The following is a 43389-nucleotide window of genomic DNA, read 5'->3' as shown; positions in this document are numbered from 1 at the left end:
GTTCGACGTGGCCGAGCTCTACCTCCCGGCCTCCACCTGCGGGGTGAAGTGGATGGACTCCCTGTGGTTCTGCGACCACGGCGAGGCCCCCAAGCTGGTGCGCAAGGGCACCTTCCACATGGACGGGAAGCTGCCCATCAACCCCTCCGGAGGGGTCATCTCCACCAACCCCATCGGGGCCACGGCCCTCATCCGCATAGGTGAGGCCGCCTGGCAGGTGATGGGCAAGGCGGGGGCGCGCCAGGTGGAGAACGTGAAGCTGGCCCTGGCCACCGGTTTCGGCGGCTGCAGCTGGTCGGACGTGATGATCCTGGGCGCGGAGCTCCCCTGAGGAGGAGGTGAGAGGGATGAAGCCCATGGGAATCTACGAGGACAAGCGCAAGCGCACGCACACCCCGGAGGGTTACGAGCTCCTGACCCACGAGTCGGGGCACATCGAGTACGACTTCAACTGGCACCTGGGTTATTACTGGAGCAAGTTCCTGGCCGGCCTCAAGGAGAAGAAGTTCCTGGCCACCAAGTGCAGCCAGTGCGGCACGGTGTACATGCTCCCCCGTATGGTCTGCGGCCGCTGTTTCCTGGACATGAACGAGTGGGTGGAGGTGGGCCCGGAGGGAGTCCTGGAAGGGTTCACCATCGTGCGCTTCCCCTACATCGACCCCAACACCGGGGGCATGATGAAGGTCCCCTTCACCTCCATCTGGGTGACCCTGGACGGGGCCAACACGCGCATGATGCATTACTGCAACGTGACCGACGAGAAGGAGCTCGAGGTGGGGATGCGCATGCGCGCCGTGTGGGCCGAGGAGCGCACCGGGTCCATCCATGACGTGGCCTACTTCGAGGTGATCCGGGACTGAGAAGACCTGAAGGATAAAAGCGGCCTCGAAAGCCGTCGCCATCTGAGGCGTTCGGGGCCTGACGACAAACGGGGCGGACTCCCGAAGTCCGCCCCGTCCTCGTGCGCCCGCGAGAATACGTCGTTTCCCTCATCCCCGCCCGCCGCTACAGCTTCCACCGGTAGGAAAGCCTTTCCGCCAGGTGGCCGATCTTTTCTGAGGCGCCGGGGCCTATGACCTTTCCGTGTCCCGGGTAGGCGTATTCCAGGTCCAGCTGCGCCAAGCGGCGCATGGATTCAACGATGGCCCGGCGGTCGTAGCTGAAGGAGAGAAAGGGCGGCCCGGGCCGGTTGAGGATGTTGGAGACCATGTCCCCGATGAAGGCCAGCCTTTTCTCCCGGTGGAAGTAGGCAACGCCGCCCTCGGTATGCCCTGGGAGCTCAAGGATCTCCAACCCCAATTCATCCAGGACCATGCCCTCATGCAGGGGGAGGTCCACCTCGCAGGACTCGAAATGCTGATATTTCTCGAGCAGGGAGGCAGGCAGCCTCCGCAGCAGCCGCCCCGCCGGGCTTATGTTCCCCGGCCCGGCGGGAGGCCTCCTTCCGGCTATGACCTCCGCGTCCCTCTCCCCGGCCGCCACCCGAGCGCCGGACAATCGCTTCAATTCGGCGAGGTTTCCAGTGTGGTCGTAATGATAGTGGGTGACGAGGATATACCGGAGCTCCTCCGGCCTCATCCGACTCCTGGAAATCGCTTCCATCAATCTCTTCCCGGCCCGCGGGGTATTGGTGTCCACAAGATAAGGCGCATCGCCCTTGACCAGGTAGCAGTTGGCGGTCGGCGTTCCCACGGTCACGATCTCCATGTCCTCCATCCTGCCTCCTTTCCCTCACTGCTTTTTTCCGGCCGGGCCCTTTCCTTGGCCGGCGACCGCTCCCCTGCGGATGACCCGATCCGGTGAAGCGGCCGGTTCTAGGGCGGACCTGCAGCTCTCCCGCGTAATCTTCCCTTTACCGCGAGGTTCGCGACCCGCGGCGAGGGCTTGGGGGTCCGCGATCGCCGGCGTGTCCGTTTGACGTTCTCGGGCCGCATAAGATTCTATCCCCTTCGCCGGGGGAAGAAACGTTCACGCCCGGGCCCCCGAATCCCCGGACCATCAAACGTCAAGAGCCCAAAAGGGGCGCGGCGGCCCGTGCCGGTCATTAGTTGCGGAGTGCCTACGGGCGGACGGTCCGATCCCGGATATCGCTCTCTACCCCGTACAACATGCGGATAGGGTTTCTTGTGCCGCTTCTTGACCCTCGCCGTACCAGGCAGAAGACCATTTACGCCTTCCGAAACACCCATGATTTACCTTCTTTTCATAGCGCCCAGGAACCGGGGCGCCGACCGCGGCCGCTTCCCGGCTCGAGAGGTATACGACATGTGGCCGAGCACGCTTACGCATGAATCACCGATGTCGGGAGGGAATCAGGTCGATGCCGAGGTGGAAATGGGAGGCGAAGGACACGATTCAAAGAATCCTTAATCCCTCAAGCGCGAAGCCCGCAAAAGGCCGGCGCAGCACGTGGCTGTCCCGGCCATGTTCCCGAGGGATATAATCTCCCTGACGGGAAGGGCAGTGACCCCCAGCTGGAGGGATGGTCGGACCTCCTTCCCGGCTTTTGGTCCACCTTCACCATGGAGGAGGACACGAAGGCGACCGGAGGCACAAGGGAAGGAGCTGTTTCTGCGGACAAAGGAGGGGCCTTGGAGATAGAAAAGGTCTTCGTTCTCGGCGCGGGCTTCATGGGAAACGGCATCGCCCAAGTTGCCGCCCTCTCCGGCTACCGGGTGACCATGTGCGACGTGAGCGAGGAGCGCCTGGAGGCCGGCTTGGAGGCCATAAGGTCCTCTCTGGGCAAGCTCGTCTCCAAGGAGAGGATAACCGCCGAACAAGGGGACGCCGCCCTGGCGAACCTCGCCACCACCGTGGACATGGAGGAGGCCCGTGAAGCGGACCTGGTGGTGGAGGCGGTGCCCGAGGACCCCAGGCTCAAGAAGCGGGTGTTCGCGGAATTGGACCGCATATGCCCTCCGCACGCCATCCTGGCCAGCAACACCTCGGCCATCCCCATCTCCTCACTGGCCTCCGCCACCTCCCGGCCGGAAAGGGTCGTTGGCGTGCACTTCTTCGGGCCCGTACCCCTGCTCCGCCTGGTGGAGATAATCCGAGGGGTTCAGACCTCCGGGGAAACCATGCGCATCGCCGACGAATGGGCGCGCAGCCTGGGCAAGGAGACGGTGCTCGTCCTGAGGGACCACGCCGGTTTCGTGGCCAACCGGGTGAACATCCCCACCAACATCGAGGCCGTGCGCGTGATAGAGGAAGGCCTGGCCACGCCCGAGGAGATAGACCGCGCCACGGGAGGGTATGAGGCCGGGGTGGGCCCCATGCAGATAATCGACAACGCCGGGCTGGACGTGGGTTACCGCGCCGCCCTGGCCATCTACGAGGATACTCGAGACGCCAAGTTCCTCCCCCCTCCCCTGCTGCGCCGCATGGTGGCGGCGGGGCTTTTGGGCCGCAAGTCCGGACGCGGCTTCTACGATTATTCCACCGGCAAGCGCGAGAGCTATTTCCCGCCCGTTCATTCCGGAGAGACCGGGGAGGAGCACGAGGCTCGGATGCGGAGCGTTCTGAACCGCCTTCTTCTCCCAGCCATCCTGGAAGCGGTCGCCCTGGTGGAGGCGGGCGTGGCCTCCCCGGAGGACGTGGACCGCGCCTCCCGGCTGGGTTTCAACCTCCCTTTGGGGCAACTGGAGATGGCCGACGCCATGGGCCTGGACACGGTCATGGAGACGGCCCTCACCATACACGGCGAAACGGGCGACCCCAAGTTCCTCCCCCCTCCCCTGCTGCGCCGCATGGTGGCGGCGGGGCTTTTGGGCCGCAAGTCCGGGCGCGGCTTCCACTCCTACGAGGATTGAGCGGGACCCCCGCCGACGAAGTCCGCCGGGAGAACCACAGAGCATCGGCGGATCGTGGCCATGGGTTCTGAGGCCGCGCCGCAGGTCATCCTGTGCGCACAGAGGATTCATAAGCCTACCCCGAAGGAAAGATAAAGAAAACCCTCGCCAGGCCCATGCATGATCGCCGTTATCCGAAACTGCATCCAGATCCATAGAGGCGCCGGCAAGGATAAGAGCCACCCCTAGAAACCGCGTTTTCCTCCCCGTTCGTAGCCCACCTCCATAGCCAGCACTTCCCTGCCTCGAGGTTCCCGCGACCGCCTTTCACCGCCTGGCCTTTCCCCCTCTCCACACGGTCGTTCCCACCGCGGCTCGTCAGCCTAATACGCCCCTGCTTTGCCCTGTCTTGATGTCGCTTCATCCCGGCGGATCGGCGTCCGGCGGCCCGACTCCCGTTCGGAGAAGCAGATGGTCGCCGAGACGCCACCCTCGAGCGACGCGTCCATATTTTGGTTTGGGCAACAGTGTGGCGGACGGTTCCGGCAAGTGATATCCATAAATTACCATCTGAAGGTAACGTCGCGATATGCGGTCGATACAGGAGATAGCCCGGACGTTCCATTGCATATGGGCGTTTAAGGCTTGAAAAAGATCGACATGACAAGCCATCGCTCCAAATGGGCAAGGTATACCGGAAAAGGGGCTATTGCCTGCTCAGGTTTGACTTCCGGCATTACCCGCATATATCTTATTAAGTGAGATTGTCGGCAAAAAATGGCTGTTTTTCGTTTGGCGGCATGCTTGCCTTCAACCGAAGCATCCGGGTAACAGGACGGTGTGGGTTGACCTGTTTCGCCGGCTGCAGGTGCGCGCTTTTATCGATGATGTCCACTGCGCCGAACGGCAAGTGGATTCCGTCTTTAAATGCAGGGGCTTCCGAGAACATGATAGGTCTTCCGTGTCGGAGATCGAACGCCCCCGGCGCCAAAGGATGACCCCAGGAAAGGATCAAGGCATCGACGTAGGAGGGAGTGAGAGGTATGGAGAAGGTCTGGCTGAAACACTACGATTACTTCGTCCCGGAGAGCATACGCTACCCACGCGTGCCCCTTTACCAGTTGCTGGAGATGACCTGCGTGAAGTACGACGAGAACGTGGCCACCATATTCTTCGACCAGAAGCTGACCTACGGTGAACTGCGCGACCAGGTACGCCGGCTGGCAACCGCCCTGCGGGGCATGGGGGTGCAAAAGGGGGACCGGGTGGCCATCATGCTACCCAACTCTCCCCAGTTCATCATCTCCTATTACGCCGTCCTCGAGGCCGGCGCCACGGTGGTGAACATAAGCCCCTTACACGTGGAGCGGGAGCTGGAATACGAGTTCAACGACTCCGGCTCGGAGACCCTCATCTATCTCGACCTCTTCGATTCCCGCATCCAGGCGGTCAGGGACAAGACCCCGCTGAAGCGCCTCATCGCCTCCAGCATCACCGACTACATGGAGACCCCGGCGCCGCCCAACGTGGAGAAGGGGCCCGGCGTCTACTACCTGAAAGAGGTGATCGCCGAGTCGGAACCGGAGGTACCCGAGGTGGAGATCGACCCCGAGGAGGACCTGGCCGCCCTGCAGTACACGGGCGGAACCACAGGCCTTCCCAAGGGGGTCATGCTCACCCACTTCAACCTGGTGGCCAACGCCACCCAGTGCGTCTTCTGGGCCAAGGAGTTCACCGAGCGGGGCAAGGACGTATACCTCGACGTCATCCCTTTCTTCCACTCCTACGGCCAGACGGTGGGCATGAACACGGCCATAGCCAACGCGGCCACCATGGTCCTCATCCCCCAATTCGAGATCAACATGATGCTCCAGGTCATCCAGAAGTACAAGCCGAACTTCTTCCCCGGTGTGCCCACCCTGTATGTGGCCATCCTTAACCATCCCGACGCCCTCTCCTACGGGGTGGACAAGATAAGGCTGTGCAACTCCGGATCGGCACCTATCCCCGTGGAGGTCATCCGCAAGTTCAGCCGCATCTCCGGGGGCATCTTCGCCGAGGGCTACGGGCTCTCCGAGGCCTCCCCGGTGACTCACTCCAACCCCGTCTTCGGGATGAAGAAGGTGGGCTCCATAGGCATCCCCTTCCCGGACACCGAGGCCAAGATCGTGGACGTGGAGACGGGCAAGACGGAGCTCGGCTTCAACGAGCCCGGAGAGCTCATCATCCGCGGGCCCCAGGTCATGAAAGGTTACTGGAACAAACCGGAGGAGACCGCGGAGACCCTGCGCGACGGCTGGCTCTACACCGGGGACATCGCCACCATGGACGAGGACGGGTATTTCTACATCGTGGACCGCAAGAAGGACATGATCATCGCCGGCGGCTTCAACATCTACCCCCGCGAGGTGGACGAGGTCCTCTACGAGCACCCCAAGGTGCAGGAGGCGGTGACCGTGGGGGTGCCCGACGAGTACCGGGGAGAGACGGTGAAGGCTTTCATCGTGCTCAAGGAGGGGTGCGAGTGCACCGAGGAGGAGATAATCTCCTTCTGCCGGGAGCGGCTGGCGGCCTACAAGGTCCCCCGCCTGGTGGAGTTCCGTCCCGAGCTGCCCAAGACCATGGTGGGCAAGATATTGCGGCGCGCCCTGCGCGAGGAGGAGATCGCCAAGCGCAAGGAGCAGGAAGGGAAGAAGGAGGGCTGAGGCGAGTACCGCTCTTCTGTCGATTCGATTTAAGCTTAACCCCTGGTGACTCTCCTGCCCGTCCCGTCGGACGGGCAGGCTGTTTCACCGGGCGGGACGATCCGGATACGTACCACCAAGGGAAAGCGCTCCCTTCAAAGCCCTCCCAGCGGCGCTTATCGAATGGGGCCATCGCCGCCCGGCCTCCGAGAGGTCACCTCTGAAGGACCGAGAAAGGCCGCCCTTTCCATCGCCGGCTGAGTGGACTAGGCGCGGTTCCGAGCCATCGAGGGGAAGCCGCCGGGTCGCCGCACGGGGCCCAGAGCCCTCCCCGGGCCCTCATTCACACGTCCCGCCGGACGTAGACCCGGAACATCCGCTCGCCTCCCAGCTTGTAGCACTGGGTGCAGCCCTCGAGGTTTTCCTCCCCCAGCTCCTCTAAGAGACACTGAAAACCGAGTTCCCCGTATTCCTCCAGGACCCTTTTCAGGTGCTCCCCGCCGGAGATCACCGCCTCCCTCCATCCCTCATCGGGTGATGGAGGTGGGCCCTCCAGGAGCCGGCAGTGGGGAGGAAAATTCACCCGTTTCACCTCTCTCCCTCTCCCATGCCTATCATCCCCGTTTCTCCCGCCGGTCTCCCCTCACCCCCTTTATTTTAAGCCCTGTACGTGAACCGCTCGTCTCTATGCTTTCTTGGCTTGCTTCCACTGCCCCCGACCAGGCCAGGCCCAATCCCTCCCATCTCCATCCTCCCCCTCCACCTCCAATAACCCCTTCTCCGAGGAGGAAGGCGATTTTCTCCCCGCGGACCGGGAAGTCGGAAGAGGATGAGGAGATCTCGTGCCGTATCAGCTGTGCCAGGGCCCATTGGCCGCCATGCACAAGATGGCCCTCTCCATCGAGGTGGTTTGCTTCCTCTGCTCGAACAGCCTCCAGGCGCCTTGTCCGTCTTTATTCCACGCCACGGATGATCAAAGGCGCATTCCCCTCCTCGGGCGCCGAATGGACGGACTTCAGGGACATCACTTCCTGTTCCGGGACCCTCCGGCGATTAAGGCCTCCTCTTGGGCCGGCCTGCCGCTTCGCAGCTTCTAACCCGCTTTCCCGGCCACCACCGAAAGAACGGCTCCACCTTTCCGCTCAAAGGGTGATTGCACTCCAAGAACTCCGCGAGTAGCCTTTTTTTTCATCACCGCACCGTTGTCCGCGCTTTCTTCCGCGCGGGGCATGCGCCCTGTTTTTCCCAAATAGGACGCGTTCATGCTCCGCGGAGCCGTGCCGTAAAGACAGTCCCGGACATCTTCTCTACGAATGCGAGGAGGCACAGGACGGCAAACCTCTCGCATGTCCGGGGCCAGTGCGCAGAAGATAAGACATCGGCGATTTAGGATAATATGTTTCCAGAATGTGCGTCTTTGGCAAAAGGGTTCCGTGCGGCTTTCACGCCCGATGAAACGAGAACGTTCAGGAAGCGAGGCCGATCTTGAAAGGGCTGGATAACCTGGCGAGGAGGTTCCTCTATTATCCCGACCGGCTCCCTCGGGACCTACCGCCCCCTTCTTGGGCGGGAAACGCGGAAGAGGTATGGATGCAATGCGCGGACGGGGTGCGCATCCACGGCCTGTGGTGGGATGAGCCGGCGGGAGCACCGGTGATCCTCTTCCTTCACGGCAACGCCCAGGAGGTCTACAGCTGGTCACTGGTCCGGATGGAACTGGAGCCGCTCGGATACCGCACCCTGCTCATCGATTATCACGGATACGGGAAGAGCGAGGGGGAGCCCAACGAAAAAGGCCTTTACCTGGACGGAGAGGCTGCACTGGAGTGGCTGCAGGGAAAGGGCGTCGCGGAGGGCGATGTCGTCGTCTTCGGCAAATCCCTGGGCGGGGCGGTGGCCTGCGAGATAGCCCGGGACAGGCCCCTGCGGGCCCTGATACTGGAATCCACCTTCACCTCACTGGCCTCCGTGGCCCGGAAACTCTTCCCCTTCCTCACCCGCGGCGTCCCCCTGGGCGAGAGGTACGCGAGCCTGGAGAAGATCGGCCGGGCTCGCTGTCCGGTGTTGGTCATCCACGGCGACCGGGACGAGCTCATCCCCGTGGAGGAAGGGCTGGAGCTCTATGCGGCGGCACCGGAACCCAAAGAGCTCTACCTGGTGTCCGGCGCCGGGCACAACGACGTGTCCCTGGTGGCGGGGGAGGAATACACGCGACGCATAGGAGCCTTCCTGGTAGCCCACACGGGATACTGACCCCGTTAAGGCATGATCGGATGAAGCATGCCGGTTGTTACTGAACCACCGTCCAGGATCAGAGGAATTCCTCTCCTTAAAGCGATGCGGAACGACCGCTTGGGCAATCGGCGGAGCGACGTGGTAACCTCTATCCATGTGGTGGAAAGCCTTACTGACCGCCTTCGGCCTGCTCTTCGTCGCCGAGCTGGGCGACAAGACCCAACTGGCCGTCATCGCCCTGGCCGGGCGCTACGAGTGGAAGGTGGTCCTCGCCGGGGCCTCTGCGGCCTTCACCCTCCTCAACGCCCTGGCGGTGACCGTGGGAACGGCGCTGTACGAATTCCTGCCGGAAAAGGTGGTGAGATACGGCGTGGCCGGGCTTTTCCTCCTCTTCGGCGTCCTAACCCTTCTGCGCAGGGATGAGGAGGAGGAGGGGAGGAAAGCCGAAGGGCACAAACCCTTTCTCTCCGTCTTTTTGATCATTGCCCTCATGGAGCTGGGGGACAAGACCCAGCTCTCCCTCCTGGCGCTGGCCGCCAGATACTCCTACCCGGTCTTCGTGTTCCTGGGAGGCACGCTGGCACTATGCCTCACGTCGCTCGTCGGGGCCCTTGTGGGAACCAGCCTCTCCCGCCTCGTCTCTCCTCCGTGGATGCGACGCATCTCCGGGATCGTCTTCCTGGCCTTCGGTGCCGCAAGCCTCTTCTGGTAGAAGCGGATGATGCCTGCAAGTCCGGACAACCGGACACGCAGAACAGCTAAGCGGTCGCTTAAGCGATTCTTACCGGGGCCCTGATGAGGAGTAAAGCGGCAATCGCCTACGCGCCGTACACACGCAATCCGCCCTAGAATTTTCCCGTACCCGACGATGAGCAAGGCCGTATCGGCGAAGAGGGATGCGGCATACCGCAGACGGCTGCAGGGGCGCATAAAGTTGAGTCACGGGTATTTCGGGAACGGAACAAACCCGATCATCCACAATGCATACAATACTACTACGACCTCTCGAGTATCCCCTTATCACCCTAGTCGGTTGCGCTCAGGAGCTCACGGGCCTTCACCGCGGCCTCGAAGGCGTTGGGGGCGTAACCGGAAGCGCCTATGCGCTCGGCGAACTCCCGGGTCACCGGAGCTCCCCCGACCATGATCACCGCCGAGGGGTCCTCGGCGCGCACCGCCTCTATGACCTCGGGCATGCGCTGCATGGTGGAGCTCAGTAGCGCGGAGAGGCCCAGGATGTCCGGTCGGTGCTCCCGGTAGGCCTCCACGAAACGCTCCGTGCGCACGTCCTCCCCGATGTCCACCACCTGGAAGCCGGCGCCTTCCAGGCACATCCTCACCAGGTTTTTACCTATGGAATGGATGTCCCCGTGTACCGTCCCCAGGACCACCAGGCCCCTCCCCCTCTCCTCCCCGGCGAGGAAGGGCTTCAAGGCCTCCATCCCCTTCTCCATGGCCATGGCGGCCACTATGAGCTCGGGTATGAAGGCCTCGTTGCGTGAGAACCTCTCCCCTATCTCCTCCATGGCCGGCATCATGGCCTCCTCGAGCACGGTCCGGGGGAGGAGGCCGGTGTGCAGAGCCTCGCCCACCAGCCTGACGGTCTCCTCCTCGTCCCCGAGCATGACCGCCCGCTTCAGCATCTCCAGGAGCTCGTTCATCTCGCCTCCTCATCCCTCCACGGAAATGGGATAGGTCCCGTATTTCCTCGCCGCCCTGACCAGGGCCAGGTAATTCTCCGGTTTGCAGCCGGGGTGGATGGAGTTGGAAGAGCTGATGACGTAACCCCCGCCGGGAGCGGCCACCCTGATGGTCTCCCGCACCGTCTCCTCCACCTCCTCCTCACTTCCGAACGGGAGGAGGTAGGTGCAGTCGATGTTCCCCAGGATGCAGAGGCGGCCCCCGTAGCGGGTTTTTACCTCGCCGATGTCCATGCACTGGGGCTGGACGGGGTGGAATCCGTCGAATCCCGCCTCCACTATCCCCTCCATGATGGGCCACATGTTGCCGTCGGAATGCTTGACGATGAGCATGCCGCGCCGGTGTGCCTGCTCGGTTATCTCCCGGTGATAGGGGAAGACGAAATCCTCGTACTGCGCGGGGGACATGAGGGTGCTCTGGGAGAAGGCCAGGTCCCCGTCCAGGGCGATGACGTCGGCCCCCAGGTCCGCGGCCATGTCCACCACCTCCAGGATGTAATCGGTGACCAAGCGGGCCAGGTCCCTGACGAAACCCGGGTTCTTGACGTAGTAGTAGAGCAATTTCTCCATGCTCCCCAGGAGGCTCCAGCTCTCGCGGAAGGGGCCGGGCTGCACCAGCACATGGGCATAGCCCTCGCCCAGTGCTCCTCTCGCGGCCATGAGCATGAGGAAATCGGTCTGCTGGGGATGGTAGGGTCTCACGGCCCTGAGATCGGAGGGGTCGGAGACGGGGCCGCCCACCGCCGTGGCCTCCCCCTCTTCGCTTATGCGCAGTATCCTTCCCCACCCGTCCCTGACGTGCTCCTCGTCCACCGGCTCCGTGCCCAGTAGGGCTATGGAGGTTATCCCGTCCAGCTCCAGTTCCCGTATCACGGTGAAAAGGGTGTTGAGGAGCTTGACCTTCTCCTCCATGCTCATCCGCTGCACCAGTTTCATGGGCGGAAGGTCATCGGTGAAGAAGGCTCCGAGCCTGATTATGGATTCCTCGTTGAAGGCCATCTCCCATACCGGAACGCGGTCAGGCTCCTCCCGCCTGAGGGCGGTGAGCATCCTCTCCCTCCCGGTCATCTCCCATCCCTCCCTCCTCGATGGATCCGACAAGTCGCCGGCCCTCCGGCCCCCTTGTCCGGTCGGTCACGAAAAGCGGCTGTTCTGCCCGTCATGTTCTTAACCCCATCCCTTCCTCCCATGCACACAACTCTTGTCCTTCCTGCCTCCCCTGCCCACTCCTCCAGCCCCTCCTATGGCAACGGGGCTCAGGTCCCGGAAAGCCGCCGGGCCGCCTCCAGGTCCTCCGGTGTGTTGATGTTGAAGAAGGAGAGGAAGCCCGGATCGCGCGCCGCCATCTCCTCCTCGTCCACGTAGCGGACGCGCAGCTCGTCCAGGACCTCGTGGATCTTCAATCGTTCGGTTTCCAGTTTCTCCCTTATCTTTTCCCGGACATCCCGGCGGTAAACGGCGAAGAGCGGCTCGATGTAACGGCCGCGGCGCGGGACTACCGCCTCCCAGCCGGGCGCCCAGGACAGGAGGAGGCGGATGAGCTCCGGGTTCGGGTAGGGCATGTCGCAGGCCATGACGAAGACGAATTCACTGGCAGAATATTCCAGAGCGGTGTATATTCCGCCCAGCGGACCCCTCCCGGGCAGGATGTCTTTCACCACATTCACCCCGGGGCCGGCGAGGGACTCCGCGGCGTGGTTGTCTCTCTGGGTGACAACGAGGATGCGTGGAAACAAGCTTTCCAGCACGGTGATGATTCGCTCCAGGATGGGCTTTCCGCCTATTTCCAGGGAAGTCTTGTCCATGCCCAGGCGCTTGCCTCTCCCTCCCGCCAGCACGGCGGCCGTAAAATCTCCAACCTCATTACGGGCTGGCGACCGGGAGTTCATCTCTCTGCCCCTCCTCGAACCTCGCGGGACGCCGCCGCCTTCACGGGGACCATAAGCGCGGCGGCTCTCCTCTTGAGGGGATCGGGTTCATGGGAGTTACCGCGCGTTCTCCGTGCCGGTCATCCTCCCGCCACGAAGGGCAGCCCGCGTAGGTCACGCGGCAAAAAGCCACGGGGAAGCGTCTCCCGTCCGCGCCGTCGTGGGGAAAGCCTTTCATCGATCCTCTCGCCTTTCTGCACTTCTTGGGATTACCCGCTTCGCTCCGCTTCCCGCCTCGAGGAAAACCCTCTGTCCGTGGGCGGGAGATGAACGGCTTTCGGTCTCCCGTCTCCATAGGGCATAGGACACACAATCCCGGCGATCCGTCCATCCCGAGCCTCAGGGAAGAATCCTCCATCCATGGGTGTACACGTTGAACCTCTTCCCGTCGCAGAACCCCGCCACGGTGAGGCCGGCCCGCTCGGCGATGCGCAGCCCCAGCGAGGTGGGCGCCGCCACCGAGACCAGCACCGGAATCCTCACCCGCACCGCCTTTAAGGCCATCTCGAAGCTGACGCGCCCGGAGAGCATGAGAATCTTATCCTCCAGGGAGATGCCGCGCAGGGCGCACCACCCCACCACTTTGTCCAGGGCATTGTGCCTCCCCACGTCCTCGGCCACCACCAACACCTGGCCCCCTCCGTCGAAGACCCCCGCCCCGTGCGTGCCCCCGGTGGCGCGGAAGACCTCCTGTCCGGCTGTGAGCTTCCTCTCTAGCCCATAGAGCACCTGTGAGGGAATCCGCAGTTCCGAGGTCACCCACCCCTGGTGGTAGTCCTCGATGGCGGAGAGGTCTGCCCCACCGCAACCCGTGCGTACCACGTAGGTGGAGGAGAAGCGGTCCGTACCCCTGGGGCTTTCCACCTCCAATTCCACCACGTTGCCCTTGTCCAGGGCGTCTCCCCCGGGGATCTCCCCCGCCGCGGCCTCCGCCTCCAGGGACCCGCAGTGCCGGAGGAGTTTGATCCTCTTCACGTCGTCGATTATCCCCTCCGTAAGGCAGAAGCCGACGGCCAGTTCCTTGTCCATCCCGGGCAGGCGCATGAGGGCCACCAGGGGCATCCCGTTGACCACGATCTCCAGGGGAAGCTCCACCACCACCCGGTCGTCGGCTTCCTCCTTCCCGGAGGGGAAAAAGCGGGTTATCCTCCAACCTATCATGCCTACATGATACGGCCTCCCCGTCGTTCTCGTAAATGAAGACGCGCATGAAGACCCGTCCTTTCCGGTGCCGGGCACGTTCACTGACATATATTTCCATAATTTTCTCGCAAGCCCACTGAAGTTTGGCACCGGTATGCGTGTTGGGCATCATCAAGAATCATCTTCACCGCCTTCACCTCGGTGATGGAATGAACCCGTTTCCCGTCGATACCGTTGGGAAATCCATCGTTCGCGGGCGGCAAAAACAAACCCAAAGAATGCCGGGGTTTTCTCCGATCCGGCCACCACAGCAGGAAGCGAAGTCTGCGGGCCTGCGCACAGGAGCTCCGGAGGCCGGACCGTGGGACCCTCCAACCACCTTAATATCGCTTCTATATGGTCCCGCTTCTATATGCTCCTCACATCCAGGTGGTCTCCGACCCGCGTGCCCGTCCTCTCCAGGGTGCCCGCGGGCAGCTCGAGGACGGCGCGGGAACGCAGGACGAAGGGGCTCAGCCTTCCGGGGCGCAGGCGCTCCACCAGGCGGACAGCCTTCAGGGCCTCGTCGATGAAGACCACGTCGATGGGAAAGCGCATCCCGAAGGTGTGGACCTGGCGGCAAGGGACGATGAGCAGCCCCCCACCCTCGGGAAGTCGGTCCATCCCCAGAAGCCCGCGGCGGCGCGAAGCGGGGGTCTCTGCCACCTCCGCTTCCTCCGCCAGCACCGTATCCCGGTGAAGGTTCACAATCCTCACCCGCCGCATGGATAAAGCATACACCGCACCCCGTCCCCTCGCACCGTGCACCGCATACCGCATGGATAGCCGCGGCGGAACTCGATCACGCATATCGGCCGCTCATGCCGGCTCCGCTTTGACACCCGGCACGGAAACATCGAGAATATTTAGGTAAAACGATCGAGGAGGGAGGATGGACGACCTTCTATCCAGGCTTCTGGAAGGAGACCGCCGCGCCGTGGCCAGGCTGATCACCCTGGTGGAGAACGGCGACCCCGCGGCCCGAGAGCCCATACGTAAGCTCCACGAATACACGGGCAGGGCGCACATCGTGGGGATCACCGGCGCCCCGGGTAGCGGCAAGAGCACCCTGGTCAACTCCCTTACCAAGGAGCTGCGGAAGAGGGGAAAGAGCGTGGGCATCATCGCCATAGACCCCACCAGCCCCTTCACCGGAGGGGCCGTGCTGGGGGACCGCGTGCGCATGCAGGACCTGGCCACCGACCCGGAGGTCTTCATCCGTTCCATGGGGACCCGCGGCTCCCTGGGTGGGGTCTCCGTGGCCACCAACGACGCGGTCAACATCCTGGACGCCTTCGGGAAGGACATGATCATCGTGGAGACGGTGGGGGCGGGTCAGGTGGAGGTGGACATCGTGCGGCTGGCCCACACCTCCGTGGTGGTCACCATGCCTGGAGGTGGGGACGAGATACAGGCCCTCAAGGCGGGGATCATGGAGATCGGGGACATCTTCGTGGTCAACAAGGCGGACCGGGAGGATGCCGGCCGCACCTATACGGAGATAACCATGATGCTGGAGATGTCCCAGCGGGATGAGGAAAGGGTGCCCCCGGTCATCCGCACCGTGGCCACCACCGGGCAGGGGGTTGACGAACTGGCCGAGGCCATCCTGGACCACTACCGCTACCTTCAGGAGAAGGGGCTGCTGGAGAAGAAGGCCAGGGAGAGGATCCTTGCCGAACTGCAGGAGATAATAAACCGCAGGGTGGAGAGGACGGTTTCCCGGGCCCTGAGCGAGGACCCAGAGATGGTGGAACTGGTCAGGAAGATGGTGGAGACCCGGGAGATCGACCCCCACTCAGGGGCCCAGATGGTCATAAGGCATCTGCTGAAAAAGTCGGAGGTCTGAGCTACGGCTTCCGCGGGCAGCACACGGGTCCGACCTCACGAGACATGAAGGCCACCCTCCCACGCCCTTCCCTCCGACGAGGGTCGATCCGCCTGCTCCCTGACGCGCCCGTCTTAAAACGCCTCCGACCTCAGCAATTCGAGGCCGCTCCGGACCCTTTCGCGGTCAGTGGAAACGGAAGAGCATGACGTCCCCGTCCTGGACCACGTAATCGCGCCCCTCCACCCTGACCGCCCCCTTCTCCCTGGCGGCGTGGAAGGAACCGTGGGCTAGGAATTCCTCCCATCCCAGCACCTCGGCGCGGATGAAACCCTTCTCCATGTCCGTGTGTACCCTACCCGCCGCCTGCGCCGCCGTGCTCCCCCGCCGGAGCGACCAGGCTCGGCATTCGCCGGACTCGGTGGTGAAAAAGGTTATCAGTCCCAGCAGCCGGTAGCAGTGCTGGACGAAAAGCTCCAGCCCCGGTCTTTCAATGCCGTAGGCCTCCAGGAACTCGCGCATCTCTCCCGGTTCCAGCTCCTCGATCTCCGCCTCCAGCTTGGCGCAGAAGGCCACCACCTCCGCTCCCTCGGACTCGGCCAGCCGCCGGACTTCTTCCAGGAGGGAGTCGCCCCCGCCCAGCCGTTCCTCGCCCAGGTTGGCCACGTAGATCACAGGCTTGGCGGTGAGCAGAAAAAGGCCGGCCAAGAGCTGGCATTCCTCGTCTTCCAGATCCTGTGCCCTTACGGGCATCCCGCGATTCAGCCCCTCCTCCACCTTGAGCAGGACCTCCAGCTCGCGCGCCTTTTCCCGGTCCCCGGTGCGGGCGGCCTTGGCGATCCGTTCCTTGCGCCGGGCCACCGTCTCGAGGTCGGCCAGGATGAGCTCGGCGTTCACCAGGGCGATGTCCGCCGCGGGATCAAGGTCGGGGCGCACGTGGGGTACGTCGGGAGCGGAGAAGCAGCGTACCGCATGGGCCACGGCATCGACCTCCCTGATGTGGGCCAGAAAACGGTTACCGAGCCCTTCGCCGCAGTGGGCTCCCTCCACGAGACCGGCGATGTCCACCACCCGAAGGTCGGCGGGGACCACGCGCGTGCACCCGGCCGCGGCGGCCAGCCTCTCCAGACGGGGATCAGGGACCGCCGTGACCCCGTAATTGGGATCCACGGTGGTGAAGGGGTATCCGGCCACTGCCGCTCCGGCCCTGGTCAGGGCGTTGAATATGGTGGACTTCCCGGAATTGGGGAGGCCGATGATCCCCACCTGCAAGGCCATGCATATCCCCCCTTTTCCGTCCATCATAACAGGACGGCCCGTGTCGCGCAGCACAGGAAACATCCTCCCCGGAAGTCAAGAACGAGGCGTGCAGAGCGGATCTCCGGAAAGGGAAAGATTCTCCGGGTTTCCTCCCGCCACCCCGGCGCGGCGGGATCCGTACAGGTCCGGGGCGCCGTGAGGTGAAGACTCTTCGCACAAGGGCGAAAAGGGCGTGAGCTGCGCGGCTCCAAGGGAAGAAAAACATGTCATGCGTGGACACCGGTCGCCCCGGCGCGGCGGGGTCGGGAAGGGGGCCGGGGGCGCGGTGAGTGAAAATCCTTCGCTCAAGGGATGCAGAGGGCGCCAGTGGCGCAGCCCCGCAGGAAAGGAACCGTCCATCCGGGTCGCACCCGCACCCTGGGGGGCGGCTCATGGAAAGGGGGCCGTACAGCCTCCGTATCCCGGCGCTCAAAGAAAGAGGATGTCCGGCCGTTACCCGCAACCCCGAAGCGGCACCCGCGCACGCCGGACGAGATGTCACGCGCCTTGGGCCCGGATGTCTTCCCCGTGAGGAAGGCATCGCCTTCCGAAAGAGGAAACATTAATAAAGGGAATCCAACTTGCGGACAACCCGGCCGCTACGCGCGGAAGGAACCCGGGCGACGAGAAAGGGGCCGGTGCCCGAAGGCGAGTGGCCCTCAATGAATGGGGGACGAAAAACGATATTATCCTTGTTATGAGAACTTCGCGCTGGTTGCCGGTTCCTCACTGGGCGGCCTTCCTGGCGGTGGGCCTCTACCCGCTTTACGCGGGTGCTCCTCAGCACTACTCGCTCTGGGCGGTGGGGCTCTCGGCCATGGGCCTCCTGGGACTCCTTTACCATTCGCTCCTGCGTCCCAAGTTCAAAACCTCCTTCAGAGGATACGGACTCCCGCTCCTGCTCGGGGACATCGCCTCCACCTGCCTGCTCATCTACGGGACCGGAGGGGTCCGCAGCCCCCTCTTCCCTTTCCTCCTGCTCTTCGTGGTGGTCCTCTCCTTCTTCGACCGGTGGGCCGTCACCCTTCTGGTGGCCGCGGCGGCAGGCGGGCTCTACACCCTGGCCTGCCTCCTCGCGGGAATGCGACCGGAAACGGAGGGAGCCGTCTTGCTGGTCGACGTCTTCGTTCTCCTCGGGGTCTCCGTGTTCATCTCCTTCGTCGCCGAGTTGGACAGGCGCGAACACGCCAGGACAAGGCGCATAGAATCCCTTTACCGTATAAGCTCCCAGCTCATGGAGAAGGTGGACCTCTCGGAGACCCTGAGCTCCCTTCTCCAATCCACCGCCGACCTTCTGGGGACCGACATGGGGTCCATCTGGCTTCTGGACCGCGGCTCGGGAAAGCTGAAGCTGCAGGATTTCATTCTCCCCCCTTCCGAGGAGGCGACGGCGGAGGAAATGGATATCGGTGAAGGCATCATCGGCAAGGTGGCCGAGGAGAGAAAGCCGCTGCTCCTGCGAAAGGGGGATTCCCGATACCCCTCCGCGGCCTGCAGCCCGGCCCTGGAGCAAGCGGAAGCGCTCCTGGCCGCCCCCATTCTCATGGGCGGGGAGCTCATGGGCGTTCTCTGCCTGGCCAGCTCCTCACCGCGGCATTTCTCCCGCGAGGATGTCCAGCTGCTGGTCACCATCTCCAACCTGGCGGCCTCGGCCATAGCCCGCTCCGAGCTCTACCAGATGGTGCTCTCCAGGAGCGAGGTGATCGTGAGCAGCATGAGCAGCGGCCTCCTGGTATGCGACGCGGCGGGGAGGCTGGTCATGGCCAACCAGGCCGCCCGCGACCTCCTGGGCCTGGAATCCATCCCGCCGGAGGCCTCCCTGAAAGACATCGTGGAGGACTCCCTGGTGGATGCCGGGCCCCTATGGGAGTATCTCCAGCCGGAGGGGAAACCGACGCCGCGGGAGGGCGGCGGCAGCTTTGAGGCCCACCTGGCCAGGGCCCCGGATCGCACGCTCTCCGTGCGTATCTCACCCATCCGGGCGGGTTACGAACCGGCCGCCGGATGGGTGATCATACTCGACGACATCACCGAGAGGGTGAAGGTGGAGGAGATTCGCGACGACCTGCTGCTCCTCATAGCCCGCCGCGTGGAGGAACAGTCCGCCCTCTACGAGCTGGGCCGTTCCCTCACCGATGACCAGGATACGGGGAACCTCCCGGGCCTGGTCCTGGAAAAGGCCGTGGAACTGGTCGGCGCGGAGATAGGCCTCCTCTCCCTCCGGGAGGAGGACGAACTCCTCCGGGTGAAAGCCGTTTACGGACTCGAGGAGAGGGTGATCGGCAGCTCCTTCCGGCCCGGGGAGTACTACGCGGGCAAGGCCGCCGCCTCCGGCGAACCCGTGCGCCTGGCCAGGGTGGAACCCCGCCACGCGGGACCCTGGGGGGAAGGATTGGAGGGGCCCCTTTCCTATCTCGCGGTCCCCATCACCTGGCGGGGAACCACTAAGGGCGTGCTGGAGGTGGCCATTCCTCCCCGGGAGCGCTCCTTCGGCGACGACGACCAGAGGCTGCTCAGCCTCTTCGCCAGCCAGGCGGCCATAGCCCTGGAGAACGCCAACCTCTACCGTATGATGGCCGAGGACCAGCGGCGCACGGAGGCCATGCTCTTCTCCATCGCCGATGGGGTTATCGCCGTGAACAACGACGCCCAGATCATCCTGGCGAACTTCGCCGCGGAACGCATCCTCAACCTCCCCCCCTTCCCCTACATCGAACAGCGCCACGTCAAGGAGGTTATACGCGTTCCCGCCCTGGCCAACCTCTTTCTTCGGAGCCTCAACTCCGGGAAGGAGATGGCCGAGGAGATCCAGGTGGAGGAACCGGAGAGGAAGGTCCTCGAGGTGGAGACCTCGTTAATCGAGGCCGAGCCGGGGAAGAGCCTGGGCATCATCGCCATCATCCGTGACGTCACCACCCTGCGGGAGCTGGAACAGGCCAAGTCCGATTTCGTCTCCACGGTCTCCCATGAACTGCGCACCCCCCTCACCTCCATCAAGGCCTACACAGCCACTCTGCGGCGCCGGGACGTGAACTTCGACGAGGAGACCCGCCAGCAATTCCTGAGGGTGATCGAGGAGGAGACCGACCGGCTCACGCGCCTCATCTCCGACCTCCTGGACATGTCGCGCATCGAGTCGGGCCGCCTGGAGCTCAAGAAGCGGGAGTTCGACATGGTCAAGCTGGCGGAGATAGTGGTGGGAAAGCTGGAATCGCAGTCCGCAAGACACACGCTGACCCTGGCCCCCGAATGCGAGAGCGCCAATGTCTACGCCGACCCGGACAAGATAGAGCAAGTACTGGTGAATTTGCTGGACAACGCCATCAAGTACTCCCCCGACGGGGGAGAGGTGAGGGTAGGCGTCAGAAAACAGCGCCATCTGGTGCAGTGCAGCGTCACCGACCCCGGGGTGGGCATACCTGCCGAACACCTGCCGCACATCTTCGAGAAGTTCCATCGCGTGGACAACCGTTCCACGCGGGAGGTCTACGGTACCGGACTGGGCCTTTACGTGAGCAAGAGCATCGTGGAGGCCCACGGTGGAAACATCTGGGTGGAAAGCGAACCGGGCAAGGGAAGCACCTTCCACTTCACGCTTCCCTTGCTGCTGGAACCCAGGCGTGGGGAACGAGAAGCGGACCCCGCCGCGGATATCGGCGTGGTGGGAGATCACGATTGAGCGAGGGGGAGCGTAATTGGAAAAGTCTGGCAATCGTGTCAGGATCCTGGTGGTGGACGACGAGAGGAACATCCTGGACATCATCCGTTTCAACCTGGAGGTGGAAGGATACGAGGTCTACACCACCCAGGAGGGCGAAGAGGCCCTGCGCATGGTACACGAGGTGAAGCCGGACCTCATCCTCTGCGACATCCTCATGCCGGAGATGGATGGCCTGGAGATATGCCGCCGCTTGAAGGCCGACGGGAGGACCAACCAGATACCGGTGGTCATGCTCTCCGCCAAGACCCAGGCCCAGGACAAGGTGGCCAGCATCGAGGCCGGTGCGGACGACTTCATAACCAAACCCTTCGACTTCTCGGACCTGGTTGCGCGCATCGCCATCAACCTCATCCGCGCCAAGCAGAAGCGCGACGTGAGCCCTCTAACCGGCATGCCCGGCAGTATCTCCATAGATGCGGAGACCAAGCGTCGCCTGGCCAGAAACCTCAAGTTCGCCGCCCTGTACGTGGACATCGACAACTTCAAGCCCTACAACGAGATATACGGTTTCCCCCAGGGGGACGCGGTGATCAGGGAATTGGCCTCCATCATCGACGAGACCGTCCGCCGCTCGGGAAACTACGACGATTTCATCGGCCACGGAGGAGGGGACGATTTCGTCATCCTCACCAGTCCGGACAAGGCCTCCCGGATCGCCGAGGAGATAATCTCCGCCTTCGAGGAAAGGGTGCCCTCCTTTTACCGGGATGAGGACCTCAAGCGCGGGTACTCCATCCTCATCGACCGGCTGGGGAGGGAGAATTACATACCCATCATGACCCTAAGTATAGGGATAGCCAGCAACCAGAGGAGGAGGATCTCCACCCACTGGGAGGTGGGCGAGATCGCCAAGGAGACCCTCAAGTACGCGAAGTCCATCCCCGGGAGCACCTACTTCATAGATCGGCGCACCAAGTGATCGTGCGCCGGGCAGAGAACGCCGTTACCGCTTCCCGCCGGAGCCGGCAAGAGGAACCGCGGCCGGATGAAGAGGGCGTTGGTTGTTAAGGCGGATGCGGGGGTTGACGAAATTCATAATGTGCCGAACCTGAAAAGGGCGACAAGTAGGAATCGCGGGAGGGGCTCATGGCCGAGGACAAGAGGTACCGTATCCTCCTCATCGAGGACGATCCGGCCATCTCCAACGTGGTGGAGTTGAACCTCCGCCTGGACAACTACGAGGTCTTCCTGGCCGCCGACGGGGAAGAGGGCCTGAAGATGGTGGAGGAGGTCCAGCCCGACCTCATCATCCTGGACGTCATGATGCCCAAGCTGGACGGCTGGCAAGTGCTCATGACCCTCAAATCGGAGGACAGGACCCGCGACATCCCGGTGATCATGCTCACGGCCATCGACGACGAGAGGTCCAAGGTCATCGGGTTGCGCGGGGGGGCGGACGATTACGTGCCCAAGCCCTTCAGCCCCCTGGAGCTCGCCGCCCGGGTAAAGGTCATCCTGGACCGAGTGGGGCGCGCCCGGCGCCTCTCCGCCTCGGAGGAGCGCGAAAAAGCTGTGCTGGACCAGATACCGGTGCAGAGGGGAGAAGCCATCAAGCTCATCCCCATGGAGGACATCTACTTCATAGACACGAAGCACGAATACGCCAACATCCACACCTTCGACGACTCCTACCTCACCACTTACACCCTGGCGGAGCTGGAGAAGATGCTGGACAGCCGGAAATTCTTCCGCACCCACCGCAGTTTCATCGTCAACCTCAGGAAGGTCAACCAGATTATCAGGCTCTCGCGCAACGCCCTGGTGGTGACCCTCAAGGACCAGAAGGAGAGCCGCATCCCCGTATCCAGGCGCCAGGCCGCCATCCTCAAGGACATGCTCGGGATCTGAAGGCCGCGCTCGAGTACCCCATTCGTGACCGCCCCATTCGTGATGCGAGGGATGAAAACCCCACAGGCTTGCCCGGTATCCAGCCGGGGACCTCATGTTCACCGGTCCATAAGCCGGGAATAAGGCGTTCCGGGGTATGAGGAGCAAGAAGCCCTAAAGTCGATGGGTTATTTTCCGATATAAATAAAGGTAGCTAGGTGTCCCCCATGAGTTTACCGGCAATTCCCTCAAAGGGCGCAAGCGAACTAGCTGCCAGACAAAAGACCCCGTTCCCCCCGACGGGGTCTTCCCCTTTTATGGCGTACAAAAGCCCTCCATGTACGTGTCCACCGGGCATTTGCTCAACCGGAACCCCCCGTCCCGCAGAGATCCCCAGGCCACCGCTCGAAGGCCTATAGCGGGATGACCTCCTCGCTCACCTGCCCGTCCTCCACGGTCACCCGGAGGAAGTGGTGAAAGCCCCCGCTCTCCGGGGAGAGGTGCGGCTCGGCGCCCGCGCCCCCGGTGACCACCACCCGCGGGGGCCCCGAGGCGTAGAGCATGTAGGCGTGGATGTGCCCGCAGTAGATCACCGAAGCCCCGGCGGAGGCCAGCAGATCCCGCATCTCCCGGTTGCTCTCGGACTCCCGAGCGACGAACCCCCTCTTGCCGATGTCCACGGGCGCTCCCGGGGGCACGTGGGCGAAGGCAACGACCGTCTTGCCCGCCGAGCCCGCCAGGTCCTCCCGAAGCCAGGAGAGCTCGCGCGGGGGGCAACCCACTCCCGGAACCGCGTCGTTGAGGAAGACGAGATGGACACCTTGGACATCGAGGGAATAGTAATCGGCGCCGAACACCTGCCAGAAGGTATCGAGGGAACCCCCGAGCATATCGTTGTCGCCGGGTATGACGTGATAGGTAATCCCGCTTCCGTCCAGGAACCCTTTCATCCTGCGCATCTCCTCCACGCCCCTCCCGGTGGTGATGTCGCCCACCACCACCAGAAATTCCCCCTCCAGGGCATGGGCGATGACCTCCGCCAGGAGGTCGGTGCGGCCGTGGGGGTCCCCACAGACGAGGAAGGAGAACTTGACGTGGGATTCCTGGGAGGCGGCGCCGGATTCCTCCTCCCCGGCTTCCGTCCCCAGCGGCATGCCTTCCCGGCCGCAGGAGGCGGGGGCGAGGGAGAGCGCCAGAAGGAAGGCGAGGAGGAACGCACTGAGGAGAGGCCGGGCCTTCGCCCGGCGTCCCCGGCATCCCCTCCTCGGCCCCTCACGCTCCTCCGTGCCCATCACCTTCCCGGCATCCGCGATCCACCAAGCACCTTCGGGAAAACCACCGCCATAAGAATTATATAGCTTTGAGATGCGCCGCTCCCTGACGTCATCCACCTCCTCGGCGAGAAATCTTGCCGCCATCTCTGCTGCCGTTCGAATTGCACGAAACCTCCGTCCGGTCCGTTTTCCATCCGGATGTCACAGAGCTCACTCTCCTCGCGATGGAGGTTCGCCTCCGACTCACCCACCCTCCACGCTGACCCCCCTCCGCCGCGTGCCGCCGGCCGGAGGAAACCGTAAGAGCTCGCTCGAGAGAGGCGCCCTAAACGGCAGGGCCCGTGCCTCCGGAGGCGAAAAGGAAGGGCGCGAGCCGTCACGTCTTCCCGCCGGGAAGGCGGAATCCGGAGGTCAGGGAAGGGCCTCTTCACGCCGGACTCGATGGTGCGTCACCGATTCGGCAATCGCTCAAGGGGTCGATAAAGCACGGAGACGCCCACCATCCGGGTCAAAAACACTGCCCACCGGAGGAGAGGGGCGGCCACTCTTGCCCGGGAGATCATGCCGCCTCGGGAAGGCGGAGCGGCGGGCGCCTGGAGGAGATGGGAGCACCACAGCTTGGCGGGCCGAGGAGCGGGGTGGTCCGGGATCTCATGTCGCCCCAAGCATCCGGACCTGAGGATCGAACGGCCGGTGCGCGAGCTCGAGCGGTCTGCTAAAATAATCCCTGCCCGGAGGGGCCGTAGCTCAGCGGGAGAGCGCTGCCTTCGCACGGCAGAGGTCGTGGGTTCAAATCCCATCGGCTCCACCACCGCCAGGCCGGCCAAGAGACCTTGGCCGGCTTTACCTTTTCCCTTGCCGCCCCGCCGGAGGCACTCCCCGGATGCCCCGACCGCATGACGCGGAGCAAAGCCCAACGCCACCGGGTGAACCGGGCGCAAGAGCCGATGGTAAACTTTTTCCATTCCCCCATCTCCCTAAAGGGGTCCCCGCCGCCTGCCGATTCCTTGACTCAGACGGAGAGGGCACCGAGGCTGGGCCGGCGGGCTTCTTGATTTCGGCGCCGGAGCCATTATCATTTTGAGCATAAGAAGGTCCGGACGGGAAGGTGCGCGAGTATGGTGGATTTTCTGCAGGTGCTGAACGATTATTACATCCGGAACCGGAACAAGCGCATCAAACGCGAGTTCATGGAAGTCCTTTCCAAGGACGTGGAACAGCTATCCGGGCCCCAGAGATACATCTACGAGATCTACATCGAGCCCAATCTCTCCGTCCTCCAGGAGGCCCTCTACGAGGCCTTCTGCCAGGCCGACCGCCCCCTCGATGAGTGGCGTGCGGCCGTACTGGAAAACCCTCCCAGCATCATCAACCACGTGGCCAAGAAGACCCTGGTGCGGGCCATCCGGGAGAGCGAGACCGGGCAGGCTTGAACCGGGTAAAGCCTTTGCATGCCGCTGTCGATAACTGACCGTGGGCGACGACCAGTCCGGAGGTGAAGGTGAGAAGGACGATCCTTGTTGTCCCGGCAGTTTTCCTCGTCGTCATCGCGATGCTCGCCGTGGGATGCGGCGGCGGTGGCCAACCCGCCGGTGAAACCGCACCGGGAGCCCAGGCCGGTACGAGCTCTCCCGTCGGGCAGGCGGAGGTCGCCGCCTGCGCCGCCAACCGGCGCGCCATCTCCTCCGCGGCCCAGCAGTACCAGGCGGTGAAGGGACAGGCCCCGTCCTCCATTCAGCAGCTGGTACCCGAGTTCCTGCCCAGCATCCCCGCCTGCCCCTCCGGGGGTACCTACACCCTGTCCGGCACGCGGGTGGTGTGCTCCGTGCACGGTTCCTGAGATAGAGGGTGGGAGGGGGCTCCAGGGCCTGGAGGACCCTCTTCCTATGCTGGTTTTCCGGGATTGGGACCCCTTCGACCCCTCTCCGCGGGGTCAAGGGCCAAGGGCATCGCGATGCAGAGCCTCTCCGGTCGAACCGACAGCCTCGTGAGTCTGGCTCCGGGCTCGCAAAGGCCCGGCCTTGCCCCCGCGGGAAGCGCTCGGGGCCTCTTCAGCCCCCCTTTTCCCGAAGGGAACGCGCCAGCCTCTTCCCCATCTCCACCGCCTCCTCCAGATCCCCCTCGGTAGGGACCAGGTTCACCCGTAGGGGCTCCTCCTCTACCTTGAACTTCAGGCCCCGTAGTCTCTCGGCGATGAGCTTGGGGGCCTCTCCGCTCCAACCGTATGACCCGAAGGCGGCGCCCACCTTTCCCTTGAGGTTGAGGGTGGCAAGGTGGGAGAGGAGATACCAGACCGGCTCCACGGCATCCCCGTTGATGGTCGCCGAGCCCACGGCGATGCCGTCGGCGGCCTCGATGCGGTCGATCATCAGGCCCAGTTCGGTAGCGGCCACATCCATCACCGTGACCCTCACACCCTCGGAGCGCGCGCCCTCGGCGATCTTCTCCGCCAAGGCAGCGGTGTTGCCGTAGGCACTGGCATAGAACACCAGTAGCTTCTTCTCCTCATCGGGAGCCGGGTGTGAGCTCCACTGCCGGTACTTATCCATGTAGGCCCGGGGGTTGGAACGTAAAACGGGGCCGTGGCTGGGAGCCACTATGCGCGGGTTCAGCCTCTCCACCTTGTCCAGGGCCTCGAGCACGTATTTTTTAAAAGGCCGGAAGATGACCATGTAATAGTACTCAAAGGCATGCGAGTAATCGTCCACCAGGTCGTCGAAGAGGCGATCGTCGCAGTAATGGGCCCCGAGGAAATCGCAAGTGAAAAGGATCCCATCCTTTTCCAAATAGGTGAACATGGTATCCGGCCAGTGCAGGAAGGGAGCGTGGACGAAGCGCAGGACGACCCCCTTGCCCAGGTCCAGGGTATCCCCATCCTGAACCAGGATAGGCTCCACGTCACGGTTGAGGATGTTCTTGACGAAGTTGCGACACTGGCGGTCGCATACCACCTGGGCGTTGGGTGCTTCACGCAGGAAGCGGTCCAGAGAGCCGGAGTGGTCCGGTTCGGTGTGGTTGACGATAACGTAAGATACATCGGCAGGGTCCACTATGGATCTCACGTTCTCCAGGAATTCCTCGTAGAAGGTCGCCTTCACTGTGTCCACAACGGCTATCTTCTCGCCCTCCGTCAACAGGTAGGAATTATAGGTGGTGCCGTGGTCCGCCTTCATGATGATGTCGAAGACCCTGAGCTGCGGATCGAGGACTCCCACCCAGTGTACACCCTCGGTTATCTCCACCGGCCGCATGACAACCTCCTCGCTCTATTGTTCACCTCGACCCTCAATCCCCCGTCCGTTGACCGCCTCACCGCCCTCTTCGGGCTCCAGGCGGAGCTGGGCAGGGATGCGTGTCTCTTTTCGGTGCGCGTCTCCCTTCGGGTGACCCCCATGCACCGCGGAGGGCGCATGTCCGTCCCGCGATCGAACGCCGCCTCTCCACCATGCCACCCGTTCAGAGCAGGAAGGCCACGTCTGGGGATGGCCGGCGTAACCGCGGCCGCCCCCAACGGGTACCTCCGCCAACCCCTGAACGGCCGACTTCCCGGAGAAGGACACCCTATCCGTTAGCCCCCGGGTATCCGCAGGTTCCTTGTCCCCCGAAGAACGCCCTGCGGGCGCCCGCGCAAACAGTACGCATGGATACCATCCAGCCGCTTCCCGCCTGAGAATGCTGCGCAGGATCGCCACCCGCTCTGACCGCCCTTGCGGAAGGTGGCAGGGCTCCCTTGAGGCCCGCGCTCCCGAATCCTCAAACCATCAACGCCCCTGATCGGCAAAACCCCTGCACGTGGCTCAGATCTTCTCGAACATGTCCTTGTCGGCTCCGCACTGGGGGCATACCCAGTCGTCCGGAAGGTCCTCGAAGGGCGTCCCGGGCTCGATACCGCCGTCAGGGTCTCCCTTTTCCGGGTCATAGACGTAGCCGCAGACCGTGCATTCGTACTTGTCCATCCCTTCCTCCTTTATGCCTCCCGCCCCTCTCCGCAGGGCTTCCTTTTCCTGCCCGGCACGCGCCGGTAGATTGACTAGACCGCCCACGCCGCCATCCTCGCGTGAAGCGGCCCGGCAGCTCGCCTCCCACCGGAAGATCGGTGATTCCCGGCGGGAGGGCGCAACGAATATAATATATATACCCGCCCTCCGGACAAACTAACGGGCGGGAGGCGAGGGCCGACGGGCGGATAGCGAGGCGAGGAGCCGGGAGATGAGCGGGCGGGAGATGGCCTGGTTCTGCGCTTACACACCGGTGGAGGTACCTGCGGGAATATACCCGCCCTCCGGACAAACTAACGGGCGGGAGGCGAGGGCCGACGGGCGGATAGCGAGGCGAGGAGCCGGGAGATGAGCGGGCGGGAGATGGCCTGGTTCTGCGCTTACACACCGGTGGAGGTACCTGCGGGAATATACCCGCCCTCCGGACAAACTAACGGGCGGGAGGCGAGGGCCGACGGGCGGATAGCGAGGCGAGGAGCCGGGAGATGAGCGGGCGGGAGATGGCCTGGTTCTGCGCTTACACACCGGTGGAGGTACCTGCGGGAATATACCCGCCCTCCGGACAAACTAACGGGCGGGAGGCGAGGGCCGACGGGCGGATAGCGAGGCGAGGAGCCGGGAGATGAGCGGGCGGGAGATGGCCTGGTTCTGCGCTTACACACCGGTGGAGGTACTGATGGCCGCCGGATTCCGGCCCGCGCGGCGGTTCGGGGACCCACACGGCTTGGAGGCGGCGGACACGCATCTGCACCCGGCTCTGTGCCCCTACGTCCGGGCCTGCCTGGCCCAGGCCCTAGATCGTCGCCCACCGCACCACGCCGTCTTCGTCAATTGCTGTGACGGGATGCGCCGCCTTTACGACGCCTGGAAGGTGCTCTTCCCAGAATCCTTCACTTTCCTCATGGACCTCCCCCGCAGGACGGATTACCGGGGAAGGGAGATGCTGGTGATGGAGTTCCGGCGGCTGCTTTCCAGCCTTGAGGAATTCGCCGACGTCGATGTCACGGCGGACGACCTTCGGCAGGCCTGCCGGGAATACCACGAGTTGCGGCTCTCCTACCGGCGCTCCGCAGAGGGGACGGACGGCTCGGCAAGAGTCGAGCTTGCCCAGTACATTCAGGAGACCTGCGCCCCGGTCGAGAAGGTGGGGGACTGGGGAAACGGTGTACCCGTGCTCCTAACCGGGAACCTTCTCAACCCCCAGGGGCTGATCTCCGCACTTCAGCGAGCGGGCGCCCGTGTGGTTTGGGCGGACCTGTGCAACGGGGACCGGCCCTTCACCGCCCATGAGCCGGTGGAGGGGGAGGATATTCCGCGAATACTGGAGGCACTGGCGGCGCAGTACCTGGAGCGCCATCCCTGCGCCAGGATGGTGGAGAGGGAGAGGAGGTACCGGCTCCTGCTGGAGAGGATCAGGGAATGCGGCGCGAGGGGAGTGGTCTACGCCTCCCTCAAGTTCTGCGATTCCTACCTCTACGATTTCCCACAGTTGAGGGAGAGGCTGAGGGAAGAGGGAATCCCCCTTTTGCGCCTGGAGAGCGATTACGCGGACGGACACGCCGGGCAGCTCCTCACGCGCATAGAGGCCTTCCTGGAGATGATCGCCGAATGAGCATGGCGTCTATGAAGGGCTTCGGCATGGGCGTGCCGGCAGGAGCCCGCAAAACCCGGAAAGCCCACTATGCTGGTACCGAGTGCCGGGGTGGGAGGAAGGGCGAAACGGGAAAGGGAATGCAGCTCTCCGCATCAAGGGAGGTCTGCGAAGTGGCAGCGGAGAGAAGACGACCACCCGCCTCTGTGGCCGGGACAGACGGCCCTCCGCTTCCGTCCCGGAAACGCAAGGCGTCTCTGAAAACCGCCTGGAAATCGGGGGTTCACGCGGCAGATCGCCAAAAAGCCCGCGAGTGAGAGGCCGAGAGCGGCCGAGAAGAGTTGCGAACGAGGCGAGGAGCATGAAAAAGGACACCGACAGCGAAAACGGTTTGCTGGAGGCGATAAAGGAGCGCTATCTGGAGAGGCTCTCCCCGGAGATCTTCCGCTCCCGCATCTTCTGGAAGACGGTGGAGGGGCTCTCCCGCTCTCCACTCAACCGCCCGCAGTGGAGGGCGGACCGCGTCTCCCTGGCCCATTTCATCCGCTCCACACGGGACGCCTACCTGCGCCGCGCCCCCGTGGTGTGGTGCAACCTGCTGGTCCCCAGTGAGCTCGTCCACGGCCTGGGGTGCCTGCCCTTCTATCCCGAGATGGCCGCCGCGGTGGTCGCCTCCGCCGGCCTGGCTCCCCGCTTTATCGACCGCGCCGTTGAGGAAGAATTTTCCAATGATGCCTGCTCCTACCACCGTTGCCTCTTGGGATGCGCGGTGGAGGGCTTTCTCCCCGAGCCGGACCTGCTCCTTTCCGTGAACTACCCCTGCGATTCCGCGGTGCTCTCCTTCGCCTTCCTCTCCGGGCTCTACGGCGTGCCCCACCTGGTGGTGGACGTCCCCCTTCCCGGGCAGGGGGAGGGCCTCTCCCTCCTCGCCGGACAACTCGAGGAGGCGGCGGCGGAGATGGCCCGTCTCTCCGGGCGGAACCGCGATGCGGTGCTCAAGGGCCTGGCGGAAGCCATAGAGCTTTCCAACCGGGCCCTCGTGTACCTCAGGCGGGTGGAGGAGATGCGCAAGCGCGACGACTGCACCTTGGACGGCAAGGACGCCATGGGCAACCTAAGCGTCCTGGCCGGCTGCATGGGGAGCGAGACCGGGGTGGAGTTCTACCGCCTCCTGGCGGAGGAGCTGGAGGAGCGCGGCTGCCGGGGGCCGAGCTCCCTGCGCATCATGTGGATGCACTTGAAGCCCTGGTACGCGCAGTCCATCTTCCAGTGCCTGGAAAGGCACGGCGCGCGCCTGGTGTGCGAGGAATACACTCACGCCACCTGGGAGCTTATGGACCCCGGCGAGCCCTTCGCCTCCCTGGCCGCCAAGCTTCTGAGCCATTTCCTGGTGGGCCCGGCGGAGAGAAGGGCCGCCCACCTGGCCCGCCTGGCCGAGGAATACCGCGTGGACGGCGCCATCCATTTCAACCACTGGGGATGCCGGCAGAGCTGTGCAAGCGCTCCCGTAGTGAAGATGGCTCTCCAGGAGAAAGGCGTGCCCGTCCTGATCATCGACGGCGACTGCGTTGACCGACGTGAGTACCAGGAGGGCCAGATATCCACCCGCTTGGAGGCCTTCCTGGAATCCATCAAATAGGTATCCTCGTACGCGACTTCTCGAGATGTCCGTTCCTCTTCACCTGCTTCCAACTGACCCCAAGATACCCGGCGGACCCCTCTATATATCATTCAGGATGATAGAGCCTACCGCTTCATGGCGATCGCATATCCCTATCCTCTCGAATGCAATACCGCCGATGATAAAGACATCGGGGTGCCGGTTACGTTACACTTGGTTTCGCAAGAACATCTTCCGCGCCAATCCCGTGAACGACGAATCTTCGCCTTAAAGGAGGTAGCTATGAGGCCGCTGGAACCGCCGGAGGAGATAAAGAGGATGGCGGAGACGGGTGAAGTGGGGGTGAAGACCGTCCCCGCCACGGAAGTGGCCTTCCTGGTGCACAAGGGCCCCCACTCCGGGTTGCAGGATTCCTTCCTCAAGCTCATGCGCTGGGTGGCGGAGAACGGCTACGAGCTCATGGGCCCCGGGGAGGCGGTCTTCCACAACGACCCGGTTACCGTGAGATCCGAGGAGGAATTGATCACCGAACTGCGGTTCCCGGTACGGAAGAAGTGACGGCCGTAAATATGGGGGGTTCTTTCCTACCGGTTCCAGACGCGACGCAGAGCCCAACCGCGGGATCTACCATGAATTGGCACAAGACATGCAGAACGCCGGCTATTGCCTGGCTCGAAGGCAGGAAGGCAGCCCTTGAAGACTCCGTTCTCCACCGAGCCGCCCTTGGCCCGCAACAATAATAGGTAGTCTACGCATTCCGTTCAACAGGGCAGAATGGGCTGCCCTTTGTCAGGAATCACCGCAGTGCTCTCATCAGACTCCTCTACACTTGCAGCTTGCGGGATGAAAACGGGCGATGCCCGCTTATGGGGAGGCGCCAGTCGCGGCCGAAAGCGCGAGGGGTTATCTTTATCCCCACCGGAGCCTGGCGCCTCTTGTACTCGTTGGCGTCCACACGCCTGACGACCTCATCGACCAGCTCGCGGTCATGCCCCCTGCGTACCATCTCCTCCACGGAAAGGCCCTCTTCGATGTAATCCTGAAGGACGGGGTCCAGCACTTCGTAAGGCGGCAGGGAATCGCTGTCCTTCTGGCCCTCGTGGAGTTCCGCCGTGGGCTCGCGGGAGATGACCGGCTCGGGTATCACTTCCCGCTTCTCTCGGTCGTTTATGTACCGGCAGAGCCTGTAGACGTCCCGCTTCAGGAGGTCCTTGATCACCGCGAACCCACCGGCCATATCCCCGTAAAGGGTGCAGTATCCCATGGACAGCTCGCTCTTGTTACCCGTGGCCAGGACCAGCCATCCTCTCGCGTTGGAGATGCCCATGAGGATGTTTCCCCGGATGCGGGCCTGAAGGTTCTCCACGGCCAGGGATTCCCCTTCTCCGCGCAGGCTCGGCCCTGCTTCCCGTAGATACGATTCCAATATCCCATCTATGGGATATTCTTCCATCTCGATTCCGAGTGCCCTTGCCAGCCTCACCGCCCCCTCGCGGGAAAGCCCCGAGGTATAGCGGGAGGGCATGAACACCCCGTGCACACGCTCCTCGCCCAAAGCCATGGTCGCCAGGGTCGCCACCAGGGAGGAATCCACCCCTCCGGACAGCCCCACGACAACGTCCTCGAAGCCGTTCTTGCGCACGTAATCGCGGAGCCCCAAGATGATCGCCTGCAATATCTCCTCCTCTTCTTCTCCCTGCTCCGCAACGTCATACTCAGAAAGGAAAGGGCGCTCTCCGTCCGGCCTACCTCGTTGTTTGCCGACCGAGAGGACCCTCGTCGTCCCGCGGAGAGCGCCCCGGCGCGCGTAACGATGAAGCGGGGTCGTCAACCGCTTTCCAGCCAATCCCGCCGTGTCGACGTCACAGATGAGGAGGTACTCCAGAAACCGGGGGGCCGAGGCGATCCTCGACCCATCGGGGTGAACGATCATGGACCCCCCGTCGAACACCAACTCGTCCTGGCCGCCAACCGCGTTGACGTAAGCGAGGATGACCCAGTTGTCCGAGGCGCGGGAGCACAGCATCCTCTCGCGCAAGGACTGCTTTCCTCTCTGGAAGGGGGAGGAAGAGATGTTCACCACCAGATCCGCTCCTCCGTAGGCCACCTCCTTCTCCAGAGGCCCACCAGGATACCATATGTCCTCACAGACGGTGATGCCCACACGCACACCACCGATGACGAGGACCAGGCCCTCCTCCTCGGGGGCGAAATACCGGGCCTCGTCGAAGACCCCGTAATTGGGGAGGAAGTTCTTGTGATACCAGGCCACGACCTTGCCCCGATGCAGGACCGCTGCGGCATTAAAAAGATCCCCGTCGAAACGCAACGAACCCACGATAGCAGGAGTATCCCGTACCTCCGCGGCCAGCCGTTCAACGGCCATCATGTTCTCCGCGAGGAAGTCCACCTTCAGAAGCAGGTCCTCGGGAGGATATCCGCAGAGGGCCAGTTCGGGGAAGCAGACAAGGTCCGCTCCCGCCTCTTCCGCCTCCCTAAGGAAACGCAGGATGAGCTCCGCGTTGCCCTCCAGGTCCCCCACCGTGGTGTTCACCTGGGCCAGGGCCAGCCTTATCGTCTTCACCCTCGACCTCCTCCCGGGCCTTTGACGTCTGTATGATGAGGGCTTTCCGCCGTTTCCTGCAGGTCTTGCGGGTGTCTGCGATGCTGTTGCCGAGAACCCTCAGCCGGTATCAACTGCCGAAACCGGTGGGAACATGACGTGCACAGGTCCCTTCCGCCATCGTCTTGATCGCTTCCTTCAGAGCACCGGCAGGTACTGGGCCATCTCCCATTCAGTGACCTGGGCGCGGTAACGCTCCCACTCGATCTTCTTGTTCTCGATGAGGGTGTGGAAGACCTCGTCTCCCAGCGTCTTACGCAGGAGCTCGCTCTTCTCCGCTATCTGGATGGCCTCGTAGAGGTCCTCCGGTAGCTGCCCTATGCCCAGCTCCTCCCGCTCCTCTTCGCTCATCTCGTACACGTTGCGGTCCACCATAGGGGGCAGCTCGTAGTCGTTGATGATGCCCTCCAGCCCGGCGGCCAGCATGCAGGCGAAGGCCAGGTATGGGTTGCAGGCCGGGTCTGGGGAGCGGAACTCGATGCGCGTGGCCTTCTCCTTTCCCGGCTTGTATTCCGGAACCCGGATGAGGTCGGAACGGTTGCGCACCGCCCAGGTGAGATAGACCGGCGCCTCGTAACCGGGGACCAGGCGCTTGTAGGAGTTGACCCACTGGTTGCAGACCAGGGTTATCTCCGGGGCATGGCGGAGCAGCCCGGCGATGAACTTTTTGGCGATGTCCGAGAGATGGTGCTCGTCGTCGGGGTCGAAGAAGGCGTTGCGGTCGCCCTGGAAGAGGGACATGTGGGTGTGCATGCCGCTCCCGTTCTCCCCGAAGAGGGGCTTGGGCATGAAGGTGGCATAGACCCCGTTGAGCAGGGCGATCTCCTTGACCACCAGCCGGAAGGTCATGGCGTTGTCGGCCATGGTCAGGGCGTCGGTATAGCGCATGTCTATCTCGTGCTGGCTGGGGCCCACCTCGTGATGACTGTACTCCACGCCTATCCCCAGCTCCTCCAGGGCGATGACCGTGTCCCGGCGCAGGTCGCTGGCCACGTCCAGCGGGGTGAGGTCGAAGTAACTGCCTCTGTCCAGCACCTCCGGGGACTCCGGGGATTTAAAGTAAAAATATTCCAGTTCTGGCCCCACGTAGAAGGTGTAGCCCATCTCCGCAGCCCGGGCCAGGTTGCGCTTCAGGATGTAGCGCGGGTCGCGCTCATAAGGCTCGCCGCCCGGCCTCAGGATGTCGCAGAACATGCGACCCACGGCGTTGTGTTCCCGCGGCCTCCAGGGAAGGATGGCGAAGGTGCTGGGATCGGGCATGGCGATCATGTCGCTCTCGTCGATGCGCGCATAACCCTCGATGGAGGACCCGTCGAAGCCCATCCCGTCCTCCAGGGCCTCCTCCAGCTCGCCGATGGTTATGGCGAAGCTCTTGAGGAAGCCCAGGATGTCCGTGAACCACAGGCGGATGAACCTCACATCGTTCTCTCGCGCCGTCTTGAGTACGTATTCCTTGTCCTTGGTTGTCATCTGCATACCTCCTTCTTACGTCCTTCCTTTACTCGAGCAAAACCTCACATATCGGGAAGCCCCTTCGGCGGTCCGTGCATCTGATATGCCAGTTGCTATCGAGCTTCCCGCACCCGGAGACAAGCCTCTTGCTGCCGTTCCTCGTCGCCGTCGCTCGGGAACCGTCTTCCGAATAGGTCCTCAAGGCGTCGTCTCCTCCTCGATCCCATTTTCCCAACCCCTTGTTTCGTCCGTTTTTCCGGAATGTTACGTCTTCGTTAAATGGCCTGAAAGCCGGACTCCCCGGTGCGGATGCGCACGGCGTCCGCTACCTCGTAGACGAAGATCTTGCCGTCGCCTGTGGCGCCCGTCCGGCCCGCCCTAATCAGGGCCCTGATCACCTTCGCCAGGTCCTCATCAAGAACCACGACTTCCAGTTTGAGCTTGGGAAGAAATTCCAACCGATATTCAGATCCCCTCCACATCTTGGTCACCCCCTTCTGCCTCCCATGTCCCCTCACCTCGGTCACCGTCACCCCCGGGTAGCTCAGCCCTCTAAGCTCTCCCAGCACCGCTTCCAGGCGCTCCGGCCTTATTACGGCCTCGATCTTTTTCATCTTGCTCACTCCTCGTACTCATATGACTTGGTCGCCTGCAGGGCAACGATGCTCGGAGTTCTCATGATCAGGCATCGCTCGTCGGAGTAGGCGGAAACCCCCATCTCGTGGACGTCCAGGCCGTCCACCTCCTCCTGCGGAGCGACCCTTATGCCTTGCCATCTGTCCTGCAGGCGGAAGAAAAGATAGGAGAGACCGAAGACGAGGGCCGCGCACACCAGGGCACCGATTGCCTGGGCGGCGAGCTGGCCAGCGTCACCGAAGAACAACCCCCTAACTCCACCATCAACCCCGTTCAGGCCACTCCCGTAGGTACCGTCTGCGAAAAGGCCCAGGGCCAATAGGCCCCACAGACCGTTGAAACCATGGACGGCCACCGCTCCCACCGGATCGTCCACGCCGAATCTCTCCAGGACGAATACTCCCTCACACACCAAGATCCCGGCCACGGCCCCGATCAACAGCGCCGCCCAAGCGGGGACAAAAGCGCAGGGCGCGGTCACAGCCACCAGGCCGGCGAGCATACCGTTAGCGGTCATCGAGGGGTCCGGTTTTCCCATCTTCTTCCATATATAGAACATGGCGGAGAGGCAGCCCGCACAGGCGGCCAGAAGCGTGTTCACCGCCACCACTGCCAGCCTGAGGTCCCCGCCGTTGAGCGTGCTGCAAGCGTTGAAACCGAACCAGCCGAAGACCAGTATGATTACCCCGATTATGGCCATGGGTAGATTATGGCCCGGGATGGCATGCGCTCTGCCTTCGGAATCGAAACGCCCGATACGCGGGCCTATGACCATGGCGCCCGCCAGGGCACAGAGCCCTCCCACGGCATGAACCACCGAGGACCCGGCGAAGTCAACGACACCATGGCCAAGCCCGAGATTGGCACCCAGCCGGGAAAGCCAGCCTCCCCCCCATACCCAATGTCCGTAAACCGGGTAAAGGAACATGGACATGAACAGCCCGTAGACGAGGAAGGCCTTGAACCTCCACCGTTCGGCCATCGCTCCGGTGACAATGGTGGCCGCGGTGTCCATAAACACCACCTGGAAGAGAAAGAAGAGGAACACGCCCACATCGTACACACCCTTCCCCGAGAGCGCGAACCCCTTCAAACCGAACAGCGACCATCCCCTCACCGGCTCGAATCGGATACCGAGTATCTCCTTGCCTCCCAGCACGGTAAGCGGCCCCACGCCTCCGAACATCAAAGCGTACCCCATCAGGAAAAAGCCCACCGTTCCCACGGCGAATATGGTGAAGTTGGTCATCATCACGTGGACCGCGTTGCGCTCCTGCGTGAATCCCGTTTCCACCATCGCGAACCCCGCCTGCATGAAGAAGACCAGGATCGCTCCCAGGAATACCCAGATGAAATTGATGGCGATCTTGTTGTGGCCTACCTCCTGTTGGAGGTCAGCGCTCACGTCCTGCTCGCCTCCCGTGCTTTCTCCACTGGAGTCGGCGACAGCTTTCGAGTCTGCGAAAAGAACGGCAAGTAATATGAGGCACAGCAAAACGACGAAAATAAATAGGCTGATTCGGTTTTTGAATGAGATCAAGGCAACCACCTCCTCCAGAAATGAATTATTCCTGACTCCAATGTAGGGAGGCTATGTTTCCGAAGTTTTATAGCGGAGTTAAATCTCCGTTACGGATGTGTTGCCGGTAGGTTAAATCCTGCCCTCGATGCAATTCGGCGTCAGATCATACACGTCTTTCCCCGGCACGCCTCTAGTGGAATCTCCCTTGAGCTTCCCATTGATGGCCTCAAACGCGGGCTGGACGGCCAGGGCCGAGGCATCCAAGAGCAAGGGTTGCCGGCAGGCCACCCCATACGGTTTTACCGTGGATAAGAAGCGTTCAAAGGTATTTCTTAATTAGCCCGAGGAATGAAAAACGGAATGGCAATAGTTTCAATGTAATAGTTTCAATGTGATATATTTGCCTAGCGAGACAGCGAAGCTCCTTGATAGGACGCCCCTTTACTCTCAGCTCCGGACGTCTGACTCATCCGTACTCGATCACCACTCCGGTCCCGCCCCTGGGGTAGGAGAAGTCGATGGCCTCCCGCTCGCATATCTCCCAGCAAGAGGCGCATTCCAGGCACAGCTCCCGGTACCGTGGAGCCAGCCGCGCCTTCCCCTCCTTCACCGACCACAGCTTGAAGGGGCAGATCACGGCGCACAGCCCGCAGCCGTCGCATTTCTCCGGGTCATAGGATATGAAATCGCCCGTCTTATCCGCGTCCACGCGTTTGACGAGGCTCTTGAAATCTATCCTCCCCTCGCTCATCTCCTCTCACCACCTCGCTTCTCCAGGCTCCCCCTGGGAAGGGGGGCATCCTGTTCCGCCGTGGGGTCCAGGAATGGCGCCAGTTGCCCGAACAACCTGGCCATGACCCGGAAGTAATTCCGGTCCGAGAGGTTCCTGAGCACCGGTATCCTCGGCTTGAGCATCAGGAGTATCCTCTTCACGTTGCTGGGCCAGACGCCCCTGGCCAGAGGGGCGAGATAGGTCCTTCCGAAGTCGGAGAACTGCGGCGCCAGTTCCAGAAAATGCCTCAGGTGGTGGTTGAAGCAATCCATGTGGGCATCCGCCCAGTCGAAGACGATGGAGAAGGGCTGGAGCATGGTGAACTCCAGCATCAACTGGAGCTGCTCCAGAGCCTTTTCCCGGTTCATGATGGCACCTTCCCAGATGTCCACGAACTCCTCGCCGAACTCGTGTTCCTTTCCCAGGAAAGAGGCCTTCCATCTCTTCTCGTATTCGCTCAGCGCGTTCTCTGAGACGTCGCCGCGGGATATGGCCCAGGCGGCGGTCTCCGCGGCGATCTTCCCCGAGTAACAGGCGTGCCAGACGCCCTCCGCCTCCAGCGGGCAGGGGAACCCGGCCGCGTCGCCCACCAGCATCATGCCGCCGGTATAGGACTTGACCGGCCTCTTCAGCCAGGGGAGTAGATGGGCCTGGAACTCCCTCGGCCTGGCCTTCACCGCCCGGCACATGGCCTGGAAGGCGGGCACGTCTATGAGGGATTTAAGATCGTCATGCCGGCGGTATCCCTTCAGGTCCCTGTCCAGCCAGCCTCCGCCCACGGAGATGTGGAAGCTGCTCCGGAAGTTCACCTGGTATCCCACCGCCCCGCCGAACCAGCACCATTCGGCATCCCCGATGACGTCGTCCATCATCTCCTCGTCGCAGGCGTAATCCAGCTGGAGGACGTTGGTGCACCCGCCGCCCCAGCGGTTGCGCATCCCCGATCTGCGCGCCATGGTGGACATGGCCCCGTCGGCGGCGATGACCACCTCGGCATACACTGGCTCCCCCCTCTCCGTGCGCACGCCTTTGACCTGTCCGTTCTCCATGATGACGTCGGTCACCAGGGTGGAGGTACGCAGCTCCGCCCCCGCCTTCACCGCCAGCTCGGCCAGATAGGGATCGAGGTCCATCCTGTAGACGCTGGCACCTTCCATGCCCTTTCGATTGGGAAAGCGTCCGGCACAGAGGTCGGAGCCGTTGGTTCCGCAGCGGAAGCGGAGGCGCAGGTCCTCGTCGACCATGTTGATGACCACCATCTCCACCTTGCGGTAGGAGGGCATCCTGGTCACCGCCTCCATGACCTCCGGGAAGTCGCGCCACCACCTCTGCCCCAGGCCGCATCCCGAGGAGTTCTTCTCCCCCGGCTTGCGGCCCCGCTCGAAGAAGACGGTCCTCAGCCCCGCCTCGGCGGCGGTCTTGGCGGCGTAGGACCCACCCGGTCCGGCCCCGACTACCACCACATCCCACTTTTCCACCGGTGAATCACCTCCCCCACGATTAAAAGGACGGAGCGCGTTTCCCGCACCTGCCCCAGCCTGCGGGCACACCGTTCAACCCCCGATAAACCCTCATGGTTCCGGAACCCATCGGACATGCGCATATATGACGCGGTCCCCGGCTCCACGATGCCTTGGGAGGTCGCTTTCGCTCAACCGTCGCCCATCTCCCTCGACATCTCCTCTGGCGTCTTTTTTCCTTCCTGTGCTTGGCGCCTTCATATCCATATGTCATAATTTACCAGTCTGATTCCTTCCTCCTTCGCTTCGCAGCCGCCATGCCATACTTCATGCAAACACCGTCCCGCTCCGACGGCGGCGGCAGCAAAGGGATAGGCGCCCTCTAGGCGGGAGGGCCCTCCTCCGTCCAGGACCTCTCGGCGATAAGCCGGTCGAGCCTGGCCTTCAGCTCCGGCTCCACCTTGGAGAAGTCGAACTCGCCCTCGTCGCAATACTCGCCGGTATCGGCCGCACGGCGGGGATCCACGGCGGAGGATATCCTCTTCTGCCACTCGTTGTAGTGGCCCATCATCGGGCTTATGGTCTTCCGCAGGCGGGCGTCGCAGGAGGAGAGGGGCTCCATGCACTTCTCGATGGCGGCGATGGAGAACTCGATGAACATGGGGGCCAGCGACTCAAGATGCTTCGGGTTGCCGGCGTCGTACTGCCAGACCTCCTCGCAGTGTGCCCAGGCGTTGTTCTCGTACAGGGCCATGAAGGGATTGTCTCCCAGGTCGTCCAGGATCCCCCCGCGGGCTATCCACTTGCGCTTGATCTCCTCGCCGATCTCCGACCAGTCAAGCTGGGTATCCCAGGTCTCGTTGCGGTCCAGGGCGCTGCTGAATATCCCGCCCATCCTGAAGACCATGGGGATGGCCGTCACGCGGAGGAAGTTCATGAGCATCATGGGGCCCATGGCCGGGGTGCCCATGATCTCCAGCGACATCCCCTGGTGCTCGGCTATTATCTCCTTCAGCGCGGCCTCCTGGAACTCCGTCTCCTCCCTGGTGTTCCCCACCAGCATGATGACGAATGTCCCCTTGAGGGCGTCGTTCAAGACCCTGCGCAGGTAGGAGGTGGCGGTTATCCTCCTCAGGAGGTGCGGCCCGATGGTGTAGATGAAGGCGGCGATGGACGTCCTGGTGGCCAGGTATCCTAGTTCCGTCTCCCCTATCTTGTACACCGCGTCCGCCAGGCGTCTCCTGTCCGGGAATACGCAGAGGTGGAACCTGACGTTCTTCGGGACTTTGGCCTGCGCGTCGAGGAGAAGGCCCTCCGTCTCCACGCGCGGCGGTCCCGGCCAGTTGTAGAGCTTTATCGCTCCCTTGGTGAAAACCCCCAGCCCGCCCAGGGCCCCGGTGGAACCTCGCGTCAGGCCCCGCAGCGAGGGGCCCGGCCCGTCTCCGGAGAACCAGCCGTTACCGGAACCCAGGGTCCCTAGCCTGAGCGTCTCCCCGTCCGGCAGAACCCATTCCACCCCCAGAACGTTCCTGGCGCTGTAGCTCATGTAGATGCTGTCCCACCCCACCCCCCAGCCGGAGGTGGCGCTGGCCAGCGGGGAACACACCGGGCCCGCACCGATGATGTGGGTGTTCAGGCCCACCTTCATGGCCTCGGCCTGAAGCTGGGCGCCGCACACGCAGGGTTCCACCACCGCGTACATGTTCCGCTCGTCGATGTCCAGGATACGGTCCATCCTGCGCAGGTCGATCTGGACCACGTTGTCGTAGGTCACGGCGCTGAAGATCCCCCAACCGGTGGCGAAGGCCTTGAACTTCAGGCCATGACGGTTGCATGTCCTCACCACCTCGCGGACCTCCTCGGCACTGGAGGGGAGCACCACGGCCACGGGCCGCTTGACCCACTTGGCCGGGTCCTCGTTCCCCATGGGCTGCCATGCATAGCCGTCGAGCACCCCCGGTTCCCTGGACACGTTCTCCCTTCCCACAATATCTTCCAGTTCCTGGTAAGCGACGTCGGAGATCTCCTCTGCCCCGCTGACGTTCAATCCGTCCATGGCCATCCCCCCGTTCCGCATAGGATCACCACACCGCCGATTTCAACGCGCTGCCGCCCGGACATGCCCGTCCTCCGAGCGCCGCGTGGCACCATTAGAGGACGACGCGACGATTGCCGGAATTCGATGGCAGCGATTACCGCCGCCCTTGGTCTGGATGTAGCCCCACCTTTAGGAGATGTGGTATGAGGTTTTCGTAAGAGGCAACGACCGTTCCCGTTCTTCTAATCCCGTCCCTTTCGCCAACCGTTCCCCTGCCTGGATCCGGTGGGAAGATCCTCACTCCACTTCACAGGAGACGTTGTTCCTTTTCCTCAGCCATCCCCCCTCCCCTTTTCTCATTTCCATACAAAACGAAAATTTTTATATTGTCAAGGGAAAGGGGCGCTTATCGTATTCCCCCCCTTCACCCCCACGGTCTCGACAATGGGAAAGCCGGCCGGTTGCTGCTACCGCAAGACGGCCTCGAAAGCGGTTGATACAGCGGATAAGGTCCTGTGGTTCTGTCGGGAGCATATGGCTTGACGGCGGCGAGACGGCCGAGAGGCTGAGATCACCGGCCTGGAGACTGAAGGCCTCCTGCCCCGAGGTCAGGGAGATTAGGCTGGTGGGCTCCATCGCCCGAGGAGACCACACCGGCACCAGCGATTCGGATATCCGCGCCTTCCTCGGCCGGAGCGAAGAAAAGCCGGTGGAAAGGCTGAAGCGGTGTCTACCCTTCTTCGAGCTCGAAGTCGCGGTGGATGCGCTGTCCCTGACCGAGACGGAACCGGCCGCCTTGGGAGCAGGGGCGCAGGGGGCAACCGGAGCCCCCTCGAGAAGAGCATCCCTCTCGCCTTATCGCCTGGTGGACAAGGCCCTGTCGCGTGGCCGCAGCGGGGAAGAGAAGCCCAAGGGCCTCACGCCGCACAGCCGGAAGGCGCACGAGCGTGCCTCCGGCACGGGTAGGGGCGGCGATCAACCGCCGGTGCCTGCAGGAGCCGGAATCCCGGCCCGAGCCATGAAGGAAAGGTTCAGGAAGGATCCACGCCCAAGGGCTCGAACGCGTAGCCCACTCCCCGGATGGTCCGTATGTACGTCCGGCCCTCACGTTCTATCTTGGAGCGGATGCGGCGAATGTGCACGTCCACGGTCCTGGTCCCGCCGAAATAGTCGTAACCCCATACCTGCTCCAGGAGGACCTCGCGGGTGAATACCTTTCCGGGGCGGGAGGCCAGGAAACGGAGCAGCTCGAACTCCTTGAAGGTCAGTTCCACGGGAGTGCCGTCCACCCTCACCTGGTAGCGGTCCTCGTCTATGACCAACCCGCGCGAGGGGACCGTCCCCTTGCCCTCCCCGGCCAACCTCCTGACCCGTGCCCTTATCTCCTCGGCTGTCGAACCGGCGAGCACGAAATCGTCCACCGGGGCTTCCCCCGTCACCTCCGCCAACTGGTCGAGGCGGAGCACGGCCAACACCTTCACCCCTTCGGGCAGAGAGCTCCTGAGGCCCGACATCCGGCCCTGCCATTCGCTCCCCTCGTCCGCCAGGTCCAACACGAGTACCTCCCCCTCTACCGGCTCTTCCTCCCGGGGCCGGTAAACGGCGGTCTGGTAATCGCCCTCCAGGGACTCGCGCAGCAGCTTCTCTCGAGGTCCTTGACTGGAAATATATACCTTCACCGGTACCCCCGCTCTCATGGGCTCATCTCTAGGATATACGAAAAAGCCGCTGTGGCACAGGATGCGCCGGGTTCAGCGGCCAGGCTCTGGCGCAGCCCGGTTCGCCTGCCAAGCTTCGGGGGATCGAGTGGCGAAATCCCGCGGACGCCTTTCCTCCAGCCCGGAGGCGGAAGGGTCCCCCGGCAACCCCACTCCATGGAGCTCACGCGAAAAGGCGCCATCCGCAAGCCCGGCCCGGTTGTCGTTTCGGGTTCCACGCACCGCCCGCCGGGGTGGTCGGCCATGGATGGACTTCCGCTTCCGCGCATCGTTCCCGCTCTTTGGGTCCGTGTTCGAGACGGCGTCACTCAAGTGGGGTTGGGTGTCGCATCCGGCGCCACCGTGGACGGGGGAGGAAATCCTCCCGGGGCTCAATACGCGTAGAGTCCACCGAAGGGGCGGTGGGACCGGGCGTATATCTTGAGGAAATCGGAGCCCATTATGGACGCGGCGTCGGCGGCGAAATAACCCGCGTACTCCTCCACGAAG

At 63.2% G+C, this 43389-nt stretch carries 34 protein-coding genes, 1 tRNA gene and 1 pseudogene; 17 read left to right on the top strand and 19 right to left on the bottom strand.

Annotated elements, in window-relative coordinates; genetic code table 11:
* Together H7007_RS13460 and H7007_RS13455 are read left to right on the top strand one after the other, a co-directional pair.
* On the top strand, positions 1-331 hold a 331-nt coding region (locus tag H7007_RS13460), incomplete at its 5' end, for a thiolase C-terminal domain-containing protein (RefSeq protein ID WP_287155867.1).
* A 16-nt stretch (positions 332-347) separates the two neighbouring features.
* Positions 348-860 (top strand): Zn-ribbon domain-containing OB-fold protein, encoded by a 513-nt coding sequence (locus H7007_RS13455; protein WP_287155866.1) that lies wholly within the window; start codon positions 348-350, stop codon positions 858-860.
* Positions 861-1005: 145 nt separating this feature from the next.
* Here the strand turns inward: H7007_RS13455 and H7007_RS13450 are convergent, their stop codons facing one another.
* Complete coding sequence (locus tag H7007_RS13450; RefSeq protein WP_287155865.1) at positions 1006-1716, bottom strand: MBL fold metallo-hydrolase; 711 nt, start codon at positions 1714-1716, stop codon at positions 1006-1008.
* Between the two features lie 875 nt (positions 1717-2591).
* Here H7007_RS13450 and H7007_RS13445 point away from each other — a divergent pair.
* Both H7007_RS13445 and H7007_RS13440 read left to right on the top strand, forming a co-directional pair.
* Entirely contained in the window at positions 2592-3812 is a 1221-nt protein-coding gene (locus H7007_RS13445) for a 3-hydroxyacyl-CoA dehydrogenase (protein ID WP_287155864.1), read from the top strand.
* Between the two features lie 1022 nt (positions 3813-4834).
* Positions 4835-6496, top strand: a complete 1662-nt coding sequence (locus H7007_RS13440) for a long-chain-fatty-acid--CoA ligase (RefSeq protein WP_287155863.1) — start codon at positions 4835-4837, stop codon at positions 6494-6496.
* Between the two features lie 322 nt (positions 6497-6818).
* Here H7007_RS13440 and H7007_RS13435 read toward each other — a convergent pair whose 3' ends face one another.
* The gene (locus H7007_RS13435) at positions 6819-7067 is read right to left on the bottom strand and encodes a hypothetical protein (RefSeq protein WP_287155862.1); all 249 of its coding nucleotides are present in this window, start codon (positions 7065-7067) and stop codon (positions 6819-6821) included.
* 893 nt (positions 7068-7960) lie between these two features.
* Here H7007_RS13435 and H7007_RS13430 point away from each other — a divergent pair.
* Together H7007_RS13430 and H7007_RS13425 are read left to right on the top strand one after the other, a co-directional pair.
* Entirely contained in the window at positions 7961-8728 is a 768-nt protein-coding gene (locus H7007_RS13430) for an alpha/beta hydrolase (RefSeq protein WP_287155861.1), read from the top strand.
* Between the two features lie 136 nt (positions 8729-8864).
* Positions 8865-9422, top strand: a complete 558-nt coding sequence (locus tag H7007_RS13425; protein WP_287155860.1) for a TMEM165/GDT1 family protein — start codon at positions 8865-8867, stop codon at positions 9420-9422.
* A gap of 313 nt (positions 9423-9735) precedes the next feature.
* On the opposite strand, the gene H7007_RS13420 is transcribed toward H7007_RS13425, so the two are convergent.
* The 5 genes from H7007_RS13420 to H7007_RS13400 form a co-directional block, all read right to left on the bottom strand.
* Positions 9736-10371, bottom strand: a complete 636-nt coding sequence (locus H7007_RS13420; RefSeq protein ID WP_287155858.1) for a cobalamin B12-binding domain-containing protein — start codon at positions 10369-10371, stop codon at positions 9736-9738.
* Between the two features lie 9 nt (positions 10372-10380).
* A complete protein-coding gene (locus tag H7007_RS13415; RefSeq protein WP_287155857.1) occupies positions 10381-11478 on the bottom strand; it encodes a uroporphyrinogen decarboxylase family protein in 1098 nt (365 codons plus the stop codon).
* Between the two features lie 188 nt (positions 11479-11666).
* The gene (gene mobA / locus H7007_RS13410; protein ID WP_287155856.1) at positions 11667-12299 is read right to left on the bottom strand and encodes a molybdenum cofactor guanylyltransferase; all 633 of its coding nucleotides are present in this window, start codon (positions 12297-12299) and stop codon (positions 11667-11669) included.
* A 378-nt stretch (positions 12300-12677) separates the two neighbouring features.
* The gene (gene fdhD / locus H7007_RS13405) at positions 12678-13499 is read right to left on the bottom strand and encodes a formate dehydrogenase accessory sulfurtransferase FdhD (protein ID WP_287155855.1); all 822 of its coding nucleotides are present in this window, start codon (positions 13497-13499) and stop codon (positions 12678-12680) included.
* A gap of 390 nt (positions 13500-13889) precedes the next feature.
* A complete protein-coding gene (locus H7007_RS13400; RefSeq protein WP_287155854.1) occupies positions 13890-14246 on the bottom strand; it encodes a DUF192 domain-containing protein in 357 nt (118 codons plus the stop codon).
* 166 nt (positions 14247-14412) lie between these two features.
* Here H7007_RS13400 and meaB point away from each other — a divergent pair, with 166 nt between their 5' ends.
* Positions 14413-15369 carry a methylmalonyl Co-A mutase-associated GTPase MeaB gene (gene meaB / locus H7007_RS13395; RefSeq protein ID WP_287155853.1) on the top strand — a complete coding sequence of 319 codons (957 nt, stop codon included), beginning with the start codon at positions 14413-14415 and terminating at the stop codon, positions 15367-15369.
* Between the two features lie 165 nt (positions 15370-15534).
* Here the strand turns inward: meaB and ychF are convergent, their stop codons facing one another.
* A complete protein-coding gene (gene ychF / locus H7007_RS13390; RefSeq protein WP_287155852.1) occupies positions 15535-16626 on the bottom strand; it encodes a redox-regulated ATPase YchF in 1092 nt (363 codons plus the stop codon).
* A 736-nt stretch (positions 16627-17362) separates the two neighbouring features.
* Here ychF and H7007_RS13385 point away from each other — a divergent pair.
* From H7007_RS13385 to H7007_RS13375, 3 genes are all read left to right on the top strand, one after another.
* On the top strand, positions 17363-20326 hold the full coding sequence (locus tag H7007_RS13385) for a GAF domain-containing protein (RefSeq protein ID WP_287155850.1): 2964 nt from the start codon (positions 17363-17365) through the stop codon (positions 20324-20326).
* Positions 20327-20342: 16 nt separating this feature from the next.
* Positions 20343-21287: a GGDEF domain-containing response regulator gene (locus H7007_RS13380; RefSeq protein WP_287155849.1), complete on the top strand. Its 945-nt coding sequence runs from the start codon at positions 20343-20345 to the stop codon at positions 21285-21287.
* Between the two features lie 167 nt (positions 21288-21454).
* Positions 21455-22216: a LytR/AlgR family response regulator transcription factor gene (locus H7007_RS13375; RefSeq protein WP_287155848.1), complete on the top strand. Its 762-nt coding sequence runs from the start codon at positions 21455-21457 to the stop codon at positions 22214-22216.
* 392 nt (positions 22217-22608) lie between these two features.
* On the opposite strand, the gene H7007_RS13370 is transcribed toward H7007_RS13375, so the two are convergent.
* Positions 22609-23487: a metallophosphoesterase family protein gene (locus H7007_RS13370; RefSeq protein WP_287155847.1), complete on the bottom strand. Its 879-nt coding sequence runs from the start codon at positions 23485-23487 to the stop codon at positions 22609-22611.
* 718 nt (positions 23488-24205) lie between these two features.
* Here H7007_RS13370 and H7007_RS13365 point away from each other — a divergent pair.
* The 3 genes from H7007_RS13365 to H7007_RS13355 all read left to right on the top strand — a co-directional run bounded on the left by H7007_RS13365 (position 24206) and on the right by H7007_RS13355 (position 25309).
* A tRNA-Ala gene (locus H7007_RS13365) sits at positions 24206-24280 on the top strand.
* 307 nt (positions 24281-24587) lie between these two features.
* Positions 24588-24902 carry a hypothetical protein gene (locus H7007_RS13360; protein WP_287155846.1) on the top strand — a complete coding sequence of 105 codons (315 nt, stop codon included), beginning with the start codon at positions 24588-24590 and terminating at the stop codon, positions 24900-24902.
* Between the two features lie 68 nt (positions 24903-24970).
* Positions 24971-25309 (top strand): hypothetical protein, encoded by a 339-nt coding sequence (locus tag H7007_RS13355; RefSeq protein ID WP_287155845.1) that lies wholly within the window; start codon positions 24971-24973, stop codon positions 25307-25309.
* A 211-nt stretch (positions 25310-25520) separates the two neighbouring features.
* On the opposite strand, the gene H7007_RS13350 is transcribed toward H7007_RS13355, so the two are convergent.
* Both H7007_RS13350 and rd read right to left on the bottom strand, forming a co-directional pair.
* Positions 25521-26720, bottom strand: coding sequence for an FprA family A-type flavoprotein (locus H7007_RS13350; protein ID WP_287155844.1), 1200 nt, complete (start codon positions 26718-26720; stop codon positions 25521-25523).
* Positions 26721-27266: 546 nt separating this feature from the next.
* On the bottom strand, positions 27267-27425 hold the full coding sequence (rd, locus tag H7007_RS13345) for a rubredoxin (protein WP_287155842.1): 159 nt from the start codon (positions 27423-27425) through the stop codon (positions 27267-27269).
* 664 nt (positions 27426-28089) lie between these two features.
* On the opposite strand from rd, the gene H7007_RS13340 reads away from it, so the two are divergent.
* The 3 genes from H7007_RS13340 to H7007_RS13330 all read left to right on the top strand — a co-directional run bounded on the left by H7007_RS13340 (position 28090) and on the right by H7007_RS13330 (position 31237).
* A complete protein-coding gene (locus H7007_RS13340; RefSeq protein WP_287155841.1) occupies positions 28090-29079 on the top strand; it encodes a 2-hydroxyacyl-CoA dehydratase subunit D in 990 nt (329 codons plus the stop codon).
* 340 nt (positions 29080-29419) lie between these two features.
* Entirely contained in the window at positions 29420-30697 is a 1278-nt protein-coding gene (locus H7007_RS13335) for a 2-hydroxyacyl-CoA dehydratase subunit D (protein ID WP_287155840.1), read from the top strand.
* Positions 30698-30961: 264 nt separating this feature from the next.
* A complete protein-coding gene (locus tag H7007_RS13330) occupies positions 30962-31237 on the top strand; it encodes a GyrI-like domain-containing protein (protein WP_287155839.1) in 276 nt (91 codons plus the stop codon).
* Positions 31238-31502: 265 nt separating this feature from the next.
* Here H7007_RS13330 and H7007_RS13325 read toward each other — a convergent pair whose 3' ends face one another.
* The 7 genes from H7007_RS13325 to H7007_RS13295 all read right to left on the bottom strand — a co-directional run bounded on the left by H7007_RS13325 (position 31503) and on the right by H7007_RS13295 (position 41200).
* Positions 31503-33263 (bottom strand): NAD+ synthase, encoded by a 1761-nt coding sequence (locus tag H7007_RS13325; protein ID WP_287155838.1) that lies wholly within the window; start codon positions 33261-33263, stop codon positions 31503-31505.
* A gap of 177 nt (positions 33264-33440) precedes the next feature.
* Positions 33441-34778 (bottom strand): glutamine synthetase family protein, encoded by a 1338-nt coding sequence (locus tag H7007_RS13320; RefSeq protein ID WP_502754858.1) that lies wholly within the window; start codon positions 34776-34778, stop codon positions 33441-33443.
* A 251-nt stretch (positions 34779-35029) separates the two neighbouring features.
* Positions 35030-35368 (bottom strand): P-II family nitrogen regulator, encoded by a 339-nt coding sequence (locus H7007_RS13315; protein ID WP_287155836.1) that lies wholly within the window; start codon positions 35366-35368, stop codon positions 35030-35032.
* Between the two features lie 5 nt (positions 35369-35373).
* Positions 35374-36795: an ammonium transporter gene (locus tag H7007_RS13310; protein WP_287155834.1), complete on the bottom strand. Its 1422-nt coding sequence runs from the start codon at positions 36793-36795 to the stop codon at positions 35374-35376.
* A gap of 583 nt (positions 36796-37378) precedes the next feature.
* Positions 37379-37663, bottom strand: a complete 285-nt coding sequence (locus tag H7007_RS13305) for a ferredoxin family protein (protein ID WP_287155832.1) — start codon at positions 37661-37663, stop codon at positions 37379-37381.
* Complete coding sequence (locus H7007_RS13300) at positions 37660-39162, bottom strand: NAD(P)/FAD-dependent oxidoreductase (RefSeq protein ID WP_287155830.1); 1503 nt, start codon at positions 39160-39162, stop codon at positions 37660-37662. Before H7007_RS13300 ends, H7007_RS13305 begins: the two co-directional genes overlap by 4 nt.
* 364 nt (positions 39163-39526) lie before the next feature.
* Complete coding sequence (locus tag H7007_RS13295) at positions 39527-41200, bottom strand: FAD-binding oxidoreductase (protein WP_287155828.1); 1674 nt, start codon at positions 41198-41200, stop codon at positions 39527-39529.
* A 178-nt stretch (positions 41201-41378) separates the two neighbouring features.
* Between H7007_RS13295 and H7007_RS13790 the strand changes: the two are divergent.
* Positions 41379-41894: pseudogene (locus H7007_RS13790) on the top strand (nucleotidyltransferase domain-containing protein); the annotation flags it as partial.
* Between the two features lie 319 nt (positions 41895-42213).
* Here H7007_RS13790 and H7007_RS13290 read toward each other — a convergent pair.
* The gene (locus H7007_RS13290; RefSeq protein ID WP_287155826.1) at positions 42214-42879 is read right to left on the bottom strand and encodes a winged helix-turn-helix transcriptional regulator; all 666 of its coding nucleotides are present in this window, start codon (positions 42877-42879) and stop codon (positions 42214-42216) included.
* Between the last annotated feature and the right edge of the window lie 510 nt (positions 42880-43389).

Source organism: Candidatus Solincola tengchongensis (assembly GCF_015711935.1).
Lineage (GTDB): Bacteria > Actinomycetota > Geothermincolia > Geothermincolales > RBG-13-55-18 > Solincola_A > Solincola_A tengchongensis.
The sequence above is the reverse complement of the archived record's forward strand: the minus strand, read 5'-3'. Positions and strand labels throughout refer to the sequence as shown.

Bases quoted from the DNA above. Each gene is read 5' to 3' on its own strand.
- H7007_RS13290 (WP_287155826.1), bottom strand. From the start codon at position 42,879: ATGAGAGCGGGGGTACCGGTGAAGGTATATATTTCCAGTCAAGGACCT.
- H7007_RS13420 (WP_287155858.1), bottom strand. From the start codon at position 10,371: ATGAACGAGCTCCTGGAGATGCTGAAGCGGGCGGTCATGCTCGGGGAC.
- H7007_RS13375 (WP_287155848.1), top strand. From the start codon at position 21,455: ATGGCCGAGGACAAGAGGTACCGTATCCTCCTCATCGAGGACGATCCG.
- H7007_RS13340 (WP_287155841.1), top strand. From the start codon at position 28,090: ATGAGCGGGCGGGAGATGGCCTGGTTCTGCGCTTACACACCGGTGGAG.
- H7007_RS13315 (WP_287155836.1), bottom strand. From the start codon at position 35,368: ATGAAAAAGATCGAGGCCGTAATAAGGCCGGAGCGCCTGGAAGCGGTG.
- H7007_RS13305 (WP_287155832.1), bottom strand. From the start codon at position 37,663: ATGAGCGAGGGGAGGATAGATTTCAAGAGCCTCGTCAAACGCGTGGAC.
- H7007_RS13295 (WP_287155828.1), bottom strand. From the start codon at position 41,200: ATGGACGGATTGAACGTCAGCGGGGCAGAGGAGATCTCCGACGTCGCT.
- H7007_RS13360 (WP_287155846.1), top strand. From the start codon at position 24,588: ATGGTGGATTTTCTGCAGGTGCTGAACGATTATTACATCCGGAACCGG.
- H7007_RS13450 (WP_287155865.1), bottom strand. From the start codon at position 1,716: ATGGAGGACATGGAGATCGTGACCGTGGGAACGCCGACCGCCAACTGC.
- ychF (WP_287155852.1), bottom strand. From the start codon at position 16,626: ATGGCCTTGCAGGTGGGGATCATCGGCCTCCCCAATTCCGGGAAGTCC.
- H7007_RS13330 (WP_287155839.1), top strand. From the start codon at position 30,962: ATGAGGCCGCTGGAACCGCCGGAGGAGATAAAGAGGATGGCGGAGACG.
- meaB (WP_287155853.1), top strand. From the start codon at position 14,413: ATGGACGACCTTCTATCCAGGCTTCTGGAAGGAGACCGCCGCGCCGTG.
- H7007_RS13370 (WP_287155847.1), bottom strand. From the start codon at position 23,487: ATGGGCACGGAGGAGCGTGAGGGGCCGAGGAGGGGATGCCGGGGACGC.
- mobA (WP_287155856.1), bottom strand. From the start codon at position 12,299: ATGAACTCCCGGTCGCCAGCCCGTAATGAGGTTGGAGATTTTACGGCC.
- H7007_RS13440 (WP_287155863.1), top strand. From the start codon at position 4,835: ATGGAGAAGGTCTGGCTGAAACACTACGATTACTTCGTCCCGGAGAGC.
- H7007_RS13455 (WP_287155866.1), top strand. From the start codon at position 348: ATGAAGCCCATGGGAATCTACGAGGACAAGCGCAAGCGCACGCACACC.
- H7007_RS13350 (WP_287155844.1), bottom strand. From the start codon at position 26,720: ATGCGGCCGGTGGAGATAACCGAGGGTGTACACTGGGTGGGAGTCCTC.
- H7007_RS13425 (WP_287155860.1), top strand. From the start codon at position 8,865: ATGTGGTGGAAAGCCTTACTGACCGCCTTCGGCCTGCTCTTCGTCGCC.
- fdhD (WP_287155855.1), bottom strand. From the start codon at position 13,499: ATGATAGGTTGGAGGATAACCCGCTTTTTCCCCTCCGGGAAGGAGGAA.
- H7007_RS13415 (WP_287155857.1), bottom strand. From the start codon at position 11,478: ATGACCGGGAGGGAGAGGATGCTCACCGCCCTCAGGCGGGAGGAGCCT.
- H7007_RS13320 (WP_502754858.1), bottom strand. From the start codon at position 34,778: ATGCAGATGACAACCAAGGACAAGGAATACGTACTCAAGACGGCGCGA.
- rd (WP_287155842.1), bottom strand. From the start codon at position 27,425: ATGGACAAGTACGAATGCACGGTCTGCGGCTACGTCTATGACCCGGAA.
- H7007_RS13335 (WP_287155840.1), top strand. From the start codon at position 29,420: ATGAAAAAGGACACCGACAGCGAAAACGGTTTGCTGGAGGCGATAAAG.
- H7007_RS13400 (WP_287155854.1), bottom strand. From the start codon at position 14,246: ATGCGGCGGGTGAGGATTGTGAACCTTCACCGGGATACGGTGCTGGCG.